Source organism: Dysgonomonas sp. UBA7630, from assembly GCF_002483985.1.
Lineage (GTDB): Bacteria > Bacteroidota > Bacteroidia > Bacteroidales > Dysgonomonadaceae > Dysgonomonas.
In genome coordinates this window covers 1-57,671 of record NZ_DLIY01000020.1, presented here as the reverse complement: position 1 = coordinate 57,671, position 57,671 = coordinate 1, and the positions used below count along the sequence as shown (strand labels likewise).

General features: G+C 37.7%; 51 protein-coding genes, 1 pseudogene and 1 riboswitch (1 of these 53 running past the window's edge). Of the genes and pseudogenes, 28 read left to right on the top strand and 24 right to left on the bottom strand.

Translation table 11 applies throughout. From position 1 onward, the window contains the following. From mnmA to B3P17_RS08655, 8 genes and pseudogenes are all read right to left on the bottom strand, one after another. On the bottom strand, positions 1–81 hold the start of the coding sequence (mnmA, locus tag B3P17_RS08690) for a tRNA 2-thiouridine(34) synthase MnmA (RefSeq protein ID WP_252636920.1). The gene continues 996 nt to the left of window position 1, outside the view; only the first 81 of its 1,077 coding nucleotides appear in the window; its start codon is at positions 79–81; the stop codon falls past the left edge of the window. 110 nt (positions 82–191) lie between these two features. Continuing rightward, the gene (locus B3P17_RS08685; protein WP_252636922.1) at positions 192–674 is read right to left on the bottom strand and encodes a hypothetical protein; all 483 of its coding nucleotides are present in this window, start codon (positions 672–674) and stop codon (positions 192–194) included. A 45-nt stretch (positions 675–719) separates the two neighbouring features. After that, on the bottom strand, positions 720–1,229 hold the full coding sequence (locus tag B3P17_RS08680; protein WP_252636923.1) for a hypothetical protein: 510 nt from the start codon (positions 1,227–1,229) through the stop codon (positions 720–722). Positions 1,230–1,274: 45 nt separating this feature from the next. Further along, positions 1,275–2,477 (bottom strand): hypothetical protein, encoded by a 1,203-nt coding sequence (locus tag B3P17_RS08675; RefSeq protein WP_252636925.1) that lies wholly within the window; start codon positions 2,475–2,477, stop codon positions 1,275–1,277. A gap of 9 nt (positions 2,478–2,486) precedes the next feature. Next, the gene (locus tag B3P17_RS08670; RefSeq protein WP_252636927.1) at positions 2,487–3,419 is read right to left on the bottom strand and encodes a DMT family transporter; all 933 of its coding nucleotides are present in this window, start codon (positions 3,417–3,419) and stop codon (positions 2,487–2,489) included. Between the two features lie 40 nt (positions 3,420–3,459). Next, on the bottom strand, positions 3,460–4,089 hold the full coding sequence (locus B3P17_RS08665) for a DUF2238 domain-containing protein (protein WP_252636929.1): 630 nt from the start codon (positions 4,087–4,089) through the stop codon (positions 3,460–3,462). Between the two features lie 18 nt (positions 4,090–4,107). After that, the gene (locus B3P17_RS08660; protein ID WP_252636931.1) at positions 4,108–4,662 is read right to left on the bottom strand and encodes a nitroreductase family protein; all 555 of its coding nucleotides are present in this window, start codon (positions 4,660–4,662) and stop codon (positions 4,108–4,110) included. 3 nt (positions 4,663–4,665) lie between these two features. Then, a pseudogene (locus B3P17_RS08655) lies at positions 4,666–5,233 on the bottom strand (riboflavin synthase). Positions 5,234–5,427: 194 nt separating this feature from the next. Here B3P17_RS08655 and B3P17_RS08650 point away from each other — a divergent pair. The 3 genes from B3P17_RS08650 (at position 5,428) to B3P17_RS08640 (ending at position 9,890) form a co-directional block, all read left to right on the top strand. Continuing rightward, positions 5,428–6,516, top strand: a complete 1,089-nt coding sequence (locus B3P17_RS08650) for a phosphotransferase enzyme family protein (protein WP_291105105.1) — start codon at positions 5,428–5,430, stop codon at positions 6,514–6,516. 121 nt (positions 6,517–6,637) lie between these two features. Beyond that, entirely contained in the window at positions 6,638–8,074 is a 1,437-nt protein-coding gene (locus B3P17_RS08645) for a PDZ domain-containing protein (RefSeq protein ID WP_252636936.1), read from the top strand. Positions 8,075–8,276: 202 nt separating this feature from the next. Further along, positions 8,277–9,890, top strand: a complete 1,614-nt coding sequence (locus B3P17_RS08640) for an ABC-F family ATP-binding cassette domain-containing protein (protein WP_252636938.1) — start codon at positions 8,277–8,279, stop codon at positions 9,888–9,890. 655 nt (positions 9,891–10,545) lie between these two features. Here B3P17_RS08640 and serB read toward each other — a convergent pair. The 8 genes from serB to feoB all read right to left on the bottom strand — a co-directional run bounded on the left by serB (position 10,546) and on the right by feoB (position 23,378). After that, positions 10,546–11,766 (bottom strand): phosphoserine phosphatase SerB, encoded by a 1,221-nt coding sequence (gene serB / locus B3P17_RS08635; protein ID WP_252636940.1) that lies wholly within the window; start codon positions 11,764–11,766, stop codon positions 10,546–10,548. A gap of 44 nt (positions 11,767–11,810) precedes the next feature. Continuing rightward, a complete protein-coding gene (gene argH, locus B3P17_RS08630) occupies positions 11,811–13,148 on the bottom strand; it encodes an argininosuccinate lyase (RefSeq protein ID WP_252636942.1) in 1,338 nt (445 codons plus the stop codon). Positions 13,149–13,151: 3 nt separating this feature from the next. After that, positions 13,152–13,595 (bottom strand): SRPBCC family protein, encoded by a 444-nt coding sequence (locus B3P17_RS08625; RefSeq protein WP_135104921.1) that lies wholly within the window; start codon positions 13,593–13,595, stop codon positions 13,152–13,154. Positions 13,596–13,608: 13 nt separating this feature from the next. Then, positions 13,609–14,238 carry an orotate phosphoribosyltransferase gene (gene pyrE / locus B3P17_RS08620; RefSeq protein ID WP_006843174.1) on the bottom strand — a complete coding sequence of 210 codons (630 nt, stop codon included), beginning with the start codon at positions 14,236–14,238 and terminating at the stop codon, positions 13,609–13,611. A 753-nt stretch (positions 14,239–14,991) separates the two neighbouring features. After that, a complete protein-coding gene (locus tag B3P17_RS08615) occupies positions 14,992–15,798 on the bottom strand; it encodes a hypothetical protein (RefSeq protein WP_135104920.1) in 807 nt (268 codons plus the stop codon). 29 nt (positions 15,799–15,827) lie between these two features. Beyond that, positions 15,828–17,261, bottom strand: a complete 1,434-nt coding sequence (locus B3P17_RS08610; protein WP_252636944.1) for a SusD/RagB family nutrient-binding outer membrane lipoprotein — start codon at positions 17,259–17,261, stop codon at positions 15,828–15,830. Between the two features lie 13 nt (positions 17,262–17,274). Continuing rightward, positions 17,275–20,469: a SusC/RagA family TonB-linked outer membrane protein gene (locus B3P17_RS08605; RefSeq protein ID WP_252636946.1), complete on the bottom strand. Its 3,195-nt coding sequence runs from the start codon at positions 20,467–20,469 to the stop codon at positions 17,275–17,277. A 428-nt stretch (positions 20,470–20,897) separates the two neighbouring features. Next, positions 20,898–23,378, bottom strand: coding sequence for a ferrous iron transport protein B (gene feoB / locus B3P17_RS08600; RefSeq protein ID WP_291105095.1), 2,481 nt, complete (start codon positions 23,376–23,378; stop codon positions 20,898–20,900). A gap of 690 nt (positions 23,379–24,068) precedes the next feature. Here feoB and B3P17_RS08595 point away from each other — a divergent pair. The 4 genes from B3P17_RS08595 (at position 24,069) to B3P17_RS08580 (ending at position 28,869) form a co-directional block, all read left to right on the top strand. Further along, positions 24,069–26,531 carry an endonuclease MutS2 gene (locus B3P17_RS08595; protein ID WP_252636950.1) on the top strand — a complete coding sequence of 821 codons (2,463 nt, stop codon included), beginning with the start codon at positions 24,069–24,071 and terminating at the stop codon, positions 26,529–26,531. Positions 26,532–26,559: 28 nt separating this feature from the next. Continuing rightward, positions 26,560–27,219, top strand: a complete 660-nt coding sequence (locus tag B3P17_RS08590; protein ID WP_252636951.1) for an oxidoreductase — start codon at positions 26,560–26,562, stop codon at positions 27,217–27,219. Positions 27,220–27,254: 35 nt separating this feature from the next. Then, the gene (locus B3P17_RS08585) at positions 27,255–27,683 is read left to right on the top strand and encodes a lipocalin family protein (protein WP_252636953.1); all 429 of its coding nucleotides are present in this window, start codon (positions 27,255–27,257) and stop codon (positions 27,681–27,683) included. A gap of 181 nt (positions 27,684–27,864) precedes the next feature. Continuing rightward, a complete protein-coding gene (locus B3P17_RS08580; RefSeq protein ID WP_252636955.1) occupies positions 27,865–28,869 on the top strand; it encodes a hypothetical protein in 1,005 nt (334 codons plus the stop codon). 47 nt (positions 28,870–28,916) lie between these two features. Here B3P17_RS08580 and B3P17_RS08575 read toward each other — a convergent pair whose 3' ends face one another. Then, positions 28,917–29,306 (bottom strand): lipocalin family protein, encoded by a 390-nt coding sequence (locus B3P17_RS08575; protein ID WP_252636957.1) that lies wholly within the window; start codon positions 29,304–29,306, stop codon positions 28,917–28,919. A gap of 159 nt (positions 29,307–29,465) precedes the next feature. Between B3P17_RS08575 and B3P17_RS08570 the strand changes: the two genes are divergently transcribed. Continuing rightward, complete coding sequence (locus B3P17_RS08570; protein WP_252636959.1) at positions 29,466–29,834, top strand: YccF domain-containing protein; 369 nt, start codon at positions 29,466–29,468, stop codon at positions 29,832–29,834. Between the two features lie 8 nt (positions 29,835–29,842). Here B3P17_RS08570 and B3P17_RS08565 read toward each other — a convergent pair whose 3' ends face one another. The 3 genes from B3P17_RS08565 to B3P17_RS08555 form a co-directional block, all read right to left on the bottom strand. Further along, on the bottom strand, positions 29,843–30,085 hold the full coding sequence (locus tag B3P17_RS08565; protein ID WP_291105087.1) for a hypothetical protein: 243 nt from the start codon (positions 30,083–30,085) through the stop codon (positions 29,843–29,845). Continuing rightward, the gene (locus B3P17_RS08560) at positions 30,063–30,800 is read right to left on the bottom strand and encodes an NAD-dependent epimerase/dehydratase family protein (RefSeq protein ID WP_291105084.1); all 738 of its coding nucleotides are present in this window, start codon (positions 30,798–30,800) and stop codon (positions 30,063–30,065) included. The genes B3P17_RS08565 and B3P17_RS08560 overlap by 23 nt, the downstream gene beginning before the upstream one ends. Positions 30,801–30,931: 131 nt before the next feature. Beyond that, entirely contained in the window at positions 30,932–31,243 is a 312-nt protein-coding gene (locus B3P17_RS08555) for a hypothetical protein (protein ID WP_252636963.1), read from the bottom strand. Between the two features lie 241 nt (positions 31,244–31,484). On the opposite strand from B3P17_RS08555, the gene B3P17_RS08550 reads away from it, so the two are divergent. Beyond that, positions 31,485–31,874: a hypothetical protein gene (locus tag B3P17_RS08550; RefSeq protein ID WP_252636965.1), complete on the top strand. Its 390-nt coding sequence runs from the start codon at positions 31,485–31,487 to the stop codon at positions 31,872–31,874. 44 nt (positions 31,875–31,918) lie between these two features. Here the strand turns inward: B3P17_RS08550 and B3P17_RS08545 are convergent, their stop codons facing one another. Further along, positions 31,919–32,398 (bottom strand): surface-adhesin E family protein, encoded by a 480-nt coding sequence (locus B3P17_RS08545; protein ID WP_252636967.1) that lies wholly within the window; start codon positions 32,396–32,398, stop codon positions 31,919–31,921. Between the two features lie 306 nt (positions 32,399–32,704). On the opposite strand from B3P17_RS08545, the gene B3P17_RS08540 reads away from it, so the two are divergent. The 4 genes from B3P17_RS08540 to recA are packed head-to-tail and all read left to right on the top strand — an operon-like array spanning position 32,705 to position 35,365. Then, positions 32,705–33,280, top strand: coding sequence for a TIGR00730 family Rossman fold protein (locus B3P17_RS08540; RefSeq protein ID WP_252636968.1), 576 nt, complete (start codon positions 32,705–32,707; stop codon positions 33,278–33,280). Between the two features lie 43 nt (positions 33,281–33,323). Then, positions 33,324–33,851: a hypothetical protein gene (locus tag B3P17_RS08535; protein WP_252636969.1), complete on the top strand. Its 528-nt coding sequence runs from the start codon at positions 33,324–33,326 to the stop codon at positions 33,849–33,851. A 12-nt stretch (positions 33,852–33,863) separates the two neighbouring features. Further along, positions 33,864–34,328, top strand: coding sequence for a thioredoxin-dependent thiol peroxidase (bcp, locus tag B3P17_RS08530; protein WP_135104903.1), 465 nt, complete (start codon positions 33,864–33,866; stop codon positions 34,326–34,328). A 29-nt stretch (positions 34,329–34,357) separates the two neighbouring features. Further along, positions 34,358–35,365 carry a recombinase RecA gene (recA, locus tag B3P17_RS08525; RefSeq protein WP_291105077.1) on the top strand — a complete coding sequence of 336 codons (1,008 nt, stop codon included), beginning with the start codon at positions 34,358–34,360 and terminating at the stop codon, positions 35,363–35,365. A 314-nt stretch (positions 35,366–35,679) separates the two neighbouring features. Here the strand turns inward: recA and B3P17_RS08520 are convergent, their stop codons facing one another. Together B3P17_RS08520 and B3P17_RS08515 are read right to left on the bottom strand one after the other, a co-directional pair. Beyond that, positions 35,680–39,021: an AAA domain-containing protein gene (locus B3P17_RS08520; RefSeq protein WP_252636970.1), complete on the bottom strand. Its 3,342-nt coding sequence runs from the start codon at positions 39,019–39,021 to the stop codon at positions 35,680–35,682. After that, positions 39,018–39,566: a hypothetical protein gene (locus B3P17_RS08515; RefSeq protein ID WP_252636971.1), complete on the bottom strand. Its 549-nt coding sequence runs from the start codon at positions 39,564–39,566 to the stop codon at positions 39,018–39,020. The genes B3P17_RS08520 and B3P17_RS08515 overlap by 4 nt, the downstream gene beginning before the upstream one ends. Positions 39,567–39,716: 150 nt before the next feature. Further along, positions 39,717–39,812, top strand: a riboswitch (TPP riboswitch). 105 nt (positions 39,813–39,917) lie between these two features. Here B3P17_RS08515 and B3P17_RS08510 point away from each other — a divergent pair. The 12 genes from B3P17_RS08510 to B3P17_RS08455 all read left to right on the top strand — a co-directional run bounded on the left by B3P17_RS08510 (position 39,918) and on the right by B3P17_RS08455 (position 53,124). Beyond that, a complete protein-coding gene (locus B3P17_RS08510; protein WP_252636972.1) occupies positions 39,918–42,137 on the top strand; it encodes a TonB-dependent receptor in 2,220 nt (739 codons plus the stop codon). A gap of 58 nt (positions 42,138–42,195) precedes the next feature. Then, positions 42,196–42,789, top strand: coding sequence for a nicotinamide riboside transporter PnuC (pnuC, locus tag B3P17_RS08505; RefSeq protein WP_252636973.1), 594 nt, complete (start codon positions 42,196–42,198; stop codon positions 42,787–42,789). Between the two features lie 114 nt (positions 42,790–42,903). Next, positions 42,904–43,968 (top strand): glycosyltransferase, encoded by a 1,065-nt coding sequence (locus tag B3P17_RS08500; RefSeq protein WP_252636974.1) that lies wholly within the window; start codon positions 42,904–42,906, stop codon positions 43,966–43,968. Then, positions 43,965–45,029, top strand: a complete 1,065-nt coding sequence (locus tag B3P17_RS08495) for a glycosyltransferase family 2 protein (RefSeq protein ID WP_252636975.1) — start codon at positions 43,965–43,967, stop codon at positions 45,027–45,029. The genes B3P17_RS08500 and B3P17_RS08495 overlap by 4 nt, the downstream gene beginning before the upstream one ends. Positions 45,030–45,034: 5 nt before the next feature. Further along, positions 45,035–46,309 carry a hypothetical protein gene (locus tag B3P17_RS08490; RefSeq protein WP_252636978.1) on the top strand — a complete coding sequence of 425 codons (1,275 nt, stop codon included), beginning with the start codon at positions 45,035–45,037 and terminating at the stop codon, positions 46,307–46,309. A 41-nt stretch (positions 46,310–46,350) separates the two neighbouring features. Continuing rightward, positions 46,351–47,046 (top strand): nucleotidyltransferase family protein, encoded by a 696-nt coding sequence (locus B3P17_RS08485; RefSeq protein WP_252636979.1) that lies wholly within the window; start codon positions 46,351–46,353, stop codon positions 47,044–47,046. Positions 47,047–47,053: 7 nt separating this feature from the next. Continuing rightward, positions 47,054–47,611 (top strand): D-glycero-alpha-D-manno-heptose-1,7-bisphosphate 7-phosphatase, encoded by a 558-nt coding sequence (locus tag B3P17_RS08480; RefSeq protein WP_252636981.1) that lies wholly within the window; start codon positions 47,054–47,056, stop codon positions 47,609–47,611. Positions 47,612–47,622: 11 nt separating this feature from the next. Continuing rightward, entirely contained in the window at positions 47,623–48,651 is a 1,029-nt protein-coding gene (locus B3P17_RS08475; protein ID WP_252636983.1) for a dehydrogenase, read from the top strand. Between the two features lie 6 nt (positions 48,652–48,657). Continuing rightward, on the top strand, positions 48,658–49,503 hold the full coding sequence (locus tag B3P17_RS08470; RefSeq protein WP_252636984.1) for a hypothetical protein: 846 nt from the start codon (positions 48,658–48,660) through the stop codon (positions 49,501–49,503). 3 nt (positions 49,504–49,506) lie between these two features. After that, on the top strand, positions 49,507–50,958 hold the full coding sequence (locus B3P17_RS08465) for an MBOAT family O-acyltransferase (RefSeq protein ID WP_252636986.1): 1,452 nt from the start codon (positions 49,507–49,509) through the stop codon (positions 50,956–50,958). Positions 50,959–50,961: 3 nt separating this feature from the next. Further along, entirely contained in the window at positions 50,962–52,056 is a 1,095-nt protein-coding gene (locus tag B3P17_RS08460) for a hypothetical protein (protein ID WP_252636988.1), read from the top strand. Positions 52,057–52,062: 6 nt separating this feature from the next. After that, complete coding sequence (locus tag B3P17_RS08455; protein WP_252636989.1) at positions 52,063–53,124, top strand: glycosyltransferase family 4 protein; 1,062 nt, start codon at positions 52,063–52,065, stop codon at positions 53,122–53,124. Here the strand turns inward: B3P17_RS08455 and B3P17_RS08450 are convergent. Continuing rightward, positions 53,117–53,317 (bottom strand): hypothetical protein, encoded by a 201-nt coding sequence (locus B3P17_RS08450; RefSeq protein ID WP_006843210.1) that lies wholly within the window; start codon positions 53,315–53,317, stop codon positions 53,117–53,119. The two genes, B3P17_RS08455 and B3P17_RS08450, sit on opposite strands and share 8 nt — an antisense overlap. A 617-nt stretch (positions 53,318–53,934) precedes the next feature. On the opposite strand from B3P17_RS08450, the gene B3P17_RS08445 reads away from it, so the two are divergent. The 3 genes from B3P17_RS08445 to B3P17_RS08435 are packed head-to-tail and all read left to right on the top strand — an operon-like array spanning position 53,935 to position 57,409. Then, positions 53,935–54,636: a succinate dehydrogenase cytochrome b subunit gene (locus B3P17_RS08445; RefSeq protein ID WP_252636991.1), complete on the top strand. Its 702-nt coding sequence runs from the start codon at positions 53,935–53,937 to the stop codon at positions 54,634–54,636. A 41-nt stretch (positions 54,637–54,677) separates the two neighbouring features. Continuing rightward, entirely contained in the window at positions 54,678–56,636 is a 1,959-nt protein-coding gene (locus tag B3P17_RS08440) for a fumarate reductase/succinate dehydrogenase flavoprotein subunit (protein WP_252636993.1), read from the top strand. An 11-nt stretch (positions 56,637–56,647) separates the two neighbouring features. Further along, positions 56,648–57,409 carry a succinate dehydrogenase/fumarate reductase iron-sulfur subunit gene (locus tag B3P17_RS08435; RefSeq protein WP_291105063.1) on the top strand — a complete coding sequence of 254 codons (762 nt, stop codon included), beginning with the start codon at positions 56,648–56,650 and terminating at the stop codon, positions 57,407–57,409. Positions 57,410–57,671: the final 262 nt, after the last annotated feature.

Here is a 57,671-nt window from a genome sequence, read left to right as displayed (position 1 = left end):
AGGATCGTAGCCTTGTTCTTTAAGTTGATGTACAACCACAGAGCTATCTACGCCTCCCGATACCAACGCTGCAATTTTCATTCTTTGAAAGGATAATTAATGCGAGATAAAATAATCTGCAAAATTAGTAAAAATAGTTGTAAGTTTAGAGTTATCTATTATAAGTTATTCAGCAATGAGATTCTTATATATCACCTATTAATCAAAGACTTCAAGAGGCCCAAGGTGAGCCCTGCTCCAATGCGAACATAGAATTGACCTCTGCCATTAAACGTATTATAGTCATAACCTGCCGAAACATAACACATGTAAGCGTCAAAATACAGATTAGGAGATAAGACGATACCATTACCACGTCCGAAGCCAAAATTATAACCTGCATCAAACTTAACGGCGGCTGTAAATGGTGAATAGTTGTTAGTAATAACAAAGAATGAAGCAGGCTTTATATTTAAACCTGAAACCGATGACGAAGCAGGAGAAATATAATCTGTACCTCCGCCTATTCCGAATATAAAGGGTGCGGATTTATCATTCAACACAAACTGAGGAATATAGCTATTTACTGAAAGCTGTAATCTATCTTTTTGTGCAAACTGAGCGCCAACACCTAGATATTGAGCGAACGCCATGAGAGGCATCAGCATAAAAAAGACAAAAAAGACTTTCCTCATTATACTATATTTACAGATACTAAAAATATGATTATTATCCGAATATTACCATATTTCGGTTTTCACAAAGGACTTGATAGAGCCCATACCAAAACAAAATCCGGCACGGACAAAGAACTGCTGTTCGTTTCCTGTTACGTTAAAGTCATACCCCGCTTTTGCAAAAAAGAATTTATAATCTATATATACATTGGGCGTGATCACAATTCCGTCCTTACCATGCCTGAAGTTAAACAAATAACCCGCATCGCATCCCACTAGAATAGTTACCTTATTTTTATTGAATAACGATTCGCTGATAAAACTAGTAAGCTGTATAGGTTTCAGGTTTAGTCCTGCAACAGGTGAGCTCCCTCCCGTGTAATCGATACCACTGGATATAAAAGAATTGAAAGGATTCTTTTTATGCCATACCGGATAAGAGGCGTTGGCTGCAAACTGGAAGTCATTTCCTTTTCCATTGGCATCGGCATACTGAACACCCACTCCTAAAAATTGAGCAGAACAGGCCAAAGGCAAAAGTATAAATAGTAATATGATTCTTACTTTCTTCATCACATTCAAATAATATTAATCTACAAATTTACTCTTTATTTTCAACTAGAATTCTTTTTCGACCACATTGGTTCTCAACGATTTCACAAAATCCGTCACAATCAGCATTATTATACCTAAATATAAGAGAGATACAGCTTTCCATGGGATAAGATTAAAAAAAGATAATACTTTCAAAGGATTAACATTATTATCTCCAAGAAATACGCCAAAACAATTAAGCGTTCTTATATAAGAATAAAATGAAACGAAAAGTATCCCTACAGCCAAGTATGCTTTTCTCGGGTAAAGACATATATATGCAACAGCTATTAAATCACCGAGATACATATAACGTTCACGCATTCCAGGTAGGACAAAAGGGCAAATGATGCAACTTAAGAAGATAAGCTTTACCCATGATTCCATTGTGAATATGTATTTTTTCTGCATAAGTATAAAACCCATTGATAAAACAAATATTGCAGTAAAAAGCATACCATATATCTTATCCATTGGGATGAAGTTCTCTATCCATATATAAATATTCGGAAAAAATGAGACTAATGCATTATCAAAATTAGACTGCATCTGATATACTAATATCAAATCCGCTAATGGACGCCCCATAATCCATGCCGGCAATAAAGAAAAGACATACACAGTGGGAATAATAAAGAAGTAATACCATTTAATTCCACCTCTTATCATATAGATAAAGAAAAATGGCAAAAGGACACTAGCCTGAGCCTTAAAGGCGAATGCTATCCCAAGAAATATCATTGACATAATATTTTTTCGTTTCAACAGGAAGAATACACTTCCTATTGCAAAAGAAGAATAAATAGAGTCGCACTGAGACCAAAGTGCTCCATTTAGTATAACTGTAGGCAACAAAGTGGCAAGGGTAAACGATATCCATCTGGCCGTATTATTTTTACTTACCAGATAAACCAAAGCTGAAATAAAATAAGCGGCTAAAAAATCGAATAGTAATGAAACTACCTTTATACTATAAAGTGAATAAACATCAATTTTAGCAAGTAATATAAGTATGTAAATATAACTCGGCGTATAGTTATAAAAAGAATCTTTTAATGAATAAGCATAACCATTATTCCTGATATATTCGACCCACTCATTCAAAAAGAATTTATAGTCACAGTATATATAGTCAAAAAAGAATAGTCTCACAACTACCCCTAATACTATCAACAATAAACATGTTATTTTTACTTTACCAGTCTTCTTAAATATATCCAAATCCATACTAATATTTTAATTAATATTTTGTGTTGCTTTGTCTATATCCGCTTTCGATTTACTTGCTGTTACCAAATACACGCCCATAAAAATAAGGATACCAGCAATCAGTTTATCTATTGTAAATCTATCCATTCCCACCGATATTGCGATAAAAGAAGCGATGAGAGGTTGTAAATTATTATACATCGCTATCGTGGTCGGCCTTATTCGCCGTTGAGCCAATGGAATCATCATATAAGTGAAAAATGTAGCACCCACGAGTGTAAACCCGACAAGCAGATAGGGCAATATATCCTTTTGAGTAAATAAAGGAGCCTCTGTTATTTCTTTATAAAAAATTGGTGACAAGATAATTGCGGAATAAAGGAACATCCACTTCATCAATGTTATAGGCGAATACTTTGTTGACAACGGGCGTGTTATAACCAGATAGAAGGCATACGAAAAAGAAGCACTCGCCACCGACAAGTTTCCGATCATATCCGCTTCCTGTCCGGGATGCCCCAAATGGCTCGTATAGACCAAAAATATAGCGCCGGCAGCACCAACAACCACACCTCCTACTTTCTTTGCCGTTACAGGTTCCTTTAGTACAATGGCTGCTATAATCATAGCAAACAAGGGCCCTGCCGTAGTTATTATAGATGCATCGATAGTAGACGTACGGCTGAGACCATAAGCAAAAAGCCCCTGATTGAGTACCATACCGAAAAGCCCACCGACAAATAGAATCAGCATGTCTTTTTTCTCTATCTTTTCTTTTGGAGTGAATAAAGAAGTAAACCAAAAAGCAAGTGCTCCAAATAACATACGCATAAGTGTCATACCAAACGAAGAAAGGTATCCGTGAGAATATACATATTTGTTGACAGGGATATTGATTGCAAATACGCAAATCACAATGAACATTATAATGTTCCCCTCTTGTTTTGGTGTCAATCTCATTGTTTAATTACAAGTTAGATGTATATCTAAAAAATATTGATTAATTATCTTTTTCTGAATCATCAGAATGTGCCATTTTACTTATTTGCTTATCCTGTAATCTTGAAAAGAATATCAGCATGCAAATTGCTCCGATCATAGCACAAAACATATCCGACTGTGTATCCCATACATACCCTTGTGTGCCCAGAAAATCTTCGGCTCCGTCTCCCGACAAAACCGCAGTCCACCACTCTATCAGTTCGTAAAAGGCACTAATCGCTAAACAAATACAAATAACGAAGAATGGTATCCACCCTTTCTTCCGAACCACGTCCAAACGAATAAGCAGTTCACGGGCAACCATAGCAGGAATAAAGCCTTGAGCAAAATGCCCTACCTTATCGTAATTGTTTCTGTCTTGGTCAAAAATCTCTTTTACCCAATCGAACAGCGGTACACGGGCATAAGAATAATGAGCTCCTACAAACAAAATAATAAGATGGATGAGAATAAAAATATAGGTCATATACGTAAAGCGAAATCGCTTGAAAGTAGTCATCAATACAACGACTGCCGCAAGACATATCCCGGCTTCCAAAAACCACAACCCGGCCTCATAAGGCTTATACCCCGACCAAACTGCTACCAGGGTAAAGATGATAAGAAAAACCCAATATTTTTTCTCCATAGGAAATGTGAAATAACTCTATTTGTATGTGTTATATGAAATCACCTCTTCGGTTGTTTTTCGTTTTTTGTCTCGTAAAGGTTGAGCCGGATAACCGATGACAATATCAAGTACTACTCTCTTGTTGTCAGGAATATTGAGTAATTTCTTCATTTTCGATTCGGCAAACCAACCCAATATACAACTTCCTAATCCTTCGGCTTCTGCTGCAAGGCAAATATGTGCGGTAGCTATACCTATATCCAGAAATGCAAAATGTTTGTCTTTTACAATACCACCAATACCCGAACTCAGGTTTACTTTTTCTTCCACTACTACGATATGAACAGGAGCCTGCTTTGTAAAATGATTCATCCCCAACAGACGCGCAGAGGCGGCATCTGCCACCTTGTTCTTCAATTCGGGCTCGTCTACTACTATAAAATGCCATGGCTGTGCATTGCATGCCGAAGGTGCTAAACGTCCGGCATCGAGTATGCGGGCTATGATGTCTCTATCTACTGTACGTGTAGTATCAAAAGCTCGTGTACTTTGGCGATGCTTTACCAGTTCGTAGAATTCTTCCTTGTTCATTTATCAAAGTTGAGTGATGTGGCTGATGTATTTACCTATAATATCAAATTCGAGATTAACTACACTACCTACTTTAAATTGATGAAAGTTTGTATGCTCGTAAGTATAAGGAATAATAGCAACCTCAAATGTATTATTTGTAGGATCAACCACAGTAAGACTGACACCGTTAACAGTAACAGAACCTTTATCAACAGTAAGATATCCTTTTTTTGCCATTTCTCGGTCAAATTCATATTCAAACTTAAAGTACCAGCTACCATCTGCTTCACGTATTTCAACACATTTTGCTGTCTGATCTACATGTCCCTGTACAATATGGCCATCGAGGCGTCCGTTCATCAGCATACTGCGTTCCAGATTTACTTTATCTCCTACCGTCAGCAGTCCAAGATTTGAGCGCTCCAATGTTTCCTTTATAGCTGTTACGGTATATGTATCTCNNATGCGCCACACTCTGGTCTATCTTCAATTCGTGAGTAAATGAACATTTCATTGTAAGGTGCAGGTTTTCGGCTTCTTTACGTAACGATACTACTGTTGCTGCTTCTTCTACTATTCCTGAAAACATGATTTATTTCCTTTAATTTATTATATAATTTTTTCGCGGTATAAAGTTACGTATTTATTTAGAGTCTATTTATAGATTTCTACTTTTTGTCATCTTTCGGTATTCTTCTCAATACAAGATTCGAATTAGGAAGATTTCGTTATTTTTGTGTTTGTGAGAAAAATCAACCAATTTTATTTATATCATTTAATAGCATGAAAGAAGCACTAAAAAACATTGGTAACAAGTTTGCGTTTGAGGGAGTAGTAAAAGAAATTCGCCCTATGGGAGAGGGACTTATCAACGATACTTTCTTTGTAGAAACAGAAGGAAACAGTCCAAATTATATTCTCCAACGCAAGAATAAAAATATATTCAAAGACATTCCATCCATGATGGAAAATGTCTATAAGGTAACCATACACCTAAAGCATAAGATAAAAGAACAGGGTGGCGACCCGCTTCGTGAAGCACTTACCGTTACACCAACAACCGATGGGAAGCTATATTACAAAGACGAAGAAAATGAATATTGGGCAGCTTGCTTATTTATAGAAGATACGATAACATATCAATTTGCCGATTCGCCCGAGTTGGCAGCACAGGGAGGGAAAGGTATTGGAAAATTTCAAGCTATGCTGGCTGATATGAAAGAGCCTCTCGCGGATATACTACCCGGATTTCATAATATGCGCATACGTTTCAGCCAGTGGGATGATGTGTTGGCTAAAGATCCGGTAGGCAGAAAATCGCAGGTACAGCAGGAAATAGATTGGATAGAGAGCCGCAGAAAAGAGATGTTGCACTTCTGGACAAAAGCAGAGACAGGGGAACTACCGATGCGTGTGACTCACAACGACACTAAAATAAGCAATATCTTGTTCGACAAACAAGAGAATGTACTCTCTGTAATTGATCTCGATACGGTGCTTAACAGCATCTGCCTCAATGATTATGGTGACGCTATTCGTTCTTATGCAAATGCAGGTAAAGAAGATGATGAAAATCTCGACAATGTGTATCTTAAAATGGATATTTTTGAAGGTTACACCAAAGGCTACCTCTCCGAGACAAAAGTATTTCTTACTCCAACCGAAATAGAGAACCTTGCTTTCTCCGCGAAATATATCACATTCGAACAAGCACTTCGTTTTCTGATGGATTACATAGACGGAGACAATTATTATAAGGTTAAATATGACACGCATAATTTAGTACGTACCCGTGCGCAATACAAATTACTGGAATCAATAGACAAGAATTACAATCAGATGCTGGCAATTATAGATAAATTGGCAAAATAACAAAAAACAAGTTTACCCCGCATAGAGAAAATCTTAGAATTGTCTTTTTTCTGCAAGAGATAACATGCATTTAATCTATTAGTTCTATCTTTGTGCTCTAATTTTTCAATCTGATCCCAAAATGAACAAAGTACTTTATATTATTCTTCTTTTATTTATAACTCCCTTTTACGCAAAAGCCCAAGACTATGAAAAAAACTGCTATTACGGCATAACATTCGAAGTTAGCAGAAACCAAAACTGGGGTTATGGTGAATTGGTTATTACGGGAGTAGAGCCCAACTCTCCTGCCGAAAAATCAGGAATAAAAATCGATGATATAATAATGGAGATCAATGGGCAGGCCACATATCTGAGAGACAATCAGACCATCGCAAACTGGCTGTTTGACAACAAATATGATCCCGAAGTAAAATTTACAATTCGCAATATGAATACTTATTTCAAGGAGTATCCGCTTATGCGTAAATGTATTGCGACTAATTCGGTAAGTGAAAAACAATTGTCTGAGGTATACTCTTTTTACAGCCTTGAAAACACAAATCATCAGATATTTACGCTACCGCTACATGTACAGACAAACTCTGATGTAGATTTCACAGATTATCACACGTACGACTTTTATGATGCAGGAAAAAATGTTCCGGCTATAGACAAGCAGATTACAACCTTATTAGAAAAAGAATTACAGTCGAAAGGTCTGGTTAGAGATACTTCCGATCCGGATATAGTAGTACAGGCATATTACAGCTACTCGCCCAACAACAGATACACCGGGTTGAATAACCCCAATTATAACCCTGCATCATTACGATACGACTGCGACAAAAAACAATTGGTACTTCTACCTATATTTGATTCCAATGATCCTAAAGTAGGTTCTTCGGCTCAATACGTAGTGGAATATGGATTCAGCTTCTATGATCGTAAATACATAGATAATTCTAAGCTAACTCAAATATGGGATTGTAATATCAAAGATTATCTTTCTGCTCAGTATTCGCTCGAAGACTATGTGAAGCTTCATACACCTTTGATGCTCAAACAGTTTCCATATACTCAAAACAAAAGAGAAGCTAATTATATTGTAGAAACAAACAAATATAATTATACAGGGATTTATTATGATGCAGATGATCTGGGACATATCAAAGATGTAGATTTTAATTCCCCTGCTTATATTGCCGGTATACGTCCGGGTTATATTATAGAAAAGGTAAACAACAGAAAGTTTGAACGCAACAAAGATGTCCTGTCTGCCGGATATCGTTATTTTATAGATGATACAATGGTATTCAGAGATCAAACTACTCGCTTTACCAACTCGGAAGGTTTTTCCGACTGTATGTTCTGGAGCGCAGGATACTATAATGACATTGCGAAAGAATTTACAAAACCCGATTATTTTACGCAATTTTCTTATCTGTATGGCTTCGAAAAATACATCAATAACAAATCGGATAATAAAATCACAATCGAAGCTTGGGATGGAATACAAAGACGTATTTTTCAAATCGTTCCTGAAATAAGACATTCTGTAACAATCAGAACTTTGTAAGAATGTAATAGATAAGAAACAAGCAATAAAAGCTATTTCTTTGTAAACGAAGAGTGAGACTGTCTTTAGTCTAAATTATAATATAATTTTATTCCTAAAGGTTGGTATGCTTTGATTATCAGCCAATAATTTGTACCTTTGTGCCCGCATTTGGGTAATGAGATATTATCCTATATCGTATATAATCTGTAATTGAATAATAATGATAACAGTTTCTAATCTAGGGATTCAGTTTGGAAAAAGAGTACTTTTCCAAGACGTGAATCTTAAATTTACAAGTGGCAATTGCTATGGTATAATCGGCGCTAATGGCGCAGGGAAATCTACACTTCTCAAAATACTTAGTGGCGAAAAAGATGCTACAACCGGAACATTTTCTTTAGGACCGGGCGAGCGCCTCTCTGTATTGTCTCAAGATCACTTTGCGTTTGATGATCAAACGGTAATGAACACCGTTCTGCAAGGGCACAGTACGCTATGGAATATTATGCAAGAAAAAGATACTCTGTATGCCAAAGAAGATTTTTCGGATGCAGATGGTATCAGAGCTTCAGAACTTGAAGAACGATTTGCCGAACTTGAGGGATGGAATGCAGAGAATGACGCAGCAATGCTACTTAGCGGACTTGGCGTAAGCGAGGATTTGCACTATCAGATGATGGGCGATATGAGCGGTAAGCAAAAAGTGCGTATTTTGCTAGCACGTGCCTTGTTTGGCAATCCTGACAACCTGCTTCTCGATGAGCCTACCAACGACCTTGATATTGAAACTGTGATGTGGTTGGAAAATTATCTGGCCAATGCAGAGAATACAATATTGATTGTATCGCACGACCGTCACTTCTTAGACTCTGTATGTACACATACTGTGGATATAGACTTTGGTAAAGTAACTATGTTTGCGGGTAACTATAGCTTCTGGTACGAATCGAGCCAATTAGCTTTGCGTCAGCAACAGCAACAGAATAAAAAAGCTGAAGAAAAGAAAAAAGAACTGGAAGAATTTATTCGTCGATTCAGTGCCAATGTAGCCAAGTCGAAGCAAACTACCAGCCGTAAGAAGATGCTTGAGAAGCTTAATATTGAAGAAATTAAGCCATCGTCTCGCAAATACCCGGGAATCATCTTCACTCCCGATCGTGAGCCCGGAAATAAGATATTGGAAGTAAACGGGCTGAGCAAATCGATAGAAGGGAAAGTATTATTCAACAATGTCAGCTTCAACATAGAAAAAGAAGATAAAGTTATATTCCTTTCGAAAGATCCGCGCGCGATGACTGCATTCTTTGAGATAATAAATGAGTACGCTAAGCCTGATGCTGGAACATTCAGCTGGGGACAAACTATTACGAACGCTTATCTACCATTGGATAACAGTGATTATTTTAAAGAAGATCTGAATCTGATTGACTGGCTATCACAATTCTCTGATGACACAAGTGAGATCTATATAAAAGGATTTTTAGGCAGAATGTTATTTTCGGGTGAAGAAGTACTAAAAAACACAAAAGTACTCTCAGGGGGCGAAAAGATGCGCTGTATGATAGCACGGATGATGCTAAAGAGCGCAAACTGCCTTGTTCTCGACTCACCCACCAACCATTTGGATTTGGAATCGATACAGGCTTTCAATAATACACTCATTCAGTTCAAAGGGAATGTATTGATGGCGTCGCACGACCACGAATTTATACAAACTGTCTGTAATCGTGTAATAGAATTGACACCGAACGGAATTATCGACAAGATCATGGATTATGATGATTATATCACTTCGGAGGATATAAAATCATTACGAAACAAGATGTACAAATAATTAATATATATCTAAAAGCGATAATTCAGGACGGATTATCGCTTTTTATCTTTATATACAACCTTAAAAAAGGACAACAAACACGCAAAAACTATCATTTTTCCATTTCATTAACACCTTCGTGTATTTTTAACATAACTACTATCGTTAATATCAAATATTTGCCTATATTTGTATTGGCTACAGATGTGTAGCTAACACACAATAGTAGAATTTTGCCAATAATGTGGCATAAATATATATTTTCCTGTTTATAGAGATAGGAAAATGATGAAATATCAGGAAGGAGTTATTTAGGGTGTTCTGGGCATTTGTAACCCCCAATATCCGAGTAAGTCTCCTTATTTATTACCGACCTTACAGATTTAAATTTCCGCTTGTGAAAGTGGATTTTGGATAGCGCGGTTATTGGGTATAACTCCTTTCAGATATTATTATAATCCCAAAATATCTAAAAGTTATACTTGATACGGAAAGAAAGTTCCTATATATCTTTTCTGTGCAAAAATCACGATCCATATATTTTTAGACTTTTACCAATTGAATATTAAATATTTATCAAATAAAGATAAAATATCACTAACATCCGTGTTAATACTAAAAAAAATAGGCCATCCTTTACAAGACAGCCTTAAAATTTATATTTTGTATTTGTTTACTTCTCTCCTTCGAGCATAGAATCTCTATAGCCTAAGAAATACAAGATACCATCCAGACCTACATTGGATAAGGATTGTTTCGCATTTGCTTTCACTTTTGGTTTAGCATGAAAAGCAATACCTAGCCCTGCAATATTCAGCATAGGAAGGTCATTCGCTCCATCTCCGACAGCTACCGTCTGACGAATATCAACCTTTTCTACCTGTGCCAACAAACGAAGCAACTCGGCTTTACGCTTACCATCCACTATATCGCCTACATAATTGCCAGTCAATTTACCGTCTTCAATCTCCAATTCATTTGCATAAACATAGTCGAAACCATACTTGTCTTTCAAGTAATTTCCAAAATAAGTAAATCCGCCGGATAATATAGCCAGCTTACATCCGCTCTTCTTCAATATGCGGATAAGGCGTGTCATTCCTTCCGTTACAGGCAAATTCTCTGCAATATCCTGCATAACAGACTCATCCAAACCTTTCAACAAACTAACACGCTTCTTGAAGCTTTCACTAAAATCGATTTCTCCTCGCATAGCAGCTTCTGTAATGGCTTTTACTTCATCTCCCACTCCTGCACGTTCGGCAAGTTCATCAATAACTTCAGTCTGAATCAATGTAGAGTCCATATCGAAACAAACAAGACGACGCATACGGCGATACATATTTTCTACCTGAAAAGCGATATCGATACCCATATCATCGGCCAGTTTCATAAAATCATGTTTCAGGGCATCTACATCATCTACAGTTCCTCTGATCGACAATTCAATACATGAACGGCTTGGACGCTCCGAAGCAGCCAATGGAACACGACCTGTCAGACGTATTATCTTTTCGATATTTAATTTATGCTTCTGACTTACTTGTGCTACAGCTGAAATATGAGAAGGGTCTAAAACACGCCCCAGAACTGTAACTATATATCTATTCTTTGTTCCCTGAAGATTCACCCAGCGGGTATAATTGTCCTTACTGATGGGTGAGAATCGGATAATAACGCCCAACTCTGTAGCTTTAAAAAGCAAATCTTTTATAACGTCTCCGGCATTCGTTGCTTCAAACATAATTGCCAAAGAAAGAGAATGATGTATATTAGCCTGCCCTATATCAAGTATATTGGCATTGTGATCTGCTAAAACCGCAGTTAAGGCTGCAGTAACCCCAGGCTTATCCTCTCCTGACAAGCTCGCCAGGATTATTTCAGATTCTTTCATATATAAATATTAAGCTATGCATTAAAACTTATTTGGTAAAGAATTTAATTCTCTCCAAGCAATTTTTTCTCAGCAGATATTACTTTTTCAAATTCGAATTGATCTACAATCTGCTGCTTGAGTATATCAATACGACCATTGCACAGGTTACCAATACTACCTTCGTGCGTATGATGTACTTCTTTATTGTGACTAAAATTCCCTTTTTCTATTTCCAACCCAACTTGCTTATAAGCATCACGGAAAGGAACTCCCTCAAGAACCAGTCTGTTAACTTCTTCGACACTGAATATCAAAAGATATTTAGGGTCATCGAGTATATGTTCGTTTATCTTCACTTCACCCATCATTTGTGCAACCATATGCAAACAATCATTCATTTCTTCGAATGAAGGAATAAATAATTCTTTAATTATTTGCAAATCTCTGAAATATCCGGATGGAAGATTATTGGCGATCAACGTTATATTGCTGGGTAAGCCTTGCAGCTTATTACATTTTGCGCGTGTAAGCTCAAATACATCAGGATTCTTTTTGTGAGGCATTATGCTCGATCCTGTAGTATATTCGTCAGGCAATTTAATAAATCCAAAATTTTGACTGTTGTATAAGCATGCATCATACGACAATTTAGATAATGTTGCTGCAATGTTAGCTATAGCAAAAGCGACTACACGCTCCATCTTACCACGTCCCATCTGTGCATAAACAACGTTATAATTCATGGAGTCAAAGCCTAACAGATCGGTTGTCATCTGACGATTCAGGGGAAATGAGGATCCATATCCTGCCGCCGATCCGAGTGGATTCCGATTGCATATTCGATATGCAGCCAAGAGTAACTGAAGATCATCTACAAGACTTTCGGCATAAGAACCAAACCATAGTCCAAAAGATGAAGGCATAGCTATCTGCAAGTGCGTATAGCCGGGCATGAGGATGTTTTTATACTTCTCACTTTGCACCAAAAGAACATCGACCAGTTTCGTAACCGAATTTACGAGAGAATGAATCTGATCGCGGGTAAAAAGTTTCAGATCAATCAGTACCTGATCGTTACGGGAACGACCACTATGGATCTTTTTACCAACATCTCCCAGCTTTCGGGTAAGCATTAGTTCTACCTGAGAATGCACATCTTCAATACCATCCTCTATTACGAATTCGCCGGAAACTGCCAATTTATATATTACCTTCAGCTCTTTGATTAAAACAGCCAATTCTTCTTTTGTCAACAACCCAACAGACTCTAACATGGTGATGTGAGCCATAGAGCCTAAAACATCATAAGGAGCAAGATATACATCCAACTCCCTGTCTCGTCCAACGGTATAAGACTCTACATCTTTATTTACTTGAACGCTTTTTTCCCAAAGTTTCATTGGCTATTCCTCTATTCTTCCTTTATTCAAAATATCAGCATAAGGTAAAGCAGAAAGGCTTTCGGCTACCTTATCTAATCCTGCCTGCAATGGCTTAGAAACCATAGGCTTCAAGAAAGGATTCAAATCAGCTTTAATAGTAAGCTTCATCTTAGTTTCGTCATCAGCCGAGGATTTTAATTGTATCCACATTGTGACATCAAAAGGTAATTGCTCTGCCTGAAATTTTATTGTTTTATTGGGGTCACGTTCAACCACAACGAAACGTATTTTCCCTACCGGATCAACAGTTACGGTACAAGAATCCTGATCAAAAGATAAATCTTTGACCATATTCTGAGGTATCTTATCTTTAGCCAGTTCCAGATTGTTCAAATCGGAAAGCACTGTATATATATCCGCATCAGAATGCGGAATAGTTTTTACTTCACTTACAAATTCAGCCATTATATATTATGGATTATTTCCAATCTGCCGGAGACTTTCTCCATTCCTGCAATGTATCCAGATCAGACTCGGCGATATATTCTATGCGTAAAGCCTCTTTTAGGACAGCATCGTAATCGGTAAGAGTAATTAGCTTTACATCAGCTTTTTTGAAATTTTCTGTTGCAACAGGAAAACCATATGTAAAATTAGCAACCATTCCAATTACCTCAGAGCTATCGCGACGAATCGCCTCTACTGCTTTAAGACTACTCGATCCTGTAGATATAAGATCCTCTACTACTACAACTTTACTCCCTGGTTTCAACTCACCCTCTATCAGATTCTCCAATCCGTGATCTTTAGGCGTGGCCCGTATGTAAACAAACGGTAAGCCTAATGCATCAGCGACTAAAACTCCGGGTGCAATGGCTCCGGTAGCAACTCCAGCTATGGCATCAGCCTCCTGAAAATTTTCGAGAATAAGACGAGATAATTCGGTTTTAATAAAAGTACGTATGCGAGGATACGATATCAGCTTACGATTATCACAATAAATAGGTGATTTCCATCCTGACGCCCACGTAAAAGGGTTTGAAGGTTGCAGTTTAATAGCCCTAATACTAAGTAATTTTTCAGCGGTCAGTTTCTCTAAAGTGTCCATTTTTGTTTGATATAAATAACAACAATCAATATTATTCGGTTACAAATATACAATTAATAGAAATAACAAAAGAAATTATACCATAAAGAAAATATGAAATAAAAATAAAGAACGTTTTATAACGCAAAAAGGAGCTACTTAATGACAGTAACTCCTTTTGTATAGAAAGTCGTATTGGTGGATATACCGAAACTCCGTAAAACAGGATTTGAGTGCTTCGATCCCTTTGTAATCCACCGCGCTAAGCAACCCGAAGGTGTGGCCCGCCATTAGAATCAAAAGCTTGTCTCGGTCATTTTTTAATTGATGAGCTTCCCAATCGACCAACACGACTTAAATCTTTATATCAAATATATGAATATTTATCCTTCACTCCAAATAAAACCTCAATATTTTACTTGTTTTTGCTTCGTACTACAGCCACAACCAGAACATCCGCAGCTACCTTTTTGCTCATTCTTAGAAAAAAAGAATCCGTAAATTTTAAACAATACAAGCAAGGCAACAGATAGGCCTATAATACCAACAATAATTTCTTGAAACATATATTTATCCTCCGTTTCTGGAAACAAAGTTACATAAGATAAAAGAAAGAAGACGTTAAAGAGAGGTTAAAAGACATAAAAAAGGATGTAAAGACAGAAGAAGACATTCAATTTCTTCACATCAGATTAACGGAATAAAAACAAGCCCTAAAAAAGTACTATACATAATACTTCTTTAGGGCTGCTAATTCAATTTACAAATTGAGAGTTATTTTGCTCCTCTCTTAAATGTAAATACGTTATTTCCAAATGAACCTTGTGCAACAGATATTGCAAACGTAACAGTATAAGCATCATCACAAGCACTATATTTTCCAGAGACTGGTTCATAAGCATAATTGGTATAAGTTAGATCCCATTCGGCTAGGTTATCAGCTAAAACTACCTTTGGTCCGGTTATACTAAAATTACTTGGATTAACATTTAGTGTTATTCTGTTTCCATTTCCTGTAAGTCCTTCAGCCTGAGGATATCCTTCGATGTAAATCTTATATGGGTCATTGGCATCAGCAACCATTGTTACACTACCAGCTACTCCCCAGTCGTCAGACTTAAATTCAAATGAACCTAGTAACATTACCGGATCAAAGTAACAGACAACAGCAATAGGAAATGTCGCAACCGAACGAGTCACTACTCCTCCTTTAGTTGTAAGAATATACAAATTGAAAGTCTCACCTAATTTATAATCGCTCACAGGCATTTTCAGGGCATTAAGCACTTCTGTTGCTGTAACTTTTACTCCAGTAGATGGAATAGAAACCTCTTTTAAGATAGCACTTTTATCTCCATGGGTCACTTCTATTTCAGCTTTATCAATTTTTTCTCCTTCCGGTAAAGATAAATCAAACTGAACGTAACTTTTTTCAAGATTATCAGTAAAATAACCAGGGGAAGGCTCAGATAATACTGGTACAACATATGTACCTCTTTCCTCTACTAAATTATCGTTATGATCTTTGCAACTTGTAACTAATAATAAAACAGTCACTATTGCATAAATATATATTTTCATAATCAATCTAATTAATTTAAATTACGCATTTAACGGGAGCCTCCAGCCCACCATACATTTTCCGTATAGACATAACTTCCGTCTCCGTAAGCTTCTGCAACATTTTTATTAGTCGTCACATCCTCAGCCCCGTAAGTAAATCTAAGAGGGAAATTTTTTGTATTAGCCAATGGTATAAAATCACCTTCTCCCATTGCTTTTAGACGTCTAATATCATTATAAGTTTCAAGTGATTCGCCTTCAAATAATCCTAGATATTTTTGCATCATAATCTCTTTTAATGCATCTGCCGGATTTTTAAGTTTTGGTTCAATAGAAGCTGTATAATAATCAGTTGCATCTTCAGCGTCAATTCCAACATTTGTAAAGGCTGTAATTACAGCATTCTTTAAATGAATTTTTGCATTTATAAGATCTTCTTTACGCGCGTAAGCTTCTGCTTTTAGGAATTCAAGTTCATGATAACTCATCAAATAAATTGGAGCTGTAGGAGTAGATGTAGAGAGAGCTGAAACACCATATGATCCCTGCACCTGATTAGGGTTACCATTCGGAGCAAAAATTAATTCACTTGTACCCGGATAAGGTTTAAAGAACTTTCCATCACGTGGGTCATTTTTTGCAACAAGCTTATCATGTAAGCTTTGACTTGCCCCCATAGCTTTTCTATCTGTTAGAAAGATACTAAATGGATTTTTAATAGTTCCACATTTAAATAAAGCCTCTTCTCCTTTTGCCGTAAAAGATTTATTTGCTGCATCAATTACAGCGTCATAATCAGGTTTAACTTTCGACAAACGCATTGCTAGACGTGCCTTTAATCCGTAAGCAAATTTAACCCAATTACTTGCTACACCCTTATAAATAGGATCCTGAGTTCCAATAACCGGAACACTTGATGTTTTTTCAAGGTTAGCTATACCATCAGTTATTAATTTATTTATAACCTCATACAAACTTTGTTGTTTGTCTAGAACTGGAGTCCAAATAACACCTGGCTGTAATGCTTCCGTCCAAGGCACATCACCCATTAAATCTGTTAATGTAACCAAATTATAGGCACTTAAAACCTGTGCTATCCCTAAAACTGCTGTATCACTTTCTTCAGAGCCTCCAGGCGAACATTTCTCTATAACTTTCTTCAAGTTCAACAAATTAGAATAGACATTATTCCAGCTATTATTATAGGTAGTTGCACTTGTTGGTTCACCAATTCTAATCTCAGCATTATACATTTGGCCATGCACTCCTACATTATATTCGACATATACTGAAGCGTAAAATGAGAAGTCAGAGCCTATTACACTAAAAGATGTATTATTAATTACATCCGTAATTATAAATTTTGAAGCCATATCGGCAGGGTGATTTTTGTCCTCGTTAATATCTTGCATGATACTTTCGGTACAAGAAAACAACCCCAATGACATCAATAATATAAGTAAAAAATTTCTATTTTTCATATCTTATCTATCTTTAGAAATTTACATTAACACTAAAACCAAAGCTAGTAGTTTGGGGTAACGAGAAGCGTTCAAATGCACCCATCATATTGTTGTTACCTTGTGAACTTTCAGGATCTGCATTCGGTAATTCTGTCCAAAGCAAAATATTACGAGCAAAAGCAGAAAGAGCAACATCAGCTTTCGAGAATACTGATTTAGGAAGAGCATATCTTAGAGAAATCTCCCTTAATTTTAAAAATGAGTTACCATATATAAATGATTCATCAATATTGGAAAGTACATCAGAATATAAAGTTTGATAAGCATTCTTATCATTAGCGCCACCTCTAACAATATCATTAGGAGTTCCGTCTGCTTTATAGCCTTTGAAAATAAAAGTAGAAGTTCTATCTTCAGTTCTCTTAGAAACACCATATGTATCCATCAAACCATTCATACCTGAATACATTTGACCACCATTTTTCCATTCGAACACTACTCCTAACGAAATAGACTTATAGGTCAACGTTGTTCCTCCACCCAAAATAAAATCAGGAGAAACCTTTCCTATTACTCCAGGTTCCCCAGCCATCGGCATACCGTAAGTAACACTATTTGGATCTTCGTCCACTAATATACGTCCTTCTTTATCTTTTTTATATTGAACTCCATAAATAACAGGATATGTAGAGTTTATACCTGCACGAACCTGAGGTGTTACAAATCCTCCAAGCATAATAGATTCAACACCTTCACGCAATGAAACTACTTTATTATCCAATTTCGAATAATTCAGATTTATATCCCAACGGAAATCTTTCATGAGTATTGGAGTTACATTTAACATAAGCTCATGAGAAGTAGATTTCATCTGTCCACCATTAGTTATAAGTGATGATGCACCTGTAGACCCAGGAAGAGGAACCGGAAAAATCTGATCCACAGTATTTTGGTTAGCAAAAGTATAATCAAGACTTATTCTATCTTGAAGGAAATTCAATTGCAAACCTATTTCCCATGATTTTGTATTTTGCGGTTTCAGATTAGGGTCATACAAATTAGGATACTGCGCATAACCACTTACATTATCTACAGGATAAACAATAGGTTGTCCTTGCCAAAATCCACCGCCATAAGTAGGACGGTAGTAATAATTATTCATATATCTAGAGCTTGCCTGACCTACTTCTGCATAAGAACCTCTAATTTTTCCAAAGCTAAGTACATTTTGGTTCTTGAAAGGTTCTAGTTCTGTAAACACAAATCCTAACGATACAGACGGATAGAAAAATGTTCTATTTTTGGGAGGCATAGTAGAGGCGATATCCTGACGAGCAGTTGCATTAAAATACAACATATTCAGATAAGAAAGTGACATACTTCCAAAAAAGCCCACTGTACGCTCCTGACTTTGTCCTTCACTTGCAGTAACTGTATTAGCATTCCCAATATGATTCCAACCACCAAAATTAAAGTTTTCACCATATTCGCTATAAGACTTATTATTAGTATGATTTAATTCATTCCCCGCTATAAAGTTAAAGTCTAAATCATTTGAAATTTTCCAATCATAAACTGCGGTAAACAAAGAGTTATAAGTAAATTGAGTTATACCATAATTATCTATTGTACCTGTTTTACCAGCATGACCATAACCAAAGACATCTTGATAATGAGTGGTATAAGTATCCGCACCCAATTGATATTTAAGGGTAATCTTATGATCATCAGCTAATTTAGTTTCATATTGACCAAATAAATTTCCAAAGAAACGATTTGTATTTTCCGAAAACGTATTATTATGTTGTATCCAATAAGGGTTATCAAAAGTTAAGCTGCGATAATAAACTTGTTTGTACGGATCACTTGCTGTACGATAAGGCATTCCTTTAAGATTATAACTGGCAGGTGCGCCCATTACTCCCGCTAAGGAACCATCATTTGCACCAGATAATTTATCTACACTATTTTTAGAGAAATTAGCAGAAAAACCTACTGTAAAATGATCATTCAATTTTTTATCTCCATTAGCTTTCGCATTCCATTTCTCTAGACCTGTTTTCAATGCTATACCAGATTGATCTGTATAAGAAATACCAACAGCAAAAGTCCCAGTATTTTCAGCTCGGCTAACTAGAACCGATGTTGTAGACTGAACACCTGTTCTGAAATAGTCATTCCAGTTATCATAAACTCCAGGTGTTACCCAAGCATCTTCAGGTGCATATCCGCCCTCTATTAATTGAGGAACTTGATATTTTCCATCATGTCCTTTACCATTACCACCATAAAGAGGGTCATTAGGTAAATCTGAGATTTTAGGCCCCCATGCCATAGATGCATGAGAATTATCATTTGACTTGCTCGAAGCATATACGCCTCTCATCCCTTGAGCCCAAGTTGTTTGATAATCAGGAGTACGAGATACAACATCAAAAGCAACAGTTTGCGTTAAGCTTATATTTGTTTTACCAATTGTTTTACCTTTTCCACTTTTAGTTGTGATAATCACAGCACCGTTAGATGCGCGAAGTCCGTAAAGAGCTGCAGCGGCTTGACCTCTCAATATATTAACAGACTCAATATCATTAGGGTCGATATCCAACGCTCTATTTGCAACGTCTGAACCACTAACACTATTACCGGTATCGTAATAAGATGTACTTGCAATCGGCATACCATCAACAACATAAAGCGGAGTATTATCACCATCAAAAGAACGAGCTCCACGGATAACGACTTGAGATGATGCTCCAGGCATACCACTAGAGTTTTTCAAATCTACACCTACAACCTTACCCTGTAGAGATTTAGTTAAGTCTGTATTACCCGTCATATTCAGCTTGTCGGATTTTACATCTTGAGTAGCATAGCCTAACGCTTTCTTATCTCTTGTAATACCTAATGCCGTAACAACAACATCACCCAAAATATGTTCATCGTTCTCCATAACGACTCTCATATTTTGAGAAACCTTAACTTCCACTGTTTTCATTCCGATAAGAGAAAATACTAATGTATTTTTACCCTCAGGTACATTTATCGAAAAATTACCATCCAAATCAGTCGAAACACCAACGGTAGTCCCTTTTACTACGACTGAAGCACTAATAACTGGCTCTCCTACATTGTCCACGACAACACCGGTTACGCGAGTTGTTTGTGCTGTAATAAATCCTATGCTTATAAATAAGCAGGATAGAATTAACATCACTCTTTTCATCATACAAACACTACTTTAATTTCTAAATTAAAACTTCATCCCGATGCTAACACTTTGATGCAATATCAGACTTTTTAGCATCAGTTTGTTTTTTGATATACAAAATTAGGCAATTTTCACGAAAAAACAAATCTTAGATTAAATTATACAAATTTTGTCATTTTGAAAGAACAAACATAATTAAATGCAGATTTACAAACATATACAAGTAACACTAATGTTAAATACATTACATATTGAAACCATCCAGAAGCCATACACAAAAAAAACACTCAAAAAACACCCGCTTTATTCTTTTGAAAAAGCAGATATTTAACATTTAATTATAACTTTTTCAAAAAAAAGAAAAGGGCAGCCAAAACCGCCCTTTACATATTATAATTATTACAATAAGAAACAATAAAATAAAAAAGAAAGAAAATAAGAGAAAATCAGAACAAACATCCAAGTTGATACACTACAAAAGAAATAAGCCAAGCTAGTAAAGTTGTGTAAACAATACTAAAAACACCCCATTTCCAAGAGCCGGATTCTTCTTTTATAGCAGCAATAGTTGCGACACATGGAAAGTAAATCAGCACAAAAAGCAGCAAACTGACAACTACCAACGGAGTAAATGTTGTGCTTCCATCTACTTGCTTATCTGCTAAAAGACGAACCTCCAGCGATTCCTGATCTTCAGAACTCCCCGTATATAATACACCTAAAGTGCTCACCACAACCTCCTTGGCCGCCATACCCGAAAGAAGACTAACACTTATCTTCCAATCAAAACCGAGAGGCCTCATCACAGGCTCGATAGCTTTACCTACACGACCAATATACGACTCTTCTTGATGTTCTGTATTTCTGCCCTCTTCTATTTCTTCGATTTGAGCACTCTTTTCTTCATCACCCAACCCTTCTTGCTGCTCAACCTGAGTTATCATATTATCATATTTCAACTCCCGTTCTTTGTCTCGTGGAAAATAACCCAAAAACCAGATGATAATAGATGCAACCAAAATAACACCTCCCATTTTTCGCAAATACTGCTGAGATTTATCCCACATATGTATAGTCACCGACTTAATTGTAGGCATACGGTAAGGAGGTAATTCCATTACAAATGGTGTATCTTCCTTCGGAAAAAGAAAACGCTTAAATAAGCGGGCAGAAATCACAGCCAATAGAATCCCGGTAAAATACAAGCCAAATAAGGCAAAGCTTGCATACGACTTAAAGAAAACTCCTACAAACAACAAATACACAGGCAATCGCGCGCTACAAGACATAAACGGATTTACCAACATGGTTATCATACGACTATTACGGCTTTCGATAGTTCTTGTAGCAAGTATCGCAGGCACATTGCAACCAAACCCCATAACCAATGGAATAAAAGATTTTCCGTGCAATCCCATTTTATGCATCACCTTATCCATTATAAAAGCTGCCCGAGCCATATAGCCGGAGTCTTCCATAAAGGAAATAAAAGCATACAGGATCAATATATTAGGAAGAAAAACAATAACACCGCCAACACCGCCGATAATACCATCAACAATTAAGTCTTTAAGCATACCGTCAACCATATTTCCTCTGATAAAATTACCGAGTACTGCCACCCCGTTTTCAATCCACTCCATAGGATATCCACCCAAACGGAATGTGCACTCAAACATCACCCACATAAAAAAGAAAAACACAGGGAATCCAATATACTTATTGGTAACCACGGCATCTATCATCCGGGTTACGTCCGACTCGAAAAGCTTTTCTTTGAGTGTCTGCTTCAATCCACCTGCCACAAAACCATATCGGGCATTCGTCAGAACAGATTCAGTATGTTCTTTTAGGGTATCTTCTATATATTTAACCTCACTGTCTCTCAGAGCATAGATATCCGCAGCATTCGACAATGAGCCGACATAGGCGTCTACATCCTTATCTTTTTCCAACAATTTTGTTGAAATATAACGGCGAGGGAAAATTAACGGTGTTTCTTTTTCCTTTTCAAGAAGTATATTGAGTTTGCTTATTGCATTTTCTACAACATTACCATAATATATATGTACACGTCGAACGATAGGTTCTTTCTCCTCATAGACACGTATCACCGCATCGAACAGATCACCTATACCTACTCCCGTTTTAGCAACTGTAGGAACAATAGGGATACCGATCATCTGAGACAGGCTCTGATAATCAAATTCGCTACCCGTTTCTAATAGTTCGTCATACATATTAAGAGCGATCACCGTAGACACCTCCATATCGATAAGTTCGGTAGTCAAATACAGGTTTCTCTCAAGATTGGAAGCAGCGACAATATTAATAACCACATCGGGTTTATCTTCTACAATATGTCGTCTTACAAACAATTCTTCGGGAGTATATGCCGAAAGCGAATAAGTTCCGGGCAAGTCTACAACCTTAAAAGTATAGCCTCCATGTTTAAACTTCCCTTCTTTCGAATCGACTGTTACTCCACCATAGTTGCCTACATGCTCGTGAGCTCCCGAAGCAATATTAAAGAGAGAGGTTTTTCCGGCATTAGGATTACCCACCAATGCTACCCTTATTACTTTTTTCGAATCGGAATTCGGTTTTCGCAATGAGGCTACGACATCTTCCGTGGTGGAATAATAATCTAAAGATCCATCCGTCAGAGAGTGTGACAAATTCTCATCCCTTACTTTATGTGGTTCTGGATATATAACTTCAATTAGAGCGGCTTCACTTCTTCGGAGCGAAACCTCATAATCCATTATTTTATATTTAATCGGGTCTTTGAGGGGAGCATTTAATATCACCTTTATGGTTTTCCCTTTTATAAAACCCATTTCGAGAATACGTTTACGAAAAGCACCACTTCCATTTACGCGTACAATGATACCTTTCTGTCCCGTTTTCAAATCAGATAAAAGCATACTAAAAATCTTTCACTTAATTAGAGATACAAAGATGGGTATTTTTTATATAAAAAGAGAAGGAAAAATGACTTTATTTAGAATGAGTATAAAAAAGAATCTTTACCGAACAAGAAAACAAGCCTCACCAACACAAGCAAGAGCAACAATCACCGCAAGTCACATCGCAATGAAAATCACCTGATTAAACAAAAAAGGAAAAAGATAAACCAATGCTCAAGAGGAGCGTAATCAATGACAAAACCCCAAACCTACTTTCACAAGCAGATAATGAGATAAAAACACTTGTTAGTTTAAAGATAAGAGTCATTGCAGGATAATAAATGCCCAATAAATCCTTCGTCACTCCTCTCTTGCATTGGAATATATTGTATAAAGTACTTTAAAGATCAGAATATAAAGGAAACACTTATTAGCATAATTCATTACTAATCTACAACAAATTTATTAAAAAACTGGCTTTTTATATTTAGCAGTAAATTATGTATAGCTCTTTTTTATTTACATAGATGGCATTTGTACTATTCCACAGCCTTCTAGGAGTTTGTAATAAAGCTCTCCCTTTTAATTTTCACAAAAGTAAAGTAATTTTTATATTCTGCAAAAAGAATAAGCCCATTTTATAAAATTTGAATACAGAATGAGTTAATCTATTTCACTATATTTGCACTCTATTTTAATAATAGCGCTGTGATTTATCCGGAAAACTTTGAATATAAAATAGGATTTGATAAAATCCGCCAACTACTCATAGCAAAATGCTTAAGTCCACTGGGGGAAGAAAAGGTTACCAATCTGGCCTTCTCTTCTGATTATACACATATATCAGAATCGTTGTCTCAAACCGAGGAATTTATGCGCATCATAAACGAAGAAGACAACTTCCCTACAAATTATTTTCTTGACGTGAGGCATGCTCTACGCAACATACGAGTAGAAGGTACATGGATAGACGAAGCAGCCTTATTTGATTTACGAAGATCGTTACAAACAATACGGGACATTGTTCTTTTCCTAAAAAAGGAGGAGGAAGAAAATACCCCTTACCCATACTTGTATGCATTGGCAGGAGAAGTTGCCATATTTCCCCAGCTAATAAGCAAGATTGATAATATTCTGGATAAGTTTGGGCGCATAAAGGATAATGCATCCGCTGAGCTAAGCCGCATACGGAAAGATATAGCACATGTTTCGAGCGGTATATCACGAAGCCTTAATGCAATTTTACGCACGGCTCAGAACGAAGGGCTTGTAGAAAAAGACGTAACTCCCACCATGCGTGACGGACGTCTTGTAATACCTGTAGCACCGGCATTTAAGCGGAAGATAAAAGGGATTGTACATGATGAGTCAGCTTCGGGCAAAACTGTATTTATAGAACCTGCCGAAGTAGTAGAAGCCAACAACCGCATAAGAGAGCTGGAAAGTGAAGAACGCAGAGAGATTATAAAAATACTGGTGTCATTCACCGATGTACTTCGCCCGCTGGTAGCAGACATATTGCAGTCGTATGAATTTCTGGCTACAATCGATTTTATAAGAGCCAAAGCTACATTTGCCATCGATCTGGATGCTATAAAACCAAGCTTAGAAGACAAGCAAATTATAAGATGGTACAGAGCGAAGCACCCTCTGCTATTTATTTCTCACAGAAAACAGAATAAGCAAATTGTACCTCTCGATATAGAGCTAGAGGAAGACAATCGCATTCTTATTATTTCGGGGCCAAATGCAGGAGGAAAATCCGTTTGCCTAAAAACAGTGGGACTACTTCAATATATGGTACAATGCGGGATACCGATACCTTTAGCAGAAAATTCGAAAGTAGGAATATTCAACAATATATTTATAGATATAGGTGACGAACAGTCTATCGAAAATGATCTGAGCACATACAGCTCGCACCTAACCAATATGAAGTTCTTTGTAAGAAACTGCGATGAAAAGACAATCTTACTCATAGATGAATTTGGAGGTGGAACCGAACCGCAAATAGGCGGTGCAATAGCAGAATCTCTGCTTAAGCGCTTTAATGAAAAAGAGTCTTTTGGTGTAATCACAACTCACTACCAAAACCTCAAACATTATGCAAATGAACACAAAGGTGTTATCAATGGGGCAATGCTATACGATCGCCACTTGATGCAACCGCTGTTCACTTTATCTATTGGCAACCCCGGAAGCTCTTTTGCGATAGAAATAGCCCGAAAAATAGGTTTGCCGGAAGATGTAATTGCCGATGCTTCTGAAATAGTAGGCAGTGACTACATCAATATGGACAAATACCTGCAAGATATTGTAAGAGATAAACGCTATTGGGAAACTAAACGCCAAAGCATCCGTCAGAAAGAAAAACGGCTCGAAGAGATTACCACAACATACGAAACAGATCTGCTGAGTGTAGAAAAACAACGAAAAGAGATACTCCGTCAGGCTAAAGCCGATGCAGAACGGGTCTTATCGGAGGCCAATGCCAAAATAGAGAATACGATACGTACAATTCGAGAATCGCAGGCCGAGAAGGAAAAAACAAAGCAAGCCCGATTGACTCTTAACGAATTCAAATCGTCATTAGAAGACGAAAAAAATTTCTCGGATGATAAGATCGCTAAGAAAATAGAGAAGTTAAAAGAGAAAGAAAAAAATAAAAAGAAAAAAAGCGAACAACCCAAAGAGATTAAAGAACAAATAATCGCTATTGGAGACAATGTACGCATCAAAGGGCAAACTTCAATCGGACAAGTACTTGATATACAAAAAGGAAGTGCTACGGTTGCATTTGGCATGATCAAGTCGACCGTCAAACTCGAAACACTTGAATACATAAGTAAAAATCAGGTAAAACGTGAAACCCGCAGTACTACAATCAGCGTAGCAGCCAGCGACGATCTCCGAGAGAAGAAACTCAACTTCAAGCAAGATATAGATGTGAGAGGTATGCGTGGCGATGAGGCATTGCAAGCTGTCATGTATTTTGTAGACGATGCAGTACTCGTAGGGGTCTCACGAATACGAATATTGCACGGAACGGGAACGGGAGCACTAAGACAGATGATACGAGACTATCTCCGTACGGCTCAAGGTGTACGAAATTTTCAGGATGAGCATGTACAATTTGGAGGTACAGGAATTACTGTAGTAGACCTTGAATAATTAAACAGAAAAGCAAAAGGATAAAGAGATGGCAAAAACTGCAATTTTGATAGGAAGTACCGGATTGACGGGGTCTCATCTGATGAAAATACTATTAAATAGTGACATCTACGATAAAACGATATGTTTTGTACGTCGCGAGACTAAAATATCGCACCCCAAACTGGTTCAGCATATCGTAGACTTCGACGACGTAGACTCGTATAAGGATTACATGGAAGGAAACGATATGTTTTGCTGTTTGGGAACTACCATCAAAAAAGCCGGAAGCCAAGAAGCATTCAAAAAAGTAGACCTTACCTACCCTCTTCAGTTTGCAAAGGTAGCTGCGGTAAATGGAATAAAGCAATTTTCGATAATATCAGCCATTGGTGCTAATCCGGAATCGAGCAACTTCTATTTACGGATAAAAGGCAAGTGCGAAGAAGAGCTAAGGAAATTGCCGTTCCAGTCTATATCTATATTCAGACCATCGTTATTGGAAGGTAACAGGAAAGAATTTCGGCTTGGAGAAAAAGCACTGAGTTTTGCCATGAAAATATTCTCCATATTTCTTACAGGCAAATTAAAAAAATACCGTCCTATCAAAGCGAAGGATGTAGCTGAAGCCATGTATAGAGTTGCTCAACAGAATACAGTAGGGCTTCATGTATACCGTTCGGACGAAATAACAGATATTGCGAAATAAGTTTTCACTTCTGCATATCTTAACACCTAAGTAGTATGAAAAAGGTTCTACTATTCTGCTTACTCTCATTCTCTTTTCTTCACCTTTTTGGACAGGATGTTTCTTACACAAAAAGCGACATTGCCGGACGATGGGTAGAAGTAAAAGAAACAGACAAGCCGGGGCAATATTCAGAGTCGGAATATTCTTATATATACATATTCAAGGATGATTATACTTTTCATTTAGGAGAATCGATGGACGGAGTCATTCTTTTCAATATTACAGGAAAATATTTGATTGAGAAAAACAGCATAGACATTACTTATTTTGAATTCCCACAAAACAGCAATACTAAAAAACTCACACCAAAAAAATTGTCGTTACAAATACGATCCATCAAAAACGGAATAATGAGACTATCCGTTTCCGATTACGATTTTTCTTATCCTCTTATACTGAAAAGGCAAAAGCAGAACGAATAAAGCGGCTTTAATATTCCCAAACAATAATTTACAAAAAAATACGTTTACTATAAGCAAAGAGGCCAAAAAAATAGAATACAATTAAATAAAACAAAAACAAAGCTATACATTTCATTCATTTGCAGATATTATTATATCTTTGCACAGCAAACAGGCATAAACTATACAAAACGTTCTCCAAATGATAATGACGAAAAAACTACTTTTCATTTTTCCCTTAATATGTACTATTATAGGATTAAGCAGCTGCAACGGTGACACCCCCGATAAACCCGGACCCAATAACGAAACAATTCCCCCATCCGAACTTACCAAGGATGATTTGTTGGGCACATGGGAAATATATAACTCGGAGAAACAAGTAATTAAAGTCAAAGAAGATGGGTCCGAATCGGCATATCCAAATTTCAGATCAGTAGATTATGACGGATTTATAAACAAATTCTATATAGACTCGAAAGGCGTTTATACATTCGAAAACTCAAATGTACTGGATGAACTTATAGATAAAGGTAGTTATGATGTAAAAGATGGTCTGATCACCATGAACGTTACACGACATAACGGAAGAGATACTTCTTTTGTAAATACCGAAACAATCTCTATATTTTATAAAAACAAGGAGGCTTTTACTGTATTCAAACACTTTACGGTAGATGGCTATAAGATCAAAGACGGCAGATCGATGAGAAATATAGAAAAAGCGCCTAATATACATCCCAATATGGAGAAAGTAGATGTTAAGGGCAAATATAGCAGCCTGCTCGGAAAATGGGAAGTATATGATTATCAGTTATTGGCTAATGGCGTATACGACGCTACTTATTCGAAAGAAACGCTGGCTAAGCTGAAAGGCAACACATACACCTTCAAAGACGAGGGAAATGGAAAGACATCGGTAAATATAGATTTCCGTGATCCGGATAATGATGGAGTACAAATCACAGGTAAATATCCCGTAAAAATCGTTGACGATATTGTTTATTACTTTGTAGACAATGCTGTTGATACACTAGGAAATTATGTCCCCACAGCACCTTTCCTTTGGGTTACGGACTGGAAAAAAAGAACGGATTCGTCTACGAATAAAGAATTTGATTCTTTTATTAGCTTCAACAAATTCAGGACAGATGCCAGACCTGACATAATATATGAAATGAGAAGGTTCCTCAGAAGGATAGACTAGAAAGCATCATACACATACATACACAAATTATAGAAGAACAGGCAAACTTACAGTCCTGTTCTTTTATATTTTAGAGACCTGTCTCCTCCTTGCTTAAAAACTAAAGAGTCGACAGTTAAAGTGTATATATCAAGCTTATTATCGAATACAGAATCTTTATACAACATCAGTGTAAAATTATGTATTATAAAGGTATAGTCCGACTTTACAAGTCCGACAATTTCCTGCGTACACTTATTTCCATTAAAGTATAAATATACATCTTGCTGATTCAGGTCTAGGTTTGCCGAATCGTTTCTTTTCGATTCCACAGCCACAAGCTGCCATTTTCCTTGTATCATCTGGTTATTTACCTCATCGCTATTGTAGGGCTTGCAACTAACCAAGAATAGGAAAGCAAAAATAAAACCGACAAGGCTTATCAATCTAACAGACATTCGTTCCATGTTTACCACAAAAAAACAAATTATTTTTCATTAACGAGACATTCGCTCCATAAAAAGTCAGAATATTCTTATTGCTTTTACAAAATCCTGCTATATTTGTTCAACTGATTTTATTTATCTTATTTAAATACCTTTAAGCACAAGTTACGTATGAAAACAATAGGGAATATAATATGGTTGATTTGCGGAGGCTTTATGATAGCCATCGAATACTTCATTTCCGGATTTGTTATGCTATTGACCGTCATCGGCATTCCCTTCGGACTACAAGCTTTCAAGCTGGGAATACTTGCAATATGGCCATTCGGGAGCCATGTTGAATCGAAAGACTCTGCTCCGGGCTGCCTCAATCTGGTGATGAATATTATATGGATCATAATCGGAGGATTCTGGATTGCCCTTACACACTTGTTCTGGGGAGTTCTTCTCTGTATCACAATAATAGGTATTCCTTTTGGAAAACAGCATTTTAAACTGATACATTTGGCTCTTGTACCTTTTGGAAAAGAGATCAGATAAACCAATCGTCAAAACAGCTCTATCCCATCCCGATAAGTCTTAAATTTCAGCTCGGGCAATAATTCTTTTCTCATACGACGGGTATCACCGTAGTATGAAACCATCCCTATTTTGACAAAGTCTACTGTGAGAGGGCTCTGTGTGCCAAACAAAGATGAATACAGCTCAAACCCTTTTGCAGCAGCCATTATCATCCACACAGGCATACGCCAAGGCTTGTGATTCCCTTTATAAGCAGTAATTTCGTCCAAGAATTGCTGTAAGGTTNNTTTGCACTCCTTCGTCACCAATGTGATATATTCCGTTGATACCAGGCCTCAATGCTGCGGCAATCGTGGCGTCTGCAAAATCCACTTTCGAAATAAGATGAATATATGTAGGTTTCCGCCACACGCCCAAAAGCCAATGTCGAGCAAACCACTGTGCAGCATCTATCATCAGTATCCCTTTGCCGTAGACCATTCCTACCCGCAGAGAAACAGCCTCTATACTATATTTCTCACCATAGCTGAACAAGAGTTTTTCTTCTTCGAGGCGGGTACGGGCATGCATCGATTCAGGATTTCCATTCAAGTGCCCTGTTGCGGGATTGTTGGGAGTACATTCTCCTTCAATATGCGGAAAACTAATCAATATTATACGTTTCACCTTCTGCTGTATAGCTGCATCGAGTAAGTTTTTAAAGTATAGAGTGTTTGTAGTTGGCAAAAACTTTTCGGGTTTAGCCTTAAACAAAACCCCTGCAAAATGTACAACCACATCAACTCCGGCTAATGCGTCTCCCAATGTTTTGGGGCTTGCCAGATCAACCCGAAACACAGATACATTGTTCTTACCTTTCAGATTCTCGGCTACATCTTTTTTGTGTATCAGCAAATTCAGGTGTACATTTTCTTTGTGTTGAAGTTCCTGAGCTAAGAGCCCTCCTAAGTTTCCGGCAGCCCCGGTGATAGCAATTTTCTTCATTGTGCAATTTTTGTTCGAAATATAAATATATGAAATATTTCCCCATGTTACAGAAACATGTAAAGCCATCTACACAAAAAAAGAGATAACCATACGATTATCTCTTTCTCTATATTGTAAAACAAACGGAGTTAAGCCTTTGCTGCATTTGCTTTAGCCTTTGCTTCTATTTCCGACAATTCATTCGCGAGTTTTCCTGCCACTTCGCCAGTAACTTCATTTATTTTTTGTTTTCCTTTTCTTACTTCTTGTCTTGCTTTCACACCTACACGCAAAGCCTTGCTTTTGCCTACAGCCAACCCATAGTCTAAGTCTGACTTCGCTTTATCCGTAGCGCTGTTTACTCTTGTGCGTAATTCTTCTCTTGTTTCCTCATCGGATAGTTTCAATGCTGCATATACACCTAGTGCACCTACAGCTAAACCTAAAATAAATCCCTTCATAATGTGCTGTAATTTATGTGTTATATAATTCTATTATTAACAAATATAAGATATTTATAATGATAACAATCAATTAAATGCATTTGTTTACTTTAAATAACTTGTATATTCCTTTTTTAGTATAGTTAAACACAATGAATAAAGCCTGATTTTTGAATTAAGAAAGTTTATAATGCAAAACCATTTTATATAGATTCTGATTATTTTTTCCTACCTTCAACCCCTCTAAAGCCGTATATTGATGAAACATTTACTTTTTTGTTTTTCCTTCTTAACTATCTTGATGGCATGCAGCACTCAACCTACATTGGAGGGGCGTTGGGCTGTAGAAATGGAACACAACCGTGACACTGCCATTATAGTAAACGGAGATACCATCGTAGCTCCGGAGTTGAAGATAGACCGAGATTCTATGTATCTGGAAATAAAAACGAATGGTCTTGTCAGCAAAACAGAATGCCTAGGCTTTTATACGATCAACAACAATCTCATTACTGTTACGGATAGAATGGGAAAACAAAGGACAGAAACGTTTGTGCTAAAAGACGATGTCCTAACCATCTTAGATAAGGATGATCCCAATAAGATTATAATGAGGCTGGTTCGTATCAGAGAGAAAGAATCGGACTGACCAGTAAACCACATTCGGTAAAATCCTATTATCAATCATCTAAATCACTTTCCGTAATCGCAAACAAAGAAGAAAGTGTAATCGCCTACAGTTTTGGCATTCACCTCTAGCCATCTCAGTTTATCTTTGGATGTGACTGTTTTCTGAATCAGTTTACCTGACGAGTCATAATCTTCTACAGATAAGACTCTAAAGCGTCTGTTTGAACAATCGTACATACTATAATAAATACAATAACTGAAATCGTTCCATTTCTCCGCCTTTTCCGGCTTTTTCATCGCCACATACCTGTCTCTTATTTTATCCACATAGGCCTTACGAGCTTCGGTAGATGTGTATATTCGTTTTTCGTAGGCGTAAGACACTGCTCCGTCTTGTTTCAGATTGAGGGTATCTGTATAAATTTCCATATCTTCGGTTACGGCTACATTGTGCCAACCATAAATACCGGCTCCAACCTGACGGGAGGTCTGACAAGCCGAAAAAGACAATACGGCTATAATTGTGATTAATATATATTTCATCCTCATTTTTAATTTAATGCACATTAGTAATATTCTTTATAAAATAACAGAAGCCTATTTATAAATAGAAAATGTAAACTTACAAAATAAGCAGAAAGTAATGCCAGTCTTTGATCTAATTCTCTGATAAAATAGTTTTCAACATCAGGTTTACATATCATTTTTTATCTAATAATATTATTATCTTTGCTATGATAAGATAAGCGAAACGAAAACATTGCATTGACAAAACATCTTTGCTGAAAACTCTTTAGCGAATGTATGTATCCATACATTTCTTTGGATTTTTAATTTTATAAATTAATAATGAAATATATATCAATATTCTGCGGCTCGGCCTCAGGTTCAGATAAAATCTTTGCAGAACAAGCAACCCTACTCGGAAAAACAATCGCACAAAAAGGCTATGGCATCGTATATGGAGGTGCACACGTAGGGCTTATGGGATATGTAGCCAATGGCGCACTAAGCGAGGGTGGAGAAGTAATAGGTGTTATACCCGAATTTCTGAAAAGCAAGGAGTTGGAGCATACCAACCTGACAGAGATTCATATCGTAGAAACAATGCACCAGCGCAAAGCCTTAATGAACGAGATCAGCGATGGAGTTATAGCTTTACCGGGAGGATACGGAACCTTGGACGAATTATTTGAAATGCTTACTTGGGCTCAATTGGCATTACACAAAAAACCGATAGCAGTATTAAATACCAACGGATATTATGATCCGCTTATTACGATGTCGAAAACAATGATCAAAAATGGTTTCCTGAAAAATGAATATCTTGATCTTTTGTTGATAGATGGTAATATTGGCAGTTTGCTGAAAAAAATGGAAGATTATATACCTCCGGCCAATGACAAATGGTTTGAAGTGAAATAATCCTTCAATATTAATATACAAACTAAACAAAACACACCTTAGTATGAAAAAGTATTTATTCATTGCAGTGGCAATGCTGGGATCAGTTACAATTGTAAATGCCCAGACGGTAACAAAACGTATTGTAGAAAAGACAAACAAAGGAGACTCGAAAACGCATTACAATTATTTATTACTAGATGCTGTCAATTACAGTGATGCAGCATACTCCAGATATGAAAAATTGGTGCAAGATGTGTGGGATAAAAAATCGAATGCTAACCTCACGAAAAACAGAATAGAAACTCTGGAGGAAATCGATAAATACCTGACGACCGTAAAAGAGACTCCGATATACAAAGGGGGAGAGAGTTACCAACTGGCAGTACTGGCATACCTCAGTGCTGTAAAAGACAAGGTTATTGCTCTGGAACATTTGGGAACACTCGGCGATGATGCAAACACCGACGCTATAGTGTACAACAAAGCATCGGCTAAGTTTACAGATATATCGAACGAAGCTATTGACCTGAGAAACAATGTTAGAGATAAAAAAAGCGAATACGAAAAGACATTCTATATACAAAAATAAAACAATATAAATATGGCACTTACTGTTGGAGATAAAATACCTGAAATTTTAGGAATCGATCAGGACGGAAAAGAAGTAAAAGCATCCGACTATCAAGGGAGTAAGCTTGTATTATATTTCTATCCGAAAGACAATACCCCGGGCTGTACGGCTGAGGCTTGTAGTTTGCGAGATAACTTTTCGCAACTCAGAAAAGCCGGCTACCAAATACTGGGCGTTAGTGTCGACAACGAAAAATCGCATCAGAAGTTTATAGAAAAGCAACAATTGCCTTTTCCGCTGATTGCCGATACAGATAAAAAGCTTGTGGAGCAATTCGGTGTATGGGGTGAGAAAACACTTGCCGGACGTAAATACATGGGCACATTTCGCACTACATTCCTGATAAACGAATCGGGCATTATAGAGCAAATAATAACTCCGAAGGAAATAAAAACGAAAGAGCACGCTCAACAAATATTAGATCTAAATAAATAAAAGTTTTATATAATTATCAAAGAGAAATAATGGCAGAAGAAAAAGAAAAAAAAGCAGCCCCAAACACAGAGAAGCTGAAAGCTCTGCAAGCTGCAATGGACAAGATAGAGAAGAGCTACGGAAAAGGCTCGATAATGAAGATGGGCGATGATAAAATCGATGAGATAGCTGTTGTTTCTACAGGNNCTGCACTTGGTGTAGGTGGATATCCTCGCGGCAGGGTGATCGAAATATACGGTCCCGAATCGTCAGGTAAAACAACCCTGGCTATACATGCTATAGCCGAAGCGCAAAAAGCAGGAGGTATAGCAGCCTTTGTGGATGCTGAACATGCATTCGATCGTTTTTATGCCGAAAAACTTGGAGTTGACATCGAAAACCTATATATATCACAGCCCGACAGCGGTGAGCAGGCTCTCGAAATAGCAGAGCAATTGATTCGTTCTTCGGCTATCGATATCATTGTTATCGACTCGGTTGCCGCACTGACCCCTAAAGCAGAGCTAGAAGGCGAGATGGGCGATTCTAAAATGGGATTGCAGGCTCGTTTGATGTCGCAGGCTTTACGTAAGCTGACTGCTGCGATCAACAAAACAAACACCATCTGTATATTTATCAACCAGTTGCGCGACAAAATCGGTGTCATGTTCGGTTCGCCCGAAACAACTACCGGAGGTAACGCCCTGAAATACTATGCATCTGTACGCCTCGATATTCGCCGTATCGGACAATTGAAAGACGGAGATGAGGTAAGAGGTAGCCAGACACGCGTGAAGGTAGCAAAGAATAAAGTTGCGCCTCCTTTCCGTAAAGCTGAATTCGATATCATGTACGGTGAGGGTATCTCTCGTTCGGGAGAAATCATAGACCTTGGTGCAGAACTTGGTATCATCAAGAAAAGCGGTTCGTGGTACAGCTACAATGAGACCAAACTGGCACAAGGACGTGAGTCGGCAAAAGAAGTGATAAAAGACAATCCTGAGTTGGCAGAAGAGATAGCAGGCTTAATCTTCGAAGCATTGAAAGAAAAGCACTAATATAAGCAAAGCAATCTAGGAATAGCGAAGAGGCTGTTTGAAGAGTAAAACTATATTTTGCTCTTCAAACAGCTTCTTTTATTATCATATCTCTTTCTATTTATCTTATATAAAGGATGTATCCGAATATTATCGACCCATAATTCTTGTCTTTAATGAAAGACAGAGGTATATAAAAGGTTACACATAAAAAAGCAATAGAATAGTGTCACTTTTGTCACCTTTTGCTTTCAAAACACGACGTATACAACTATCAATAAACAGCTTAAACCTAAAATTAAAAAAGTGACATCTGTCACCTTTTTATAGAGAATTCATGTAATATGTTGTAGTATCTTCCTATATATCGGATGTTGGTGCAGTATATAATCGTTACCAATCAGAAAGAGCTGCTCACGTGCACGGGTAAGAGCAACATTGAGTTTACGATCTACTGTTCCCTCTCGGTTCATACTACAAAAGTTTTTGAGTTGGTAAGCTTTATTGAAACAGAAGGAAAGTATAATCACATCACGCTGGCTGCCTTGATAACGCTCTACGGTATCGATCATAATATCAGACAATTCGGCTATACCTGTTTCTTCGAACTTTTTTCTTATCAGGGCTATCTGATTTCGGTATGGAGTGATAATACCAAGTGTTCTTTGAGGGTCGAAAAGAAGATTATTAGCCTTGTAGATATCCAGTAAAGCGATTGACAAGGAGACAGCAATTTCGGCTTCGGCATCGTTCGTTTTATCGGATACACTTGCATCATCTATCTCTCTGACAGGGATAAAGCAAACCCGCTTGTTTGATATCATGGTCTGATATGGATCATTCGGATCAAAAGAAGGATAATTCAAGTCGGCTTGCTGCCTCTCGGTTGCGATCTTTAATATATTGTCATAGAAGTGAGCATTTACAAGACGTGCAATATCCTGATGCATACGTCCATGATATGTAAGTGTATCATAGGCATGCATCCATCCTTGTTTTTGGCAAATACGAAACAGCCGTTCGAAAAGAGATTCACGGCAATCGTAAAGCTCAATATCATTTAAAATGCTACTATCGACCTTCGATCGGGATTCATCTTGCAATGTTATAGTAGACAGCTGCTTGTGATCACCAATCATAATAAACTTATCAAACTGTGGAAGTAGCCCTATTATCTGAGATTCCAATATTTGTGAAGCCTCATCGATAATTGCCACATCAAAATGTTTCAGATCGAATAGTTCCGGCTTACCCATGATAGACGCTAATGTTCCTACAAATATCCGAGTTGAGGCGATTGCCTGTAAAAGGTCTTTGCGGTTTGTAGCTTTATATGAGATATTCTGCAACAGTCGGTGGCGATATGCCTCTCCGCATGATAGTTCCGAACCGATACGGATATATCGGTCGCACACAGAGTCATCTTCCGAGAAAGCCTCACAGATAGCAGCACACAGCTCATCTACAGCACGATTGGTATATGCCATAACAAGGATATTGCTATCTTCTTTTGCATAAAGACGCTCGATGAGTTGCCGTGCAAATATGGACGTCTTACCTGTACCGGGAGGTCCTACGATAAGGAAGTAATCATCAGCCGACAAGGCTTTGTTTATAACGCTTTTGCCCCTCTCCTCTTGAGTCAGTTCTTTGTCGGAACAGTTGTTCGCATAGATAGTGTGAGGCTCTTTAAGTCCGAGCAAGAGCTCCTTCTTATGGGTAGGTGCAGAGAGAAAGGCAAATAGGCTTTTATACATAGCATTGTACCCATGATCGAGCTTATCGTGCTCTACCGCCCAAAGCCTGTAACGAGAGAAGAAAGCTCTGTTTCGCTGCTTGTATCTAAAACGGAGGGTGACAGAATGAGATGATATTTCTACGACTGTGCCTTTTAGTATTTGGTTGGTGAGTACCGTATCTTCCTCATCTTGCTTCGGATATAAGATACAGATTTCTCCTACCCGAAAGTTTACACAATCTTGAGGTGCTAATCGATTGAATCGGATCACCATATCCCGACCACTGTCGTCTATATCTTCAATCTCGAGATCAGAGATCAGATCCAAAGCTTCTTTGCGTTCGGAGAAAGTTGTATTCCACAGGGCAGAGACACTCATTGCTGTATCAAAATTCTCATCTCCTGTTTTTTGCAAGTATAGCTCCCTTGCCACAAAGTTGATGTAGCGATAGGCGTATATCTTTTCTAATGCAGATGATTTAGTAAGAACGTCTTCCAGCTCTTTTAGCTTATCTATAAAGAACTGAGGTACTCTGCCATAATTATCTAAACTGAAGAGCTCTTTGAATATTTGTTCTACCGTTTGCACATCACCCGAATACAAGTCGTGTTCGGTAGCGACAATCAGATTGCGAGTATTGATAATCTCTTTCTCCAAGCGTTGGTATCTGGCAGCAAAGCGGATATTCTCTCCGGCATTGTCAGCACTCGAATATAAGATCGTAGGATAGATATGACGTGCATCTTTGTTAAATACACTTTGTATCATCAGCCGATAGATAGCTGTCTGCGTTTCGTGGTTCGAAGCGATCTTTGTTACATCTTCACGAGGATAAGGCGGCTTTCCCGACTTTAATTCTATGATACGGTCTGCACCATCCTCCTCATCGGAGAGTTGCAACAGGTCGAGCCGTCCTTGAAAACCGTATTTCTCGCAAAAGAAGGAAGGCTCTAAGGTACACAGGGTAGTATCAAAGCCATTTGCGGGCATATCGTTTATTATTACTCGCCGAATATTGTTAAACTGGCTTTCTGCTCTCGACATGAAGTTGCGAAAATCCTGATTATCCTTTATGTCTTGGCATGATGCATATTCGAAGGGCATCTGACGGAAAGATTTCAGAAACACATCTTCAAACTTCAGTGTTCGGGGATTTTCGGCATAGATAAGCTCATCGAGAAAGAAGTTTGCCAGATTTCCTAACAGTATATAATGAGAATTCGCATTCGGCTCAAACTTTCGGCGGAAGTAATGCAAGTGAGAATTACCATACGATTGAAAACACTCTGCCATTGCCGAAGCATCGATCAGATAGTCGGGCTCAAGTACAAATAAGGCAGGAATGTAACAGCCGTGTCCGTCCTTTTTTACATCTAGCAAATTTAGCTGAGCACCAACCCACAAGCGACAGATAGTAGGGTTGAATATTTCGTTAGCAGAAACATTGTATCTTACAGCTAATGTTTCTTGAGGTAAAGTCTCGGGTTGACAGATCAGCAACTCATTTTCTCTATCTATGTCCAGCACCTGCACACGCAGCCTATCCAGCGGTAAGGTTTTGTTATCCTCCTGTTCGGCTTCTTTGGGTATTTCGAGACTATGATCACCTTGTAAGAATCCGTAAAATAACTCTATGCTTTGTTTCGCATCGTCGTATTGCTTGGGCGTAATCAGATTATTTTCATCTCTTTGCAGAAAAGAACTTCTGATACGAATTGTATGTAACCGCCACTCTATACGCTTAGGCAAATCATACTTCTGAGAGATGAAGACCAGCCGAGAAAATAAAGAAGGAAACTGCAAAGATTCACCTTTAGTGATTTCCTTGCAGCTTCTTTCCAGTATCTGTTTGAGGCAGATATATTTATTTCTTAGCGATAGATTGGTTTGATCTATCTGTTGTATCTCGGAGAGATAATCGGATACAGATATTATCATTCCCGCAATCTTACATCAAGATAACTTTTAAGGGATATCTCTATCTTCGTACCATTAATAGGGATACCTGCCCTATTTGTAAGATATCCATCAACAATAACATTTATCCCCCCTTGATTATAGAATCTGCGCATAACGCTATTCATGAAATCATAAAATTCAGGATCTTTAGCGGTATCGAATACCATTACCTCATAGTCTTTCAACACATCTATCTTTGGCGAAAAAAGAAAAGGAGTCATACCTTCTACATCGATATACAAATCACGAATAACATCTCCATAACGCAAATCTCCGGTGATAACCAATTCGGTTCCTTGATATTCCATCCCAATTATAGAGCCATTTCCCAGACCGGGCAAATCATTGAAAGTATAACTACCTCCTCCATTACTGGAGAAAAATCCGGTTTTGTTAGTATATGATTGGAATTCACAATTGAGATTTGTCCTTGATATATAATCATCTGTTTCACACGATGAAAATCCGACTAAAACGAGGAGAGTGAATAAGATTACGCAAAGCTTGTTCATATAGTATTTCATAATTAAATAATTTAGTGACAAAGTTAAATAATTTTATCTTATATATATGACTATGAAAATGAGGTTTTGTAACATCGGGAATAATAGATATAGAAAACTTTTATAAGTGACTGCTTGTTATATATCAAAATAGAATATCTATCTTTGACAACGAAATCTTAGGGGTGCCTTAAAATAACGGGCTGAGATCACACCCATAAACCTGATCCGGGTAATGCCGGCGGAGGGATAGAGAAATATGCAATTGCGCACACGCATATCTTTAACATTCGGGAAATTATCTTATCAAAACCCCTTTTTTGTTTAACATCAGGACATATTTACGTATGTCTGGCAAAATTTATATTTTAAATGAAAAAGGTCTTTCTCTCTCTTTCCATAATATTGATAAATGGAATGGGGATTTTCGCACAACAAAAAGCAGATAGTTTGAAAGTTGTAAAACTAGATGAAGTTGTTGTGTCTGCAACACGTGTAGGTCAGGATGCTCCGGTAGCATACTCTAGCTTGACCGAAAAACAACTAAAAGGAGACAATGCCGCAAAAAACATTCCGGCTATAATGCAAACTCTTCCATCTGTAGTCTCGTATACAGAAGGAGGAACGGCTGTAGGCAACACATCGTTTCGCATCCGTGGAACTGATGCCAACCGTATTAATATCACCCTGAATGGGATGCCTCTGAATAATCCTGAAAGTCAGGAAGTATACTGGGTCAATTTGCCGGATCTGTCAAATTCATTGCAAAGTATGCAAGTGCAACGCGGAGTGGGAACATCTACCAACGGTGCGGCCTCTTTCGGGGCTAGTATTTCGATGCAAACGCTGGGAGGAAAACCCAAACCCTATGCCGACATATCTACAGCCTACGGACAATACAATACACTATTATTGTCGGGAGCAGCAGGTACAGGCATTATGAAAAGCGGATTGTCGTTAGACGCAAGATATTCTTACGTAAAGAGTGACGGGTATATCCGTAACGGAAAGGTAGACCATAAGAATATCTATGCCGCCCTATCTCACTACTCCGACAGGCAGCTGATACGGCTGATTTATATGAACGGAATACAGCATACCGGCATTACATGGGAAGGTATCGATCCGAGCATGCTGGCTATAAACAGGCGATACAACCCGGCAGGAGAATACAAAGACGACAATGGCAATACACGCTATTATGATAACGAGACGGATAACTACTATTCGAATATCGGACAGTTGATCTATACCCGTTATCTAACAAACGCATTGACATTGAATGTAAACTTGAGTTACAATCATGGTTATGGCTATTACGAAAATTACAAGACAGGGCGTAAATTTTCAGAATTCGGACTCGAAAATCAGACTGTAGATGGTACTACTTACAAGAAATCAGATCTTATACGTCGCAAACTGATGATGAATCATTTGTATGTAGGAGGGGTAAATCTGAAATGGGAAAAAGACAAGTTTGACTTCACCTTAGGTAGCATGTACAGCTATTATGATGGTACTCATTATGGAAGATTGCTTTGGGTAAAGTTCAACCAGAATATACCTGTTGGTTACGAATGGTATAGAAATGATGCCGATAAACAAGATATGAATGTTTTCCTGAAAACAGAATACAAACCGATGACCAACCTGTCGATATTTGCAGAAGTGCAAGAGCGCTATGTAGACTATCGCATGAAAGGTATCGACGATGATCTCACAAATCTGTCAAGCAAAAACTACTACAGTTTTATTAACCCAAAAGGGGGAATATCTTATCGCTTTGCGGATTATAACGAGATTTACGGATCGTTGGGTATATCCAACAGAGAACCTTTGCGGGCCGATCTTAAAGAATCTCTCAAAGAAGGAGGAATCCCTATCAAATCCGAAAGGTTGTATGACTATGAGCTGGGCTACAAATATGCTAATGCGACAATAGCTTTCAGTACCAATCTTTATTACATGAATTATAAAGACCAATTGGTGCAGACCGGAAAGTTGAACGACGTTGGTTATAAGTTGCAAGAAAATGTACCCGACAGCTATCGTACCGGGATAGAACTGGCATTGTCTTATACACCAAACTATTGGCTACAGCTAGCCGGAAACTTAACTCTGAGCCGTAACAAGATAAAGAATCATACTGTTTACTACGCTTACTATGATAATCAAACAGACTGGAATAGCTTAGGGCAGATCTCAGAAACATTCAAATCTATCGACATTTCATTTTCACCAAATACTGTGGGCAGCTTTACAGTTACATTCAAGCCATTCGAAAAAAAAGATATAAGCTTCTCTTTCATCAACAAGTACGTTGGCAGAATGTATTATGACAATACCTCAAACCCTGATAACCGTTTGTCAGACTATTTCATCACAGACTTTGCTGCATCATACACCTTGGATGCGAAGAAAGTAGGGAAATTTGACTTCCAGTTTTTTATAAATAATCTGACAAATGTAATGTATAATGCAAATGCATGGGTGGATACATATAAGTTTGCAGATGGAACAGAACAAGTTTATAAAGGGTTATTCCCTCAGGCAGGTGCTAACGTGATGGGCAAGATAAGATATCGGTTTTGATATATTTTGATTTACTTTGTGGGATGCAGTAAAACATCCCACAATTTTATATACAACAATGATTGAATATTTTATAGAGAACAATTGGGTCAGTATAGTAGGAGCAATTATCGGCCTTATTTTCCTTTACTTAGAATACAAAGCCAATGTATGGATGTGGGCTGCAAGTATCGTCATGGCAGCTTTTTATATCTATATATTCTATAGTACGCAGCTATATGCCAGCATGGGTATATACATTTATTTCTTCGGGGCATCTATATATGGCTGGCTGGTATGGATATTCCGCAACAGGAATACAGAAACAGGAGATGAGATCATCTCTCACGCCGCCAAACGTTACACCGTGCCTATAATAATCGGAGTAGCTCTTATAGCCATATTTATTTATGGTATCCTTGTTTCGTTTAGTGACAACAACATATATATCACGATCGGAGACTCTCTCACTACCTCCCTCAACATTGTAGCACTGTGGATGATCTCCCGAAAGTGGGTAGAACAATGGCTGTTGGTAATTCCCGCAAATTTAATTTCAAGCATTTTACTCTTTGCTCAACATGATATTATGTCGGGCTGTTTATTTTTTATCTTTTTCGTTGTCTCTATAATGGGATATTACAAGTGGAAAAGATTAGCATTAGCTTCGTGATATAGTCTTGTTATTGTCATAAAACAGAGATATGTAACACAAAAGATATAAAAAATGTTATCTTTGCATCAATGGTGATAACAGTTAGAGCAAACAATTCTACAAGATAATTACATGAAAATCTTCCAGGTTATTACGGTTTCTGAATATGGCGGCGCCCAGACTATAGTTGCAGACCTGGTAAAAAAATTCAGTTCTGAACACGAACTCTTTCTCTTATATGGAGGTAATGGCGAAGCCTGGAGTAATTTGGGGGATAATTTCACTCGCATTAAGCTAAACAATCATTGTAAAGAGGTTTCAATAAAAGATATAATGCTTTTATTGAAATTATTCTATTATCGCCTCAAGTACAAACCCGATGTTGTGCATCTGCACTCTTCCAAGATGGGAGCGATAGGGCGATTAGTCTTCGCTCGTAAAACAATTGTATATACTGTACATGGATTTGATTCGATAAGAACGGCTTTCCGAAAATTTTTGGTTATCGAAAAACTGTTGAAAAAGAAAGCATTCCGCATCATTGGAGTAAGTCAATACGATGTGGATATGATGAAGGAAGAAAATATCTATAAAAACGTAGAAAGAATATACAATGGCGTTGCTGATCACTATCTGACAAACAAAATTGAACAAGATACTCTGACTGAAAAATTAGAGAGTATAAAAAAAGATTATCCCAAAACAATCATGTGCATTTCACGAATATCGAAACAAAAGAAATTCGATTTATTCCTTGATATAGCACATGAAATGCCTCAATATGCCTTTGTGTGGATTGGTAACAAAGAGGAAATAGAGGGATTGCCGGCAAATGTATTTTGTTTGGGTGAAATGCATTCTGCTTTTACTTATTTGAGATACGCTGATGTTTTTATATTACCATCCAACTACGAGGGTTTGCCAATGTCGATACTTGAAGCTCTGGCATTCAAAGTTCCGGTAGTTGCATCTGCTGTAGGGGGTATTACAGAAGTATTGGACGGGAAGAATGGTTTTGCGGTAGAGAATAAAGCCTCTATCTTTGAAGAAAAAATACAATATATTTTATCTGACGAAAACATTCAGAAGAGTATGTCTGAGTGTGCAAGACAATCATATCTTGCAAATTTTACGATAGAGAAAATGGTAGACAGCTATGGCGCTGTCTTTAACACAATAGTAGCAAATAAAAAATGAGCCAACCTTTAGTCTCTGTATTAATACCCTGCTATAATGTAGAACGGTATGTGGAAGAATCGATCAACTCGATCCTAAACCAAACATACCGCAACCTAGAGATCATAGCCATAAACGACTGTTCTACAGACAGAACAGGGGGATTATTACAGGCAATGGCAGCGAAAGATTCTCGGATAAGTGTTTTCACCAATGAGAAGAATCTCAAGTTAATACAAACATTGAACAAAGGTATCTTGCTGTGCAAAGGCGATTATATAGCACGTATGGATGCTGACGATATCTCGTTGCCTACTCGCATCGAGAAGGAGGTCGCATTCTTGGAGAAACATACCGATCATGATATAGTAAGTACACAGTTTTACGCCTTCCGATCAGAAAATCCGAGTAAAAAAGATCTGAACCACAGCCCGACACACGATCGTGAGCTACGAGGATATATGCTTTTTCGGTCGGGAATATGCCATCCGGCGGTAATGATTCGTAAGAGGGTATTTAGCGAACTGGGATTAAAATTTGAACCGGAGTATTTACATGTCGAAGACTATGCATTGTGGTCTGAAGCTATGTACAAAACAAAGTTGGGAAATCTGAGTGAGCCTTTGTTGCTGTATCGTGTGCATAAGCAACAGGTATCTTCCTTGCACGAAGAACTGCAAACAGAGAACAAGAAGAAGGTGTTTAAAATCCATTGCAAACATTTGGACTTGCCTACCGATGATGACTTTATAAATATCTATACTTCTGTAGCAGAATGTGTTCCTTTACAATCATCTTTCGATTATCTTGACAAGTGTGAGGCATTTATGGTTTCCTTACTCAAACTGAATAAAGACAAAGACTTCTGTGACGAAAATTATCTGGTGAAGCTTCTTTCTCTTACATGGTTACGTCTGTGTGCAAATTCTCGTTTAGGCCTGAAAGTAATAAAGACGATGAAAGCCTCATCTTTGTACGATGAAAGAAATTATACATCAAGAGATTTGGCTATTTTTTATACAAAGTGTACTTTTAGACTCAGATATAAAAAGTCCCTTATTTACAAACTAGTATTTAGATAAAGTGTATGCCTAAATTGAAACAGGTATTACCAATGTTGGTTCCTTTATTGGTAACGTTCTATTATATTTATCCACAGGCTTTGGATGTACGAGGCTCATCTTTCATTTCTCTATCGGGTTTGATCGGACTAGCTATCTATGCCTATCATCGTTTCCCATTTCGGGAAGTTGTATATGTGATGGTTGCCACTTTTGCTTTATTTCTGATTTTTTACACTTCGGTATGGTACAATGGAGTAGATGACGAAGGATTTAGCTTCGACTATGTAAAGAGTAGGATTGCCTGGTTCTTTACAGCATATATTATTATGTTACTTATATTTAAGATACATAAAAAACCTACCCTCAATACAGTTCTCTTATACATCATCGGAGCCATCGCATTACAGTCTCTTTGCGCATTTTTGATGTACATAAGCGATCCTGTTAAAGAATTCCTCATATCTTTACAGATGGAAGGCGGAGAGTACACTGAAGAAATCATGGAGGAAGCCGAAGGGCAACGCCTGTTGGGATATGGCATCGGGTTCTTTGGGGCGGGAGCAATCAGTGGTATTGCCCTTATCTTACTTTCCTATCTCTTTATGAGAATGAAACTGACGACGAAAGAGTTTATTATACTGGCTACATTGTACGTATTCATTTTTTATATCGGTCTGTTTATGGCTCGTACAACGATTGTAGGTATGGCGGTGGGGTTTGCTCTTATTGCGGTATTATATTTGTGGGACAACAGGGCCGTGAAGAAACAAGCGAAAACTTTTTTCATAGCAGCAGCATTCCTCATGGTCGCCGGATATACTTTTGCGATGTTTTACTTTTCGAGCTTTGCTGACTGGGCTTTCGAATTATTTACAAACCTCTTTGTACACGGACGATTAGAAACGAATTCTTCCAGTGGATTATCTCAAATGTTTTTGATACCGACAAAATTCTCAGAACTGATTATAGGAGAAGGGACAGCTACGTTTTTTGGTACCGATGTGGGATATAGCCGACTTTTATTCTTCTCGGGAATAATAGGTACTCTGGGATTTTTCGTATATCAGCTATATATCATAAAACTCAGCTTAACAAAAGACTGGGGTGTTAATATGGTTGCCATATCGATGTTTGTATATACCTTGGCGCTGAATGTAAAAGGACTTATCGACTTAAATCTCATATTATACATCATATTCTTCTATTTTATGTTCTATAAATATTACGTATATATGCCTAAGCTATATACGAAGAGTAAAATAAAAATGAAGCAAAGAGGTATAAGCAAAGAGGTATAAGCAATAAGATATAAAGAAGCAGTAATAGCAAAAACAGAAAAATGAAAGAATGTATTATATTAGCCGGAGGGCTGGGCACCCGTTTACAATCAGTAGTAAGTGATGTTCCGAAATGCATGGCCGAAGTAGCCGAAAAACCATTTTTGAATTACTTGTTCGACTATGCAAAAAATCAGCAATTCGATCATCTGATTCTTTCATTGGGTTATAAATCGGAATTTGTACTACAGTGGCTCGATTGCAAGTCATTCCCTTCCAAGATATCCTATGTTGTAGAAGACTCACCCTTAGGAACAGGCGGGGCAATCAAGTTGGCATTCGACAAAGTGGAAACAGATAAAGCTTTTATCTTCAACGGAGATACCTTCTTTGATGTAGACACTACTCTGCTAACTGAGTTTCATAAAGAAAAGAATGCGATGATATCCTTAGCATTGAAACCTATGACAGATTTCGACCGTTATGGTTCTGTCGATCTGAATGAAGAAGGACGCATCATCCGCTTTAACGAGAAACAGCATTGTGCAAAGGGATTAATCAATGGAGGAGTATACGTAATAAACAAAAACCTGTTCTCAACACTTAGCCTCCCTGAAATATTTTCCTTCGAAAAAGATGTGATGGAAAAGCACATCAACGATATTCCATTCTACGGATGTGTGCAAGATGGTTATTTTATCGACATAGGGATTCCTTCCGACTTTGCGAAGGCGAACCAAGATTTTAAGAACTTGTAAAATTAAGATGGACAAACAAAATTTAGACAAATACAAGTATTTATTTCTTGATAGAGATGGCGTTATTAATGTAGAGCGCCCCAACGATTATGTCAAGAATATATCTGAATTTGTATTTATAGACAAAACTTTACAGGCTATCAAAATGTTATCTTCTAGATTCGAACGTATTTTCATTGTCACCAATCAGCGTGGAGTTGCCCGTGGTAAGATGAGCATATCCGACTTAGAAGAAGTGCATAGCTATATGCTATCTCAGATAGAAGCTTCGGGCGGACATATAGATCGAATATATTATTGTACCGATCTGACATCTGACTCTATAAATAGAAAACCCAACGTGGGAATGGCATTTAAAGCACTCGCTGATTTTCCCGAAACAGAGTTCGAAAAATCAATTATGGTAGGCAATAGCATGTCAGACATTGAATTCGGTAACAAACTGGGAATGTATACAATACTAGTCGGTGATAAATATCTCGAAGATCATAAAATATACAAGAACATTAACGCACATTACAAAAATCTATATAAGTTTGCAGATAGTCTGCTCAAGATATTTTAAAATATCAAGTCATGATAATAAGAAGTAAAGCCCCATTCCGATTAGGATTAGCAGGTGGAGGAACCGATGTATCTCCATACTCGGATTTGTATGGAGGATGCATATTGAATGCAACTATAAATCTGTATGCATTCGCAAATATTGAACCTCGCACCGACAGCAAAATTGTATTCCGTATTCCACAAACAAATGAGGAATATATTTTCGATTCTGCTCTAGAACTACCTATCGCCAACGATAAAGCCGACTTGATGAAAGGCATATACAACAGGGTAATTAAAGACTTTATAAAAAAGCCTTTATCTTTTACACTGACCTGCGCTCTCGAAGTTCCTTTTGGCTCGGGACTAGGAACGTCCTCTACCCTAGCCATTGCTATATTGGGTGCATATACCGAATGGCTCTCTTTGCCTTTGGGCGATTATGATCTGGCATATCTGGCATATCAGATAGAGCGGATAGACCTAAAGCAAGCGGGAGGAAAACAAGATCAGTATGCCGCAGCATTCGGAGGGTTTAACTTTATGGAATTCTATGCAGATGACAAAGTGATTGTAAACCCTCTACGCATTCGCAACGAAATAATCAATGAGCTATCTAACAACTTGTTGCTTTGCTACACCAACTCGAGTAGAAATTCGGGAGATATCATCGAAAAGCAACAAAAGAATGTTAAAGATCATCAAGAAAGGTCAATAGAAGCAATGCATCAGATAAAAAAACAGTCTTATGAAATAAAGGAAGCTATTCTGAAAAATAATCTGGACGAAATAGGAGATGTTTTACATCGGGGATGGACCTACAAACGAGACATGGCGGACGGAATTTCAACCCCACTATTCGAAGAACTATACAATACAGCCATATCCGCAGGAGCCACAGGAGGCAAAATATCGGGGGCCGGAGGTGGAGGATATGTGTTTTTCTATTGTCCGGGCAATACACGTTTTTCCGTAGCTAAAGCTTTACAAGGATTGGACGCGCAGATACAACCATACACCTTTACAAAAAAGGGATTAGAAACCTGGTATACTAAATAAAACTAGATGAAAGTAGCAATTCTGATACGTGTATACGATCGAGTTGAAGATTTGAAACATAATCTTCAGATCATATCTGATACATGGAAAGAAAATGATTATTATACAATTGTTGTCAGCAATGGCAAGAACAATGGTTATGAAATCACTCACGATTCGTTACCGCTCATCGACAAGCTCGTAATACTGGAGGAGAACGCAGGACACAGGCGAGGCAATTCGCAATTACTAATGGAAGGTATTAAATATATTCCATCAGACTGCAAATACACACTTATCCTCGAAGCTGACACATGGATGTATGGTGATCGTATTATCTCTAAATATACAAGCTTGCTTGACAAATCTGATTTTGCAGTTTGGGCCAGTGCCGACTGGTATGACAAATACTATGCCTTAGCGACAGATTTTGCAATTATCAAAACACAATATATTATAAAGAACCCGGGGATCTTTGATTTTGAACTTTTTCCCGAGTGCCATATCTCCAACTTCTTGAAGGATACAAATGCTGGTTATCTCTGGATAAAGGAAAATATGCCGGTGCATGTTCCCAGTTATGTGAAATACAAATACCCTTATATACCAAACATCAAAGAGGGACGTTTTTATGTCTTTCCCAAATCAAAAACAGTTACGCATCATATTGAGTATCTGAAAGGTGGGATGGAGCAAAAAAAACGCTATTTTAATATCATTGCCGACTACAATTATTTCACAGATATAAAAAGTAGTAACAAAAGCTGGAACAGGTTCAAAATGAAATTTTGGATTGGATTGAGTAAATTATTAGTGAAGAGAAGTTGGTATAGTGGCAAAACCTATAAAGATATAGAACAGCAGAATACTTAATATATGATATTCTCTACATACAGTTTTGTATTTATTTATCTACCGCTAGTACTCTTGCTATACTTCGGGATGGCACGTTATGTAAGCCGCAGATTTCAGCAAATATTCTTGATCGTAGCATCACTGATATTTTATGGAGCTATATTTTTTCAGGGATTCGGACATCTCTGGTATATCGCATTGATTATGTCTTCCGTGATAGTCAACTATTCTGTTGCAACCGGCGTGCAGAATATAGCGAAGCCTCCTACACGTAAAATAGTATTTACCATAGGTGTTATATTCAATGTTGTGCTTTTAGGCTATTATAAATATTCCAATTTCTTTTTAGACAATATAAACCATATTTTCGGAACGGAATTTATACTCAAACAGATTATAATACCCTTAGGTATAAGCTTTTTTACATTTCAGCAAATAGTATTTCTGATAAATATATGGAAAAAAGAAAAACGTGTTCCGAATTTTATAGATTACACACAGTTTGTCATCTTTTACCCGTATGTCGTGATGGGACCTATTGTTTTCCTAAAGGATACACTACCCCAGTATCTGGATGAAAAAAATCGCTTTTTCAATACAAAGAACTTCTCAGCCGGACTTTTCATCTTTGTGATCGGTCTTTTCAAGAAAGCAGTAATAGCCGATACGCTCGACAATTTTGTATTTTACTCATACCTATCGCCCGAAAAGCTTGGTTTTGCAACCTCGTGGCTAAGCGCCCTGTCTTATTCGTTTCAGATATATTTCGACTTTAGCGGATATTCCGATATGGCAATAGGATTGGCCAAGATGATGAATATCAACCTTCCGGTCAACTTCTATTCTCCGTACAAATCTGTGAGTATAACTGAGTTTTGGAAGCGGTGGCACATCACATTAGGTCGGTCTCTGGCCGTACTTATATATTATCCGCTGGGAGGAAATCGCAAAGGTATTGCACGTACATGCATCAATCTGTTTGCCGTATTTTTTGTCAGTGGTATTTGGCATGGGGCAGCTTGGACTTTCGTCGTATGGGGCATTGCACACGGAGTAGTACGCATATTTGAAAAGTTATTCATGAAGTATCTGGAGAAGATACCCAACCTCATACGGATATTCTTCACATTTATGTTTGTAAATGCAGCATGGGTACTATTCCGTTCGCCGACATTCGACATAGCGCTGACCATTCTTAAAAATATGTTCGTTCCTGAGAGTTTCAGCTTTAGTGGTATAGCCCACATGGCTTACAACACCAGTATAACATATCCCGACTCTATGGCTGTGATATATGTATTGGCTATCCTGTCTATTTTGACTACATTGGTGTTTTTATATCCTAAGAACAGTATAGATAAGTACAATGAATTCAAACCAACGGTAAAAAATGCGATGGTTATTGCCTTGCTGTTCACGGTATCGGTAATTCACTTTTCGAGGGTAGGTGCGTTTATTTATTTCAACTTCTAGCCTATGAATAAGAAAGAAAATAAAAACTCATTCAAAAAATTCCTTAGCGTATTTGCAATAGCTTCTATTGTAATGCTGCTAGGCGTGGGCTGTCTTACTTATATTGTTGATCCATTTTTCCAGTTCAGAGTCAATGAAGATGGACGCTATTTTCTGAGTCCATGGCTGCAAAATGGAGGACTCGCACGCAACTACGACTATAATACTGTTGTACTTGGATCATCGATGGTGCAGAATTATGATATATCTATTCTCAAAAAGAATAATCCTTCTGTTAAGCCTGTTAAGCTATCAAGCGGAGGAATGAACAACGAAGAAATGAAATATCTATACTCGTTAGTCAAAAAAGATAGCGTAAGATCTTTCATTATAAACTTTGACATTCCGCAGTTTAATCTCGGCTTTGAAGAAGTCCGTTATCCGCGATTCCTATACGAAGACAAACCTATCAATAAGCTACAATATCTATATGGATATGAAGCATGCATACGCTTCTTACCCATCGACCTGATACTACCTCTATATCTGAAAAGTAAGGAACAGATACCCGTAGAGTATATGATGAAAACAGAAATAGATCAAATAGGGAACAACAGTTATTTGAACTATTACAATGCCGATCATGTAAAGAATCTTTACTTAAGTGGACAAACAGTATCAATACAGCGACTGGATGGAATGAAGGAACGCATGCACAGTAAACTTGCTTCATTACTGGAAAATATAGCTATAGGCGATCATAAAGATATTCAGTATACAATTGTTTTGTCTCCATACTCGGCTCTATACTGGTATCATACCAAAGAAAGTGGGTATTACGACCAGTTCATCGATTTCATATATCACCTGCAACAGTCTTTAAAGGCATACAACAATGCCCGAGTGATGTTCTTTTTCAACATGAATGAAATTACCGATCTGAATAACTATTCGGACGTTACACACTTCTCTCCGGCATTGACAGACAAAGTACTCGAAAATATTTATAATCCGGAATATGAACTTAACTCATCCAATATCGATGATAAGATACACCAACTGGATAGTTTAGTGAATATATTTGTAGAACAAAATAAAGATTGGTTACCTAAAAATTGACATAATATGTTTGTAGTTAACGGAAGATACTTGACACAAAAAGCAACAGGCGTACATCGATATGCTTTCGAGATATGTAACAAACTTCATGAAATGGGTGTCGATTTTCATGTAGCTGTACCGAATGAAATCCATCCGGATTATAAGTTCAGTTTCAAGGTGGTGAAATGTGGTTCGTTCAACACACATCTCTGGGAGCAGATATCCCTACCCCGCTATCTGAAGCGTATTGACAGCCCATTACTGATAAGCTTTACAGGCTGTGGCCCACTAAATTATAGCAATCAAATCATGACCATCCACGACGTATCGCATGAGCGTTACCCCGAATGGTTCTCTAAAAATTATTACCGCTTCTATCATTACATGATGCCTCGCATCGGTAAAAAAGCACATGCAGTATTTACCGTAAGTGAATTTTCGAAGAAAGAAATAGTGGATACTCTGGGTATAAATGCCGAAAAGATACATGTAGTACATAGCAACGTACCGTTTCATAATAAGCCAAGTAAGGAGGAAGTATTGAGTTTCACACGCAATCCCGAAGCGGAGAAATATATTCTGGCAGTATCATCGATGGATCCCCGCAAAAACTTTATACGACTTGTAGAAGCTTTTGACAAAATAAAAGACAAGTCGGTGAAACTATATATTATAGGTATGTCGTTCAAAGCATTCAATACGCCTGATCTGCAAAAGCTGATCGGGGAAAATGTCCATCTTCCGGGCTATATACCCGATGAGAAATTACAGACCATGTATCAGAATGCTTTATTATCTGTATACCCCTCGCTATACGAAGGTTTTGGCTTGCCGCCACTAGAATCGATGACATACGGCTGTCCGGCTATCAATTCAGATATACCTGCCTTACGCGAGGTTAGCCAAGATGCGGCATTATACGTAGATCCTTACAATGTAGACGATATTACTCAAAAGATAGAACAGTTGCTGGTTGATGAGCCGCTACGAAAAGAATTACAAGAAAAGGGCTTGCAACAAATAAAAAAATATTCGTGGGACAAGTCAGCCAAGCAAGTTTACGAGTTGGCTCAATTATTTATGTAAATTTTTGATTTGACTCTCTGATTTTATCCTTTACTATTTGTACCAGAGATACAACAAGAAGAATAAGAGAGGCAGCAAAACAAGCGAATCCAAGTACTTTATCCGAATCAAAATTTAGAATGCCTACTGATGTTAATAATAAAGCAGTAGGAATCAATGCGTATGACATTGTAAAAGGCCTGGAAGTTTTCATTATTGGTATTATTTGTGCTTATTTACTTATTAGATGCATAAAAAGCCAGAAAGATGCAAAAATACAGATTATTTAAACAAATTTAACAAGAATTACATCTCGTAAATTATGCTATAGTCTCCAAACAGGTCATTATTATTATAAATAAAACAAATTACGAAAGAAATAGTTCACCTGTGGATCGGGCATTCAAGACATTCGCAAATAAAATTATTCTACAATAAGCTACCATGCCATTCTTTTATCCGCTTTTTTAGAATGTTATCAATACTAAAAACATACCGACAAGAGCCAGACAAAAGAAAATTCAGAGATTTTGGTTCTTTCTATAAAAAGACTATATTTATAAGAACAGAGTGTATCTATAGCTTTATGCTATATCAACCTTAAATACGTATAATATAGGTCAATAAATAAAATCGGATATGTTCATATAGTAATTACAGATTTTGCTTTTTGATTAAAAAGCTCTTGCTTTTACTTTGAAAATACCTTTATTTAACCTACTTTTGCAGGGTAATAGAAAAAAGCGATTACGCATGTTTTTTTTCTATCATAGTCAACGATCAATACATCTAAAATTAACTATTCTAAATAACTAAAAACAGATTTGATTTATGAGTTGGTTACTTAAATCTTCTATTGGCAAGAAGTTGATCATGAGTATCTCAGGTATCGCTCTTGTCTTATTCTTGCTGTTTCACGCGGCGATGAATGTAACGGCGGTGTTTTCGGAAGAGGCCTACAACACCATTTGTGCCCTTCTTGGTGCTAACTGGTATGCTGTGGCAGGTACTGCCGTCTTAGGAGGCCTCGTTGCAGTTCACTTCATTTATGCACTTATCTTAACCCTACAAAATCGCAAAGCTCGCGGTAATGATCGTTATGCAGTAAATGTACGCCCTAAAAACGTGCAATGGGCATCTCAGAACATGTTTGTTTTGGGAGTAATCGTAATTGGATTCCTAGTACTACATTTCAGCCAGTTCTGGTATAAAATGATGTTTGCCGAACTAATGGGACATCATCATGTAGAATTAGGCGATACTACAGTATCTCCACAAGATGGAGCTGCTTTCATCAAATACTATTTCAGCCAAGCATGGGTTGTTGTAGCATATTTGGTATGGTATGTAGCATTATGGTTTCACCTATCTCACGGATTTTGGAGTGCTGTTCATACCATCGGATGGAACAATCGCGTATGGATGAATCGCTGGAAAGTAATTGGACAAGTAGTTGCTACTATTATTTGTCTTGCGTTTGCATTTGTAACTATTTACTTCTACGCAAGAGCTACTTTTTGCCCATTTGTTTAGGCACTGATTATTTTTGTTAATTGATTAAAAGAAAAACAGATATGAGTACTATACTAGATCCAAAAAAAGATTCAAAAATACCTGATGGGCCATTAGCAGACAAGTGGACCAACTATAAAGACCACCAGAAACTGGTGAACCCTGCTAACAAACGTCGCCTTGACGTTATTATCGTGGGTACAGGTCTTGCAGGAGCTTCAGCAGCAGCATCACTTGGTGAGATGGGCTTCAATGTACTGAACTTCTGTATCCAAGACTCTCCTCGCCGTGCACACTCTATCGCAGCACAGGGAGGTATAAATGCAGCAAAAAATTATCAAAACGACGGCGACTCTGTATACCGTCTATTCTATGATACAATCAAAGGTGGTGACTACCGTGCTCGCGAGGCGAATGTATATCGTCTTGCTGAAGTATCGAATAGCATCATCGACCAATGCGTAGCCCAGGGAGTTCCTTTTGCTCGCGAATACGGCGGCTTACTTGACAACCGTTCATTCGGTGGAGCTCAGGTATCTCGTACTTTTTATGCTAAAGGACAAACCGGACAGCAATTGTTATTAGGTGCATACTCGGCTCTAAGCCGTCAGGTGCAAAAGGGAAGCGTGAAGCTTTATACCCGCTACGAAATGGTCGACGTTGTTATGATCGATGGCCGTGCACGTGGTATTATTGCACGCAACCTTGTAACAGGTAAACTAGAACGTTTTGCGGCACATGCTGTAGTAATAGCAACAGGTGGATACGGAAATGCATTTTTCCTTTCTACCAACGCAATGGGTTCTAACGGATCGGCAGCTATCCAAGCATACAAAAAGGGAGCATACTTCGCAAATCCTTGTTATGCTCAAATTCACCCAACATGTATTCCTGTTCATGGAGAGTTCCAATCGAAATTGACATTGATGTCAGAATCTCTTCGTAATGACGGACGTATATGGGTGCCTAAGAAAAAAGAAGATGCCGAAGCAATCCGTACAGGCAAATTGAAACCTACTCAGATTGCAGAAGAAGACAGAGACTATTATTTGGAAAGACGTTATCCTGCTTTCGGTAACCTTGTACCACGCGACGTTGCATCTCGTGCAGCAAAAGAAAGATGTGATGCAGGATATGGAGTAGGATCTACAGGTCTTGCCGTATATCTTGACTTTAGCGATGCTATCAAACGTCTTGGCCGCAACGTAGTTGAAGCTAAATACGGTAACTTGTTCCAGATGTATGACAAAATCGTTGACGAAAACCCATACGAAACACCGATGATGATTTATCCGGCTATCCACTATACAATGGGTGGTATCTGGGTTGATTATGAATTGATGACTTCTATCAAAGGGTTGTTTGCACTGGGAGAAGCTAACTTCTCTGATCACGGAGCAAACCGTCTTGGTGCATCAGCATTGATGCAGGGACTAGCCGATGGTTATTTCGTATTACCATATACTATTCAGAATTATCTTGCCGATCAGATTACTGTACCTCGTTTCAGCACAGACCTTCCTGAATTTGCGGAAGTAGAAAATGAAATCAAAGAGAAGATAGCTAAACTTATGGCTATAAAAGGAAAACGTTCTGTTGACTCTATTCACAAGCAATTGGGTCTTATCATGTGGGATTTTGTAGGTATGGCACGTACAAAAGAATCTCTTGAGAAAGCAATCGAAGAACTGAAAGCTGTCAAAAAAGAATTCTGGTCGAATGTTCTTATACCGGGCGAAGCCAATGACCTGAATACAGAGTTGGAAAAAGCTCTACGCTTGGCAGACTTCATCGAAATCGGTTTATTAATGGCTTATGACGGATTGAATCGTAACGAATCGTGTGGTGGTCACTTCCGTGAAGAATACCAAACTCCTGAAGGGGAAGCGATGCGCGACGATGAAAATTACTCTTATGTTGCATGTTGGAAATATCAGGGCGAAGATTCAGCTCCTGAGCTTGTAAAAGAGCCACTAGACTATGAGTTTATAGTAAGACAACAACGTAATTACAAGGCATAAAATAAACGACAATGGAAAAACTAATAAATATAACATTAAAAGTTTGGCGTCAAAGAGGCCCACAAGTAAAAGGGGCTTTTGAGACATATTCACTTGATGGTATTTCAGTAGACAGTTCATTTCTTGAGATGCTTGATATTCTGAATGAAACCCTTATAAACCAAGGAAAAGAGCCGGTAGTATTTGACCACGACTGTCGTGAAGGTATTTGCGGTATGTGTAGTCTTTACGTAAACGGACATCCACACGGACCGGATGAAGACATTACGANNACAACTTGCCAGTTGCACATGCGTAAATTTAAAGATGGCGAAACTATCACTATCGAGCCATGGCGTTCGGCAGGATTCCCTGTTATTCGCGACTTGATGGTAGATCGTAATGCTTTCGATAAAATCATTCAAGCTGGTGGATATGTAAGTGTAAATACCGGAGGTATACCTGATGCTAATGCTATTCCTATCCCTAAAGTAGATGCTGATGAAGCAATGGATTCGGCTTCTTGTATCGGATGTGGAGCTTGTGTTGCTGCTTGTAAGAACGGTTCGGCTATGCTTTTCCTTTCGGCGAAAGTGAGCCAGTTGGCACTTCTTCCTCAAGGACGTGTAGAAGGAGCTCGCCGTGCTAAAGCAATGGTGGCTAAAATGGACGAACTAGGATTCGGAAACTGTACCAATACAGGTGCATGTGAAGTAGAATGTCCTAAGAACATTTCTATTAGCAATATTGCTCGTCTTAACCGCGAATTCTTATCAGCTAAATTTAAAGACTAATAATCTTTATAAATATATGGAAAGCGACTGCCTCATGGTAGTCGCTTTTTTTGTAATATTGTATGATATAAGTACAAAAAATTATTGTCATCTTTTTGTCATCCTGACAAAGGAAGAATCTCATTACAATAAATAGACAGGATGTTTCGTCACCTCAGATAAGAATATAAAAAGATTCAAATAATATTTACTTATTTATTAAATAGTTGATAAAAATAATGACGGCTTTGTTATCTTACAAGAAACTCTGTGTTACTCTTTT

Excerpts from the sequence above, each read along its gene's own strand:
- B3P17_RS08685 (WP_252636922.1), bottom strand. The coding sequence starts at position 674 with ATGAGGAAAGTCTTTTTTGTCTTTTTTATGCTGATGCCTCTCATGGCG.
- B3P17_RS08680 (WP_252636923.1), bottom strand. The coding sequence starts at position 1,229 with ATGAAGAAAGTAAGAATCATATTACTATTTATACTTTTGCCTTTGGCC.
- B3P17_RS08675 (WP_252636925.1), bottom strand. The coding sequence starts at position 2,477 with ATGGATTTGGATATATTTAAGAAGACTGGTAAAGTAAAAATAACATGT.
- B3P17_RS08670 (WP_252636927.1), bottom strand. The coding sequence starts at position 3,419 with ATGAGATTGACACCAAAACAAGAGGGGAACATTATAATGTTCATTGTG.
- B3P17_RS08665 (WP_252636929.1), bottom strand. The coding sequence starts at position 4,089 with ATGGAGAAAAAATATTGGGTTTTTCTTATCATCTTTACCCTGGTAGCA.
- B3P17_RS08660 (WP_252636931.1), bottom strand. The coding sequence starts at position 4,662 with ATGAACAAGGAAGAATTCTACGAACTGGTAAAGCATCGCCAAAGTACA.
- B3P17_RS08650 (WP_291105105.1), top strand. The coding sequence starts at position 5,428 with ATGAAAGAAGCACTAAAAAACATTGGTAACAAGTTTGCGTTTGAGGGA.
- B3P17_RS08645 (WP_252636936.1), top strand. The coding sequence starts at position 6,638 with ATGAACAAAGTACTTTATATTATTCTTCTTTTATTTATAACTCCCTTT.
- B3P17_RS08640 (WP_252636938.1), top strand. The coding sequence starts at position 8,277 with ATGATAACAGTTTCTAATCTAGGGATTCAGTTTGGAAAAAGAGTACTT.
- serB (WP_252636940.1), bottom strand. The coding sequence starts at position 11,766 with ATGAAAGAATCTGAAATAATCCTGGCGAGCTTGTCAGGAGAGGATAAG.
- argH (WP_252636942.1), bottom strand. The coding sequence starts at position 13,148 with ATGAAACTTTGGGAAAAAAGCGTTCAAGTAAATAAAGATGTAGAGTCT.
- B3P17_RS08625 (WP_135104921.1), bottom strand. The coding sequence starts at position 13,595 with ATGGCTGAATTTGTAAGTGAAGTAAAAACTATTCCGCATTCTGATGCG.
- pyrE (WP_006843174.1), bottom strand. The coding sequence starts at position 14,238 with ATGGACACTTTAGAGAAACTGACCGCTGAAAAATTACTTAGTATTAGG.
- B3P17_RS08615 (WP_135104920.1), bottom strand. The coding sequence starts at position 15,798 with ATGAAAATATATATTTATGCAATAGTGACTGTTTTATTATTAGTTACA.
- B3P17_RS08610 (WP_252636944.1), bottom strand. The coding sequence starts at position 17,261 with ATGAAAAATAGAAATTTTTTACTTATATTATTGATGTCATTGGGGTTG.
- B3P17_RS08605 (WP_252636946.1), bottom strand. The coding sequence starts at position 20,469 with ATGATGAAAAGAGTGATGTTAATTCTATCCTGCTTATTTATAAGCATA.
- feoB (WP_291105095.1), bottom strand. The coding sequence starts at position 23,378 with ATGCTTTTATCTGATTTGAAAACGGGACAGAAAGGTATCATTGTACGC.
- B3P17_RS08590 (WP_252636951.1), top strand. The coding sequence starts at position 26,560 with ATGGCAAAAACTGCAATTTTGATAGGAAGTACCGGATTGACGGGGTCT.
- B3P17_RS08585 (WP_252636953.1), top strand. The coding sequence starts at position 27,255 with ATGAAAAAGGTTCTACTATTCTGCTTACTCTCATTCTCTTTTCTTCAC.
- B3P17_RS08580 (WP_252636955.1), top strand. The coding sequence starts at position 27,865 with ATGATAATGACGAAAAAACTACTTTTCATTTTTCCCTTAATATGTACT.
- B3P17_RS08575 (WP_252636957.1), bottom strand. The coding sequence starts at position 29,306 with ATGTCTGTTAGATTGATAAGCCTTGTCGGTTTTATTTTTGCTTTCCTA.
- B3P17_RS08570 (WP_252636959.1), top strand. The coding sequence starts at position 29,466 with ATGAAAACAATAGGGAATATAATATGGTTGATTTGCGGAGGCTTTATG.
- B3P17_RS08555 (WP_252636963.1), bottom strand. The coding sequence starts at position 31,243 with ATGAAGGGATTTATTTTAGGTTTAGCTGTAGGTGCACTAGGTGTATAT.
- B3P17_RS08550 (WP_252636965.1), top strand. The coding sequence starts at position 31,485 with ATGAAACATTTACTTTTTTGTTTTTCCTTCTTAACTATCTTGATGGCA.
- B3P17_RS08545 (WP_252636967.1), bottom strand. The coding sequence starts at position 32,398 with ATGAAATATATATTAATCACAATTATAGCCGTATTGTCTTTTTCGGCT.
- B3P17_RS08540 (WP_252636968.1), top strand. The coding sequence starts at position 32,705 with ATGAAATATATATCAATATTCTGCGGCTCGGCCTCAGGTTCAGATAAA.
- B3P17_RS08535 (WP_252636969.1), top strand. The coding sequence starts at position 33,324 with ATGAAAAAGTATTTATTCATTGCAGTGGCAATGCTGGGATCAGTTACA.
- bcp (WP_135104903.1), top strand. The coding sequence starts at position 33,864 with ATGGCACTTACTGTTGGAGATAAAATACCTGAAATTTTAGGAATCGAT.
- B3P17_RS08520 (WP_252636970.1), bottom strand. The coding sequence starts at position 39,021 with ATGATAATATCTGTATCCGATTATCTCTCCGAGATACAACAGATAGAT.
- B3P17_RS08515 (WP_252636971.1), bottom strand. The coding sequence starts at position 39,566 with ATGAAATACTATATGAACAAGCTTTGCGTAATCTTATTCACTCTCCTC.
- B3P17_RS08510 (WP_252636972.1), top strand. The coding sequence starts at position 39,918 with ATGAAAAAGGTCTTTCTCTCTCTTTCCATAATATTGATAAATGGAATG.
- pnuC (WP_252636973.1), top strand. The coding sequence starts at position 42,196 with ATGATTGAATATTTTATAGAGAACAATTGGGTCAGTATAGTAGGAGCA.
- B3P17_RS08500 (WP_252636974.1), top strand. The coding sequence starts at position 42,904 with ATGAAAATCTTCCAGGTTATTACGGTTTCTGAATATGGCGGCGCCCAG.
- B3P17_RS08495 (WP_252636975.1), top strand. The coding sequence starts at position 43,965 with ATGAGCCAACCTTTAGTCTCTGTATTAATACCCTGCTATAATGTAGAA.
- B3P17_RS08490 (WP_252636978.1), top strand. The coding sequence starts at position 45,035 with ATGCCTAAATTGAAACAGGTATTACCAATGTTGGTTCCTTTATTGGTA.
- B3P17_RS08485 (WP_252636979.1), top strand. The coding sequence starts at position 46,351 with ATGAAAGAATGTATTATATTAGCCGGAGGGCTGGGCACCCGTTTACAA.
- B3P17_RS08480 (WP_252636981.1), top strand. The coding sequence starts at position 47,054 with ATGGACAAACAAAATTTAGACAAATACAAGTATTTATTTCTTGATAGA.
- B3P17_RS08475 (WP_252636983.1), top strand. The coding sequence starts at position 47,623 with ATGATAATAAGAAGTAAAGCCCCATTCCGATTAGGATTAGCAGGTGGA.
- B3P17_RS08470 (WP_252636984.1), top strand. The coding sequence starts at position 48,658 with ATGAAAGTAGCAATTCTGATACGTGTATACGATCGAGTTGAAGATTTG.
- B3P17_RS08465 (WP_252636986.1), top strand. The coding sequence starts at position 49,507 with ATGATATTCTCTACATACAGTTTTGTATTTATTTATCTACCGCTAGTA.
- B3P17_RS08460 (WP_252636988.1), top strand. The coding sequence starts at position 50,962 with ATGAATAAGAAAGAAAATAAAAACTCATTCAAAAAATTCCTTAGCGTA.
- B3P17_RS08455 (WP_252636989.1), top strand. The coding sequence starts at position 52,063 with ATGTTTGTAGTTAACGGAAGATACTTGACACAAAAAGCAACAGGCGTA.
- B3P17_RS08450 (WP_006843210.1), bottom strand. The coding sequence starts at position 53,317 with ATGAAAACTTCCAGGCCTTTTACAATGTCATACGCATTGATTCCTACT.
- B3P17_RS08445 (WP_252636991.1), top strand. The coding sequence starts at position 53,935 with ATGAGTTGGTTACTTAAATCTTCTATTGGCAAGAAGTTGATCATGAGT.
- B3P17_RS08440 (WP_252636993.1), top strand. The coding sequence starts at position 54,678 with ATGAGTACTATACTAGATCCAAAAAAAGATTCAAAAATACCTGATGGG.